This is a genomic window from Chitinivorax sp. B (assembly GCF_005503445.1).
Lineage (GTDB): Bacteria > Pseudomonadota > Gammaproteobacteria > Burkholderiales > SCOH01 > Chitinivorax.
Genome location: NZ_SCOH01000036.1, coordinates 1 through 51,859 on the forward strand (window position 1 = coordinate 1; position 51,859 = coordinate 51,859).

The window sequence follows — 51,859 nt, forward strand, 5'->3', positions numbered from 1 at the left end:
CCCCATACCCTCCCAGCATAGACAATAAGCCCGTCCGACGGCACCCAAACCTTTGTTATACAGGGCATATTTAACAGCACAAGCCTGACCTGCCTGATTGCTTGCCCCCACCCCAATCAACCTGTGACGTCCACTTTCAAGTGTATTTCGGTGCAGCCCCGCAACTGTCGCCACTCCCACACAATACTCATCCATGACATTACAACTATCCGCCAATCCAACATTTGCGGATCAAGGTTTTTTTGCTAAACTGTACTTATGTACAGCCAACAGCAAAACCATGACTTCAGCTTCACTGCAATCCATTTTGCAAGACCCTCGTATCTGGCTTGGTGCCGCCCTGGCACAGCCAGTGCAACAAGGCATCAGCACGGGTTTTCCTGCACTCGACCAGCAGCTGCCTAGCCATGGCTGGCCATATGGCGGCATCACCGAATTACTGTACGAAAGATCAGGAATGGGTGAACTGCGCCTATTACTGCCAAGTTTGGCCAGTCATACCCAACAACAACGCTGGGTGGTCTTGATTGGCCCACCTTACATTCCCTTTCCAGCCGGCTGGCAAGCCGCCGGTGTGGATCTCCGGTATTTGCTCTGGTTGCGAACCACCACACAGACAGATCAACTGTGGGCCATGGAACAAGTGTTACGTTCCCCAAACTGTGGCAGTGCCCTGCTCTGGCCAGAATACACCCCTGTCGACAAGGCTTGGCGACGTCTACAACTCGCTGCAGAGGAAGGCGGAGGGCATGGCGTCATACTGGAAGAAACAGCACAGGATCAGCGATCTTCCCCTGTCGGGTTGCGCTTGCGCGTCACGCACACCCCGTTGGGTATACAGGTCAACATCCTGAAACGGCGTGGCAGTCCGGCCACATCACCTGTTTTGCTTGAGGCCACACCATGTAATACCCCCCTGTTCGGGCGAGGCCACATGTCATGGCTGTCTTGATCTGACCGACGCACCACAATGCCATCTTCGTCATTACCCCCGATGGACCACAACACAACCGAAGCACCTGGGGCTTTGATGGACGACCGGCCCGCCCCATTATGGATGGCACTCTATTTTCCGTGTCTGGCACTGGAATGGTTATTACACGGACAGCCTGCCACACAAACAGATACCTCCTGGGCACTGGTGTCCGGACAAGGCCTGATCCTGCAGATCAACCCACCGGCCCGTGCTCAGGGCATTCGCCCAGGCATGAAACTGGCTACGGCGCTCAGTCTTTGTCACACCCTGCAATACCGGTCCTTTTCCGTCAACTTGCTGGCGCAAGTCTTGCCAATACTGGCCGAATGGGGTTTGCAATTCACTCCAACGGTCAGTCCTGACCCAGCCCCCGCCATCCTGCTGGAAGTCGGGGGGTGTCTACGTTATTTCGGCGGGTTGGATACACTCTGGCGACGGATCAACGACCGTATGCAAACTTTTGGGTTGAGCTATCAGGCAGCCATGGCCCCAACACCACTGGCCGCCCTCTGGTTAGCCCGTCAGCATGCTGGCTGCCGCATTACGGCCTTCTCTGACTTACCCGTGCAATTGGCCCGCCTGCAACTGGCACAAATGGCTTGGCATGCTGACTGGTTGCGGCATTTTCAAAGGCTGGGCTGTCGGCAGCTGGGCGATGTCTTGCGACTGCCACGGGCGGGCTTGGCCAAACGCTTTTCACCTGAGCTGCTGACAGCGCTTGATCGCGCCCTTGGTCATCAACCTGATCCACGCCCGCTATTTGTACCGCCAGCACGATTCGAGCGACAACTGGAATGGCTCTATCCGATTCACGACAGTGAAGCATTGCTGTTCGCCAGTCGACGGTTGTTTGAAGCATTATGCGGCTATTTGAGCAGCCGGGGCCTGGGTACCCAGCAAGTCACCATGCGCTTGCAACATCGTGACCTACCCTGTGCCACCTTGACGCTGGGGTTGACCCGCCCCTCCCGGCAACTGTCCGACTTCCAAGCCGTACTACGCGAGAGACTGCAGCGCTTTACCCTGGCAGCACCCGCATTCGGCATGACCCTGCTCGCGGACCAGCTGCACAACCTGAACGGCCAGATGGCGGCCGATCTGTTTGATCGCCATGGCAATGAAGAAAACTGGCAACGCTTACTGGCCCGCTTACAGGCCAGACTACCGGACGAATCTGTATGTCAACTGCAGCCACATGCTGACCATCGACCAGAACATGCCTTGACCATCCACGGTCTACAACCCGGCTCCATAGCACAATTACCCAACCCGCATCGTCCTGGCTGGTTACTCCCCTCGCCTACTTTACTGTCCATGCAGGGTAAGTGCCCGTACTATCGGGAACCGCTCTCCATCTGCCAGCCTACAGAACGCATCGAAGCCGGCTGGTGGAATGGGCAGCCCATCAAGCGTGATTATGTTGTCGCTACCGGACCATCCGGTGCACGTTATTGGCTGTTTCGTGATTTACTGACCGGTCAATGGTACCTGCAAGGCATCTTCTGAGGATGCACACCATGTTGCCGCGCTATGCCGAACTGCACTGTCTGTCCAATTTCTCGTTTCAGCGTGGTGCATCCCACCCACAGGAACTGATCCTGCAAGCTCAAGCCCTGGGCTACGAGGCGCTAGCACTGACGGATGAATGCTCGCTGGCCGGTATTGTGCGTGCCCACAAAGCACTGTGCGATGCCCAAGACAGCACCGAGAGCCGCTCTGCACCACACAATAGGATCAAGCTGATCATCGGCAGTGAAATCACCTTGTCTGACGGCCTTAAACTGGTTTTTTTGGTGCCAGATCGTGATGGCTACGGTGATCTGTCGGAGTTGATCACCCTAGGTCGACGACAAGCGGAGAAAGGGCAATACTGTTTAACACGTGACGATCTGGTCCGTCAGGTACCACGTTGCCTTGTACTATGGCTACCACCGGCACAACCTGACCCTGCAGATGCACATTGGCTGGCCGGCATATTCCCTGGCCGTACCTGGTTGGCGGTTGAGCTACTGCGGGGACCTGATGATCCTGCCCGGCTGGCGTCATTGCAATCTTTATCTCATCAGAGCGGCCTGCCTTTGGTTGCCGCTGGCGATGTGCATATGCATCTGCGCAGTCGACGCCCCCTACAAGATGCCATTACAGCAGTACGACTTGGCCAACCAGTAGCCAGTTGTGGATTCGCATTATTCCCGAATGGCGAACGTCATCTACGCACCCGTCAAGTGCTGGCGAACCTTTACCCGGCTGACTTATTGGCAGAGACCGTGCGCATTGCCGACCAATGCCATTTTTCATTGAAGGAGCTACAGTACGAATACCCGCGTGAGGTCACACCGAATGGCCACACCCCCACCAGTTATTTGCGAACACTTACCTCGGCCGGCCTGAAACTGCGCTACCCCAATACCACGCCCCCGGCAAAGGTAACCGAGCAATTGGCAATGGAACTGGCGTTGATCGAGCGGCTACACTATGAAGCCTATTTCCTGACTGTCTACGATATCGTGCAATGGGCAAAGTCCCAGAGGATTCTTTGTCAGGGACGCGGGTCTGCTGCCAACTCCGTCGTGTGTTACCTACTTGGAATCACCGAAGCCGATCCGGAAATCACCACCATGCTGTTTGAGCGTTTTGTTTCTGAACAACGGGGCGAGCCTCCTGATATCGATGTTGACTTTGAACATCAACGGCGTGAAGAAGTCATGCAGTATATCTACCGAAAATATGGCCGTGACCGCGCTGCCATTACCGCCACAGTGATCACCTATCGACTGAGAAGCGCCTTGCGGGACATGGGCCATGTTTTGGGCATTGATGAAGCTGCAATCGAACGTGGTGTCCGTTTGCTGGCATGGTGGGATGGTCATGAAGACTTGAAGCTTCGCATGCAGGCAGCAGGGTTTGATGTCGAATCCCATCAGATTCGCTGTTGGTTATGGTTAACAACCGAGCTGCATGGTTTTCCACGTCATCTGTCTCAACATGTCGGTGGGTTTATCATTGCCCGCGACCGCCTGTCCCGGCTGGTTCCAGTGGAAAACGCTGTCATGGCCGACCGCACCGTGATCGAATGGGATAAGGATGATCTGGACGTGGTCGGGTTGATGAAGGTGGATGTACTGGCTTTAGGCATGCTGACCGCGCTACAGCGGACCTTGGCCCTGGTAACTGCCCGTCGTGGCTATCCATTCGCACTGAAAGACATTCCACGCATGGATGCAGCGGTCTACGAGATGATTCAACAAGCAGATACCATTGGCGTATTCCAGATCGAATCCAGAGCGCAAATGAGTATGCTCCCCAGACTGAAGCCAGCGGAGTTCTACGATCTGGTCATTGAAGTAGCCTTGGTTCGTCCAGGCCCGATTCAGGGTGGAATGGTCCACCCGTATTTGCGACGTCGAGCGGGGCTGGAAAAACCAGACTACCCAGGAGATGACACAAAACTGGCACCCATTCTGGAGAAAACACTAGGCGTACCGATCTTCCAGGAACAGGTGATGAAACTGGCGCAAGTTGCGGCAGGGTTTACCGCCAGCGAAGCCGATGAGCTCCGTCGCGCCATGGCCTCCTGGCGACGAACTGGCAAGATGGCCCATTACGAGGAAAAGCTGAAGACAGGCTTGGCCTGCAATGGTTACACCACTGAATTTGCCGACCAGATATTCAACCAGATCAAGGGGTTTTCCGAGTATGGCTTTCCGGAGGCTCATGCTGCCAGCTTTGCATTACTAGCCTACTTTTCAGCCTGGCTGAAGCACCATGAACACGGTGCCTTCAGTTGTGCTCTACTCAATAGCCAGCCAATGGGCTTCTACTCGCCCTCGCAACTGATACAGGATGCACAGCGACATGGCATCGAAGTGAGATCCATTGATATCACATGCAGCGACTGGGATTGCACGCTAGAGCCCACAACCGGTCCACAGCCTGCCATTCGGCTTGGATTGCGCTTGGTCAAGGGGTTAAGCAGTGATATGGGAATGCAGATCATGCAGCTTCGGTCACAAATGCCGATCCGGGATTTGAATGATTTGAGCCGACATGGCCTCTTACCGCCGGCAGCTTTGCATGCATTGGCGGCCGCCGATTCGCTGGTACCGATTACAGGGCATCGGCGCGATGCCTTTTGGGCAGTGTTGGGGTATGAAGTGCCTACTGACTTGCTGGATGTCAGCCCATCCGGAATCGCACCCGTACTATCAGCCCCCGATGAGCACGAGCAGGTCAGTGACGATTACCAAAGTACTGGCCTGTCCCTTCGTCGTCATCCATTAGCACTGATCCGTCCACAGCTAACCCGACACCGCCTGTACCAAGCCGATCAATTACCTCAATGTCGCCATGGTCAGCTAGTGCGTGTCGCTGGCTTGGTCACCGGCCGACAACGCCCTGGTGGCGCCAAGGGTGTACTGTTTGTGACATTGGAGGACGAAACTGGTCACATCAACATTATCGTTTGGCCAAAATGGGTACAACGCTTCCGCCAAGCCTTGTTGGATGCCCGCTTATTGGTAGTGTATGGCGCCATACAGGCCAAGGAAGGTGTATTGCATGTGCTGGCGCAGTACGTTGTAGATGAGAGTCATTACCTAGGCGATCTCAACCTGAGATCCAGGGATTTCCATTGAATTCCTGGTGTCTATTAGCTTGTATGGGAGAATTGACTGCACCTGTCGCAGACCGACTTTCAACCGAAGAACAGTATATCCAAGTCAGTATGCCCGGTTGAGCACGTACATCAAACATCAGTCACCCAAGCCGTCGATCATCCCATTGTACATACATTCTTCGAACCGCTTCGATTGGATACGTCAATGGCCGTCCAACGGTTGACGTACTCCGAATAGGCATTCGAGCCCAACCCTGAATCAGGACACCACTAGCAATTCCAATTGGACATCTGGTAGCTTGCTTGATCGTGTTTCAGGTAGCGGTGGATTATCTACTGCACGATAGGTATAAACCAGCGAATACTTGGTTAACAGCGTTTGATTACGGCCAGCGGCATGAAACAGGTTACTGTGAAAAAACAAGACATCCCCCTGATTCAACTCAACCGGAATTGCTTGCTCAAGCAAAGATTGCGATGCTGGATGATCCTTACGCAGAAATAACGCAGCATCCAATTGCTCAGGAAGTACTGCTGCACGGTGCGAACCGGGTATCACAAACAAACAGCCATTTTCAACCCGCTCATTACCCAGCGCCAACCAGACGGAAATCAATTCTGGACGCGGGTAATGCCAATAACGAATATCCCGATGCCAACCCGTTTCACTGCTAAATCGCGGTTGTTTGGTCATGATGCAATTGTGATGCGCCTGCACCAACAAGGCATCCTCCCCCAACAATTGGCGAATTACCCCTGAAACCATTGGCCCCGTTGCCCACTCAGACAACAGACTGGAACGTTGATAAACCTGTAGCAATCGTCGGGCAGTACGCCCACCCTCGGCATCATGTGAATCAGGTGCCCCTGGGTATTGGGTATCTGCCTCAAACTCGATCGGCATTGCCTCCTGCATGACCTGTGACTGGGCGAATGCTATGATCTCCTCACAAGCATCCTGGCCGGCTGCACCTCTCAACACGATAAAACCTTGCTCGCAGAACTGAGCAAGTTGTTGTTGTGTCAACATACCTGTTTCCCTACTCATCTCAACCGGCCTCTACGTGCCGTGGTTTACTTGAAAATCAGAGTCACTTCACCGAAATCATCAGCTACGTCTGCTCAGATAACGCGCATCATCAAATGTGACCGACCATTGTGGGCAATAGACCACGATCAATGTCATGACCGTACCTGAAGTAAAGGCTTCAGCCCAACCCATCAACAAAAAATACAATACAGTTTCGCCGAATTGAAAACCTGCAGGCTCCAAACCTATCAATTGATACAACCATGCTGTTGCCACGCCTACCGCTAACATTGACAAAGCGGCACCCATAAAAGCATTGACGAAGATATAAATAAAGTAATTGGACGGCAAATAACGTTGACCAAGTCGCAACAGTATATAGCTGACTCCTACCGGCAATCCTCCCAGCAATAACCAATGCAATCCCAGACAGCCTGCATCCAACAACCCTAATATCGTCAAGGCCAACAACACGATTCCCAAACCCAACAGTGCCAGCCATGGGCCTACCATCAATGTCAGCACCGTTGCACCAAGCATATGCAAGGTCAACCCATCCTGCACTACCGCACGCAACACCCAAAACATCGCGACGACGATGCTACCGCCCAACCAGGCGTTGATCTTGGTAGTATCAACCAGCGCTCGCCAAGGGGCCGCATACAACACTTTGAACAAGCCGAACGTAGCCAGTACGTTCAGTACCTGCAGAAGGTCCGGATGAAATAATTGGCTGGGAAAGTGCATGATGAAAGGTCACAAATCATGACTAGATTACCACATCACGCAACCCATCACTGCAGCTGGCAACATTCATCTCAACATGTCGGTACCACATGACACGACGTGAAATCATACCGTGCAAAAAAACAAAAACGGCATGGTTCTCCATGCCGTTTTTGTTTTTTTGCCAGACAGGCCTGAGTACGATCAGGTGACAAGCGCAATATCCATTACTCTACTGAGTATAGATTTTACGCAATCAGCATCACCTTCTCGAACCGACGCTTACATAGAGTCGACGCGCTCACGCAATTCTTTGCCAGCTTTGAAATGCGGTACATACTTCTCCGGTACCTGCACCTTATCGCCCGACTTGGGATTGCGGCCAACACGCGGCGGACGGTAGTTCAGATCAAAACTACCAAAGCCGCGAATTTCGATACGCTGTCCACCGGCCAAACCTGTTGCCATCGCATCGAGAATGGCCTTGACAGCCAACTCAGCATCTTTGACAACCAGTTGAGGGTAGCGAGCAGCCAGTCTCGCAATCAGCTCCGACTTCGTCATGTTGCCTCTTACTCAGCAGACTTGTTGTCCAACTTGGCCTTCAGCAGCGCACCCAGATTGGTGGTACCAGCGCTGGCATCAGATTGAATGGAGCGCATTGCTTCATTCTCGTCAGCCATATCCTTCGCCTTAACGGACAGGTTGATGCCACGGTTCTTGCGATCGATGTTGATGATCATTGCTTCAACCTCATCACCTTCCTTCAGGGATGCCGCAATGTTCTCAACACGGTCACGCGAAACTTCGGTCGCACGCAGGTAGCCTTCAACGTCATCAGCCAACAGAATCACAGCACCCTTGGCATCAATCGACTTAACCGTACCTCTGACGATGCTGTTCTTGTCGTGTGTAGACACATAGTTATTGAACGGATCTCCTTCCAGTTGCTTGATGCCCATGGAAATGCGCTCACGTTCCGTGTCAATTGACAGTACAACTGCTTCGACTTCGTCGCCCTTCTTGTAATTGCGGACAGCTTCTTCACCGGCCACATTCCAGGACAGGTCGGACAGGTGAACCAGACCGTCGATGCCACCAGGCAGGCCGATGAACACACCGAAGTCGGTGATCGACTTGATTGTGCCACGCAACTTGTCGCCCTTCTTGTAGTTCTGGCTGAACTCTTCCCAAGGATTGGCTTGGCACTGCTTCATGCCCAAGCTGATACGACGGCGGTCTTCGTCGATCTCAAGGATCATGACTTCGACTTCATCGCCCAACGCAACCACCTTCGATGGGTGAACGTTCTTGTTGGTCCAATCCATCTCGGATACGTGAACCAAGCCTTCAATACCTTGTTCGATTTCAACAAACGCACCGTAGTCGGTGAGATTGGTGACCTTGCCGAACAAGCGGGTACCTTGCGGGTAACGACGTGACAGACCCACCCACGGATCTTCGCCCAGCTGCTTCATACCCAGCGATACACGGTTCTTCTCTTGGTCGAACTTCAGCACCTTGGCTTCAACTTCGTCACCTACCGCGAGCACTTCACTTGGGTGCTTGACACGGCGCCATGCCAAGTCAGTGATGTGCAACAGGCCATCAATACCACCCAGATCAACGAATGCACCGTAGTCAGTGATATTCTTAACGATACCCTTAACGACAGCGCCTTCCTGCAGGGTTTCCAGCAGCTTCTGACGCTCTTCGCCCAGGCTGGCTTCCAGCACCGCGCGGCGGGAAACCACCACGTTGTTGCGCTTGCGATCCAGCTTGATAACCTTGAATTCGATCTGCTTGCCTTCGAACGGTGACGTGTCCTTGATCGGGCGTACGTCAACCAGCGAACCCGGCAGGAATGCACGGATGCTGTTGACCATAACAGTCAAACCACCCTTGACCTTGCCATTGATCACGCCAGACAGCACGGTACCTTGCTCCAATGCTTCTTCCAGCTCGATCCAGGCAGCCAGGCGCTTCGCCTTGTCACGAGACAGCTTGGTTTCGCCATAGCCGTTTTCGAGGGTATCGATGGCAACAGTAACGAAGTCACCGATTTTGATTTCGACCTCTCCGCGGTCATTGCGGAACTCTTCAACCGGAATCAGGGACTCAGACTTGAGACCTGCATTAACGGTGACGAAGTTTTGATCGACGCCAACTACCTCCGCGGTGATAACCTCACCGGAGCGCATTTCCTGACGCGTGAGGCTTTCTTCGAAGAGGGCGGCAAAACTTTCCATGGAAGCGATAGTCATTGGATAAAGACCTTAGTGTGCTTATAGGCAGCACGGTACGTTAATAAAACCGAACGGCCGGCTGAACAGCCCGGCCGAGCGACCCTAAACGGGGGTTGTGTTACGGATTGCGATGATGGATGGCGAGTATTCGATTCACTGCTTCATCAATGCTTAGCTCAGTCGTATCGAGCATTGTGGCATCCGTAGCTTGCTGCAGGGGCGCAACAGTACGCGCCGAATCTCGAGCATCACGGTCGCGGATATCCTGCAAAATCCGGTCGAATATAGCATTATCCGCCTGTTCCAGCAAGCCTTTTTCTAGCAATTGCTTATAGCGGCGCTCGGCACGAACCGTTGCCGACGCAGTCAGGAAGATTTTGGTGTGGGCATTGGGGAACACCACCGATGCCATATCCCGCCCATCGGCCACCAGACCGGGCTCCTTGCGAAAGTCTCGCTGACGCGCCAGCAACGCTGCCCGCAGCGCCGGCAGCGTTGCAATCGCCGAGGCCGCGTTGCCAATTGCCTCGCTACGCACTTCGTCTTCAACCGATTGACCCGCCAACCAGATTCGGTCACCGTCAAAGCGAATATCCAATGTCAATGCCATTCGCGCCAATGCGGCTTCATTATCCAATGCAATGCCAAACTTGATGGCAGCCAACGCTGCCAGGCGATAGATGGCACCGCTATCCAGATAATGCCAGCCAAGCTGCGCTGCGACGCGCTGGGCAACCGTTCCCTTGCCGGAGGCCGAGGGGCCATCGATGGCAATCACGGGGATTGTATTCAATTGCTGTCCTTCCAGTTCCACCATTTCAATTTATCCGGCTCGTGCCGTGCATGACTGGCAAAGTAAACGGCACACCGGAACACGTACAGCATGCAACGATCCACAACCTGCCCTTGCATGTCACACAAGCGGACATACATCTGCTCCGGATCTTCACCATTCAGACTGGCGACAGAGCGATAACCCAATTGCAGCAAATCGGCGGCACACGCCTTGCCGATACCCGGAATGCGCATCAAGTCGCGTTTTGCCTGGTCGTCATTCAAGTCCATCGTCGTCGTCCTGACCTATCGTGCCCCGGTTCAACCCGCTATGATAACGGTTTTCCTGTACCGATTGCCCATTCACAACTGAAGCTGCTCATGGAAACTCTTCTGCTGCAACCTATTCCCCGCGTTCAAGGCACCATTCAACTCCCAGGCTCCAAGAGCATCTCCAACCGCACGCTGTTACTGGCTGCACTTGCCGAAGGCACCACAGCAGTCAAAGGACTGCTGGACTCTGATGACGTGCAACGCATGCTGGAGGCACTCACCACACTGGGCATTCAATGGCAACAACGACCAGGCAGCCGGGATTTCGACATCGTTGGCACGGGCGGCACCATCCCCGTCAAGCAGGCGGAATTGTTCCTTGGCAATGCAGGCACCGCTTTCCGCCCGCTGACGGCAGCATTGGCGCTGGCCGGCGGTACCTATCAGCTATCCGGTGTAGCACGCATGCACGAGCGCCCAATTGGCGATCTGGTTGACGCCTTGCGCCAACTGGGCGCACAGATTGATTACCTGGGCAGCGAGGGCTTCCCACCACTGGCCATTCGTCCCGCACGGATTCAGGCCGGCGCAGAAATTGCCGTCAAGGGTAATGTATCCAGTCAATTCCTGACCGCATTGCTGATGGCACTGCCATTGACCGATCAAGATGCATCGGTGCGCGTGGTGGGAGAGCTGATCTCCAAGCCTTATATCGAGATCACCCTGAATCTGATGCGGCGGTTTGGTGTGATCGTGGAACGAGATGGCTGGGAACGTTTCACTATTACGGGCGGACAACGCTATCGTTCGCCTGGCGTTATGCACGTGGAGGGCGATGCCAGCTCGGCCTCGTACTTTCTGGCAGCGGGTGCAATCGGTCGTGGGCCGGTTCGGGTGGAAGGCGTTGGTCGCGACAGCATTCAGGGCGACGTCAAATTTGCTGAAACCCTCGCTCAAATGGGTGCACAGATCACATTTGGTGACAATTGGATTGAAGCTGCCGGCACCGGCCGGCTGAAGGCCATCGATGTCGACCTGAATCATATCCCCGACGCCGCCATGACAATTGCCGTAGCCGCCCTGTTTGCCGATGGCACCACCGTCATTCGCAATATTGCCAGCTGGCGCGTCAAGGAAACCGACAGACTGAGCGCAATGGCCACCGAATTGCGTAAAGTCGGCGCAACAGTTGAAGAAGGCCAGGACTACATCAAAGTCACCCCTCCTGCTGCGCTGACGCCCAATGCCAGCATCGACACTTATGACGATCACCGCATGGCCATGTGCTTCTCGTTGGCCGCACTGGGCGGCGTACCGGTGGTGATCAACGATCCGAAATGCGTTGGCAAAACCTTTCCGGAATACTTTTCAGTACTGGCAGCCGTCACCTGCGCATGATGCCAACTGTTGCGCGTTATTGCGTACTGTTAACATGGCCGAGCCTGTTGGCCGGTTGCGCCACAGAGGCACATTTCGAACGCAATCTCGACTCCTGGCTGGGCCGGCAAACCAGTGAATTGATTCAAGCCTGGGGCTCACCAGTCATCGACAAACCCAAAGCCGATGGCGGCCGCGTATTGGGTTACGCCATGCAAGACACTGTCCGCCACCGCCCGATGCGACAGACCGTGTCGCTGAACGGCAATGCTGGCCTGATTTATCAGGAACTACCCGGCAGTCAGACTGCCACCTACTGCGTCACCCTACTGCATGCCGATGCGCAGGGTGTCATTTACAACTGGGCCTGGCAGGGCAATGGCTGCCAGGCTCGTGACAATGGCACACGATAGTCTGCCACCAGTTCGACAATAGTGAGTAATGTAACGATGTCATCAGGATTTCACTGCACCACATGCGGTGCTTTTCACGCCAGCCTGCCTACCAGTTACGGCGCGGTTGCCCCGGACATATGGCTGGCCTTACCCGAAGCGGAGCGCGAAGAACGCGCTGTATTGTCATCAGATCAATGCATTGTCGACGGACACTATTTCTTTATCCTGGGCCGATTGGAAATCCCACTGGACGGTGCGTCAGCACCATTTTCCTGGCTGGTGTGGGTATCGGTCAGCAAAACTGACTTCGGCCGTGCCAACGATTTGTGGGAAACCAGCGGCCGTGAGACCGAGCCTCCATACGATGGCTGGCTGTGCACCTCACTACCCTGCTACCCAGACACTTTGCGCCTTAAAGTCAAGCTGCATACTCGCCCCGTCGGTCAACACCCCTTTGTGGAACTGGAACCGACTGAGCACCCGCTTTATCTGGAACAGCATGACGGGATCAATCAACAGCGCGTACAGGCAATAGCGGAAGCCTTGATACACAGCACAGACGAATAAGCGGACAAGAGCATGGCGGCGTGAATGATGAGCTGCCATGCCCTTGCCGCCTTACATTCAAAACACTCAAATCAAGCAATGACAGCCAGCCGCTGTCGCCGTTTCACCTGTTGCCCCTTGCCAGCCAGCAATTCCCCAACCACCCCGGCACAATCAACTTTCAGCTGATGCTCGATTTTCATGGCCTCCAATACCATCAGCAGCTGCCCGGCTGCCACTTTGTCACCAACCGCAACGCGGATATCGACGATGGCACCATCCATTGGCGCCAGCAGTACCCCATTGCCCGCAGCTGCCTGGCGCGGCGGTGGCGCATGGGTGACATCATCAACGATCAGTTGACCGCGTGCCGTCGCCAGATACAGACTTCCATCGATCAAAGCAAAATGGGCGCACAGACGTCGCGGACCAATTTGATAGGTGCAACAGCCATTTGCCATTTCAAGTAATGTCAATTCACAACGCTGATCACTGAATTGCGGATCGCTAATCGCCAAGCGATTGCCATCAACTTGAATCAGCAATGTGTATATCTGGTCACCCATTCGCAACATCAACGGCTGTGGGCCCAAGTGCTGCCGCCCCCAATCTGCAGCCACCCTGGAATTGGCTGCGCTCGTATGCAGCAATGCGGCCGCCAAGGCGCGATCCAGATAATCTGGGATAGCAGGCAGCAAGCTCGGCAAACCAGCCTGCTGCTGGTCAATAAACCCGGTGTGGGTCTCGCCCGCCAGAAATGCCGGATGCCGCAACAGATCTGCCAGAAACTGCTGATTGTGCAGCACACCCAGCAATGCCGTATGGTCCAACGCACGAATCAGTCGTCTCGCAGCATCCTGCCGTGTGGTGCCATGTGCGATCACCTTCGCAATCATCGGATCGTAGTAGGGGCTGATGCAGTCACCGACCTGGACACCATGATCGATACGTACATCATTCGCCGGCTGCCAGGCGAGTATTGGCCCGGTCTGAGGCAAGAACTGCTGACGCGGATCTTCTGCATAAAGGCGCACCTCGATCGCATGACCATGCAGGGCGATATCGGACTGCTGCCAGGGTAATGCTTCCCCGCTGGCCACCCGCAACTGCCATTCCACCAAGTCCAGCCCGGTAACCAGCTCGGTCACCGGGTGCTCCACTTGCAGACGGGTATTCATCTCCAAAAAGTAGAACTGTTGATCCGCCGCCAACAGAAACTCCACCGTCCCCGCCCCCACGTACCCACAGGCGCGAGCCGCCGCTACAGCAGCCTCACCCATGCGTTGTCGCAGGGTTGGGTTCATCACTGGGCATGGGCTTTCCTCCAATACCTTCTGATGACGGCGCTGGATCGAACAATCACGCTCACCCAGGTGAAGCACCTGACCATGCTGATCCGCAAGGATTTGAAACTCGACATGACGGGGATTCAGAATGGCCCGCTCCAGAATCAGCTCTTGGCTACCAAAGGCATGTAACGCCTCGCTCCGAGCGCTTCGCAAGCCATCCAGCAGATCGCCTCCACGCTCGACCAGGCGCATGCCACGACCGCCGCCACCCGCGGCCGCTTTGATCATGACAGGAAAGCCGATTCGATCCGCGTGCTGACACAGCGCATCATCCGACTGGTCCGAACCTTCGTAGCCAGGTACACACGACACCCCCGCCTGCAACATGGCCAGCTTGGCTTGACGTTTGTTACCCATCAGGTGAATAGCGTCCGGTCGCGGGCCGATGAACACCAATCCAGCATCAGCACACGCCTGTGCAAATTCGGCATTTTCCGACAGAAAACCATAACCAGGATGTACCGCCTGTGCCTGACTGACCTGGCACGCCGCCAACAGCCGTGGAATGGAAAGATAGGACTCCCCTACTGGTGACGGCCCGATATGTACTGCCTCATCAGCCAACTGTACATGACGCGCCTGACGATCAGCATCGGAATACACGGCAATCGTGTGGTAACCCATCCGTTGCGCCGTTGCGATGATGCGACAGGCAATTTCGCCACGATTGGCGATCAACAATCGTTGAAACATGGAGTCCCTCACAACCAGTCCTCCGCCCATTGCGGCTGACGCCTGCCAACAAAGGCGGCAGCGCCTTCCTCAGCCTCTGCACCTTGTACTGCCTCACCAAACCATACTGAGGCTTGATCCAGTACCAACTCCAATTCAGTCGAAGGCAACAGTTGCAGCAATGCCTTGGTACATCGCGTAGCCTGTGGCGCAGCTCGACCCAACTGGACCAACAATTCTTCCAGCGCCCCCTGCAAGGCAGTCTCGTTGGCATGAATACTTTGCACTAGGCCTAGGGTATGCGCACGGCGGCCATCGATGCGCTGCCCTGTCAGGGCCATCCAACGTGCCTGAGTCTGGCCAATGCGTTGCGCCACAAATGGGGCAATCTGTGCAGGAATAAGACCCAACCCGGTTTCCGGCATGCCGAACTGACTATCGGCATGGGCCAAGGCAATATCCGCTACACATGCCAAACCCAGCCCGCCACCCAATACCGCCCCTTGTAACACCGCCACCACCACTTGCGGCAAAGCTGCCGCCTGCTGCAACATGCGCCCGAAGGCGCGATTGAATCGGCTGGCTGTGTGCGGGTCATTCACCAACTGCTGACGCAAACCGGCCATGTCACGTACATCGCCACCCGCACAAAAATGGCCGCCAGCACCATTGATCACGACTACCCTTAATTCGTCCCGGCTGGCCAGTACCGCAAACAATTGCGAGAGTTCGTCCACCATCTGCAGGCTCATCGCATTACGCTGCTCGGGGCGATTCAGTGTGATTTGCACCAGGCCACGCCGGGGCTCCACCAACAACGTCTGAAAATGCTGTTGCATCATGCAGGCCTTTTCCCCGGCAAGGTGCCAGTCAGTTTGCAAATGATGCCAAGCATGATTTCGTCGGCGCCGGCACCGATGGAGCATAAGCGGCCGTCACGGTAAAGCTGGGCAGCCGGGTTGTCCCACATGTAGCCTTGCCCACCCCAGAACTGCAGGCAACTATCGGCAACTTCCCTTACCAAACGGCCCGCTTTCAGCTTCGCCATGGAGGCCAGCAACGTGACATCCTCACCCGAGATGTGCTTTTCGCATGCTTGATAGGTCAATGCCCGCAAGGCTTCCAGCTCCGTACGCAGCTCTGCCAGCCGGAAATGCACGGTCTGATTATCGAGCAGCGACATGCCGAATACCTGGCGTTCGCGTGCATAGTCCGTCGTCAACTCAATACAACGTGCCACCGCGCCAATCGTATTGGCCGCGCCAAACAGCCGTTCTTCCTGAAATTGCATCATCTGCATCATGAAGCCAGTGTTTTCCTGCCCGATGCAGTAACGCAGTGGCACCCGCACACTGTCAAAGAACACTTGCGCCGTATCCGACGACCGCATACCCAGCTTGTTCAACGGCTTGGAAAAGCTGATGCCCTTGGCACCGGCCGGCACAACGATCAGCGATTTATTGGCATGGCGATGCCCTTCGCTGGTATTCGCCAGCAGGCAAAAGAAATCTGCCTGCAGCGAATTGGTGATCCACATTTTGGTGCCGTCGATCACATAATCACCACCATCCTTGCGTGCCACAGTCTTGATCGCTGCCACATCCGAGCCGGCATGGGGTTCGGATACGGCAATGCTGGCCACATAGTCACCGGCAATGGCGGGCGTCAGAAACTCATCGCGTAATTCACGACTGCCAAAACGCGCCAAGGCCGGCGTTGCCATATCGGTCTGCACGCCGATGGCCAACGGCACACCACCGCATACCGCACGGCCGAATTCTTCGACAACGCCCAGGTTGTATGACACGTTGAGGCCCAGGCCACCGTTTTCCACTGGCTTGTGAATGCCCAGCAAACCCAGATCGCCCAGCTTCTTGAATAAGTCATGTGCCGGGAAACGACCAGCACGTTCCCATTCTTCTGCGTTCGGGTTGATTTCCTGCTCGACGAACTGCTTGGCCGTACGGCGCATTTGTTCATGTTCCAGCGTCAATTGCATGTCAGGGACTCCAGTTGAGATGGGTGTTGGCACCTGCTCACGATCTTGGCGAGCACAGCGTCAGAAACGCGCAACGCCAAAGTGATTGGGCCGCAATACACGCTGCGCCGCCTCATCAATCACATCCAGCAGGAACAACAATAAGGTCCGCGAATCGCGGGGGTCGATCAGGCCGTCGTCCCATAGACGGGCCGTGCCGTACAAAGCAGTAGACTGGGCATCCAGCCCTTGGGCCGTCATGTGTTCCAGTGCATCCAGATTGGTGGGATCAGGCTCAATACCCAGTTTGCGTTGCTTCTGCTCGGCAACAATGCGCAACACCTTGCCGGCCTGCGCCCCGCCCATCACCGCCGTGCGATTGTTCGGCCAGGCAAAGATGAACCGTGGGTCCAGCCCGCGGCCGCACATGGCATAGTTACCCGCACCGTAAGAGCCCCCGATCACCAGCGACAACTTCGGCACCTGTGCATTGGCTACGGCCTGCAGCATCTTCGAGCCATGCTTGATGATGCCCCCCTGCTCGGCCTCTTTGCCCACCATGAAACCGGTGGTGTTATGCAGAAACAGCAAGGCACGGCCGGTCTGTTCGCACAGTTGGATGAACTGCGCCGCCTTGGCCGCACCCTGCGGCGTAATGGGGCCATTGTTGCCAATGATGCCGATGCGATGCCCCCCGATCGCAGCCCAACCGCACACGGTCTGGCTATCGAACTCCTGCTTGAAATCGAGGAAATCGGAACCATCGACCAGCCGTGCAATCACATCGCGAACGTCGTACGGACGCTTGGCATCGGCCGGCACGATGCCGATCAGCTCGCTCGGATCATAAATGGGCTCGCGAAAGGATAAATGTGGCACACGCTCAACCTGCCAGCCCAGTTGCGCCACAATATTGCGCACGTGGCGGATGGCGTCGGCATCGTCTTCTGCCAGATATTCGGCAGTGCCTGCCAAAGCTGCATGCATTTCCGCCCCACCCAGCTCTTCATCGCTGGCCACTTCACCCGTTGCAGCCAGCAACAATGGCGGGCCAGCCAAAAACAACTTAGCACGATTGCGTACCACCACCACATAGTCCGACAACCCCGGCTGATACGCCCCACCAGCCGTGGCATTGCCATGTACCACCGAAATCTGCGGGATACCGGCTGCCGACAATCTGGCTTGGTTGGCAAAAGCACGCGCGCCCTCCACAAAGACGTCAGCGGCATGGTTAAGGTTGGCGCCGCCACTTTCGGTCAACATGATCAATGGCAGTTTGTTTTCCAGCGAAATCTGCTGCAATCGCAAGGTCTTGCGTAACCCCGCTGGGGAAATGGTGCCACCCTTGATGGCACTGTTGCTGGCCGATACCAGGCAGCGCACGCCATTGACATAGCCGATACCAGCAATGATGCCACCACCTGCCTCTGTGCCATCACGATCATCATCCATCTGGTAACCAGCCAGACTCATCAGCTCGATGAATGACGAACCCGGATCGAGCAACCGTTGCACCCGCTCTTGCGGCAGCAACTGCCCACGTTTGTCGAATTTCGGTTTCTCCGACACGGCCTTGTCGAGGCCAATACGGCGAATGGCTTCGATTTGATCAAGCAGACCCTGCATGGCAGCCCGGTTGGTGGCAAAAAACTCGCCTTGGCCATCCACTTGGCTATCGATTACTGGCATGGTGCGTCCTTCAGCAAATCGGCAGGGATGGCGACCGGGAATTCCAGCAACTGCTGGGCGAAAGCCTTACCCTGTGCATCAGTCCGCAAGCTGGCCATACCACCGCCACCCAGAGCATGGCGCAGTACCAGATTCAATGCATTCAAGCCTGGCCATTCGTAGCGCTCAACCCGGCTCTGCGGGTGATCCAACACATGCCGGAACCATTCCGCCACAGCCGGCTCTGTCAGTGCAGCACGCAACCAGGGCAGGTAGACTGAATCACGTGCCATGACACCGATATTGGCGTCATCACCCTTGTCACCACTACGGGCCAGGGCAAGGCGAATCAACGGTACCGTGCAAGTGACAAGGCTGTTGTCCGCAATCGGCCCATCAGGTATCGGGGGGTACATCGGGCCGGTGCTTGAAGGCAGGGCCGTCACCGTTTCAAGGTGTTCACCCGTGATGACCGCCATACCGACCATTTGTTTGGGTACCAGACAGGAGAACAATTTGATCACAGGTGCCGGTTTGGGACGCCCACCCAGCAGACTGATCAGACCAGGCGCCATGCCAGTAGCGGCTTGCGCAATTTCGCCAGCAAAAAATTGCAGTGCCGGTTTCATCGGGTGAGTCACAGCCAACTTCACGACAACTTCCCGGTAGTCAGCTTGTCTGGCATGTGGCCCATAGGTAGCCTCCGTACCCAGTAATTCGATCGAAGTCTCACCAAAGGGTGGTAGTTGTTTTTGGGCCAACAGACGCTTGGCTTTGCTCAACAGGTTGTCTGCCACCATTTGGGCCTTGGCCTGTGCCGCCATGCCGGTCAATACGAACACAGCTGTCAGTCGATAGCCATCCTGCCAGGTCAAACTGGCCTTATAACTGCCTGTGGGTGCGCGCCCCCTGGCGCCACTTACAGCTACGCGGTGCTCGCCCACCTGTTGCAATTGCACTTGGCTGAAATCGCAAATCACATCTGGTAATAGATATGACTGCGGATCACCCACTTCATAAACGATCTGCTCTGCCACCGTGGCAACCGATACCAAACCGCCCGTACCGGCAGGCTTGGTCACCACAAAGCTGGCATCGCTGGCTACTTCCACAATCGGAAAGCCAACCTGATCAAAACCAGATACCGTTTGCCAGTCAGTGAAATTACCACCACAGCACTGTGCGCCGCATTCGACGATGTGCCCAGCCAGGCTACCCATCGCCAGCTTGTCATAATCGTTGCCCGCCCATTTGAACTCGTGCAACAACGGACCCAGCACAATGGCGCTATCCACCACGCGCCCGGTGATGACAATATCCGCGCCGGCAGCCAAGGCGGCAGCGATAGGCGTTGCGCCAAGGTAAGCATTGACGGTCAGTGGCTTGGCAGGGATCGGCGCGCCAGTCGTCATCTCTGCCACATCGGCAGCTCGCAATTGCGCCAACTGTGGCAGCAAGTCGTCACCGGTCACCACCGCCACCTTCAAATCCAGCCCGGCGGCGGTAATGGCCGCAACCAGCCTGTCGCGGCAGGCCTGCGGATTGACGCCGCCCGCGTTGCTGATCACTTTGATGCCTTTACTGGCCAGTTGCGGCAGCAGCGGTTGCATCACGCTATCAACAAAATCGGTGGCATAACCCAATGCCGAATCTTTGGCCTTGGCTGCTGCCATGATCGACAACGTCACCTCCGCCAAGTAATCGAATACCAGATAGTCCAGCGTTGCCAACTTCACCAACTGCGCCGCCGCCGTATTGGTATCACCCCAGAATCCACTGGCACAACCAATGCGCACAGACCTGTCGTCCATCTCCCCCCCTTGTTATGAGCCAGTCGCCAAACCCTCTGGCTGGCGATTTTCATAACAATATAAATCAATCGATTGATTTAATAAATACCAAGACATCGCCAACTGAGGCACAATTCGCGGTGATCGATCGTTTTACCTAGGCAGATATGACCCACTCCACACCGCGAAAACGCGGCCGCCCCCCTAAAGATGCCGATACCAGCTTGCGCAGCGAACTGATTCGGCAGTCCGCCAAGCTGTTTCGCGAAAAAGGTTTCGAACGTACCACTGTACGCGACATTGCTGCAGCCAGCGGCGTGCAGGCAGGTAGCTGGTTCTACCACTTCAAATCCAAGCAAGAGATATTGGCAGCCGTCATGCACGAAGGCATGGCCGACTCACTCACCCGCATCGAGCAATTGAATGTGGATGCACTATCGGCAGAAGATGCATTCCGTGCGCTCATCCGCACGCACCTGCAGACCATCCTGGCGCCAGATCACGATTTCATACCGGTGATGCTATATGAATGGCATTCGTTGGAGCCCGCTGCACAGGCTGAAGTTGCCGCATTGCAACAACGCTATGAAGCCGTATGGGAAGGGGTGCTTGAACGCCTGCGGCAATCCGGCACCTGGTTGATGCCAACCCGCGTAGACCGATTGTTTCTATTCGGATCACTGAACTGGATCGCCCAATGGTATCGCCCGGATGGCGCACTGACATTGGACGATCTGGTCAAGGATGCAATGGTATTTTTCCTGCGGACTGACGCTGCCAAAGCCTAATCATTCACACACATTACGCAGGTCCGGTAATACGGATTCTGGAGCCGTGATCAGCTCGATTCATCCACAACAAGTTGAGCTTTCTTCATTGCCTGGCATCACCCTTGACAGGAAAACATCCCTACCCCCTGGATACAGCAGATGCAATCAATACCCGGTATGCTTCCCTGAATCCTGACATACATGGAAGTTGATGGCACGCGATGGAAATGGCCAAAAAACATTTTGAGTTGCAAGGTTTGATATGGATGACCGTAGATGGTGCTAATTTTGGTGGGACAGGTCGTGTCGACCTATTGGCGAAGATCGCTGAATGCGGCTCGATTACACAAGCGGCTAAGGCAATCGGCATGAGCTACAAAGCCGCCTGGGATGCCATCGATACCATGAACAACCTGGCTGGCGAGCCACTGGTCGAACGTCTCGCTGGCGGTAAAGGCGGTGGTGGAACCCACCTGACTCATCGCGGTGAGCAATTGGTGGACAATTTTCGCCTGATTCAACGGGAGCATCGACGCTTCATTGAACAGCTCAGTGGACAGGCTGATGGGATTGCCGACGACTTTTTGCTAATCCGGAGAATGAGCATGAAAACCAGCGCCCGCAATCAATTTCTAGGGAAAGTCACGCAGGTCAAGTCCGGCACGGTGAATGACGAAATTGAACTGATCATCACTGGCGGCCAAAAGCTGGTCGCTATCGTGACACACGAAAGTACAGCCAGTCTTGGCTTGCAACCCGGCGCAGAAGCATTTGCCTTGATCAAATCGTCATCCATTATCCTGGTGACGGATGACGGCAGCGCCCGTTTTTCGGCCCGTAATCGCCTGTCAGGTACCATCACCCGCCTTCAAGCGGGTGCCGTGAATACGGAAATAGTACTGGATCTGTCTGGCGGTGGTTCGGTAGCCGCAATCGTGACCAACGACAGTGCCGACACCCTGGGTTTATCAGTCGGCAAAACCGCGACAGCCATCTTCAAGGCATCAAGTGTCATCCTTGGGGTACCGGCCTGACGGCTCGATCTTCTCCACACTTTCCACGTTAGCCACCGGGCAAGCCATTGAATCGCAGGCATCCTGCTCAACAGCACATTGGTGACGAATGAGCAATCTTATAGCCCAAAGGCCCATGGTGACTGTATTCGCCGGCCGATGTTTCAGCCCGTGCACAATGCCCTGAACATTCACCTGCTTGTCATTCAATGCTTAACATGCCTTATGACCGAATTGCTGGCTACTGTGGCCAGCGCCCAATCCAATCTGTCGTCATGTTTACATGCGAAAAAAGGCGGCCATTGGCCGCCTTGCTGATCTTGAGCATATGGACCATGCAGCCATCACCAAGCAACTGCGACACCCAACGGAATGGCCAGAACCCAATCGCGACAATCATCCAAAGCTTTATATTTTGCAGCACCGTACGTAGGTCTGTACTTTACGTGGCCCACTGTTTTGATTATCCACCCAGGTACGCCATCCGTTAGCATGAGGAAAAGTCATGACCCAGATACCGGGAACACCCAAACTACCCTCGTGGATGTAATATCCGCCACCCGTCGCTGTACGATCGGAGGGGCAATAGGCATCGACAGCAGTCCAGGTATTATATGGGGCTGAAATAATTGCAGAGTTGTGGGTCGTGCAATCCAGTGGCACAGCCATCGCAGCTGGCAAGCTGGCGATCATCGATACGAATAATGTTGTGTTGATGCAAATCGACTTTAAAGGATGTTTCAAGGTCAAGCTCCTGTGAATTGAGTCAGAATCCACCATACATCTCGCCAGGCAACATGCGGCATATTGTCCATCCTCTGTCGGCCAGGGCAGGTATCGGCTAGATAAGCGGGTTCCAGATCAGGCCATACGCCAACAAAGACACGCACCACCCTAGCTATTGACGTGATTCAAAGACAATATGAACTCATTGGCCGACGCCCTGGCCCAACTCATATTGCTTGGGAAGTTATTGTCTTCCGCCACATCCACCTGCTTGGTCTCATTGTTCCAGCGGAAATAGATGGAACCGGTTGCAACATAGACACCGGTAATGCTGTTGCGAACCGACACTGCCGTGGTAACAGGCGGGCCGTCTGGCGGCATGAAGCCGACTAGTTTGAATGCAGGATCACCTGTCGAAGAGGAAGCCTCGCCCACTTGAAAAGACTGAACCAGCAAGTGATGTAGCCCCGGCTGGGTACTGGTTTTATCGTCAAAGCGCACTGCAATAGCCAAGGTGGTATGCGACATGACCTTGAATTTCGACAATCCACCAATATCCGTGATATCCGGTTGATCCCCCACCCATTCACGATAAATACCGGTTCCATTATTATGCTGCCAGGCAACCACCTTGGCGTTCAATCCCACTCGAACAGATTTGTAATAATCGTTCAACTGATCACCAGCAGAAAAAGTGATTTCGGTACCAACTGCATAACATGTTGGCGCGCCTTCAAAGTGCTTCAAACCGTAGAAACATGCTTCTGTCGCTTCTGCTCTGTCTTTCATGAATCGCTCCTGTGCTGATTAAAAAAACAACATGAATGAACAAAAAAGCAAATCAGACTTGCCGTATTTAATACCTTTCACAACCAGCACTGATCATAGTTCACCATTACCATCACGCAAGGCCGACAATTCATCAACCATATCAGCTAAAATCAAATATGAACGAATTTAATTGTATTTAGAAAAACAAATGTAAATGAAGCTTGGGCACAGAACCCAAATTTGATTGACAAAATAAAAAAGCACATGGGCTACTTAGCCCATGTGCTTATTTGACATGATTTGAGTAATATCAGTCAGCGTTATGGAGTATCTGACCCGCAGAATCCAATACTTTGACACTGACCGGCAAACCTTGCCGGACACTTTGCGTCACTACACAGAAATCCTCGAACTGCCCCAAAATGCGATCAAGTTGCGCAACATCAACCGCTTGTTGACCAATTTGCAATTCAACCGCAATATCTCCAATTCGCAATCGGTTTGTCAGGTTACGGGTCATGGTAACCGTAGCCTTGGCCTGAATTGGCTCCGGCTGGTTTTTGAATTTTCGCAACGCAAACAACAAGCTGGCAGCAAGGCAGTTGGCAACCGCCGTCGCCAACAAACGAGTTGGATCGGGCCCTGCATCCTGCCCCAACGGCGCACTCTCATCTGTCAGCAGGGTTGGCACCGGCTCGCCAAAATCAATCAAGAATTGGTAATCGTGTTGCTGTGTCAATGTAATGACAATCTGTTCAGCCATATGCATCTCCTTTATGTTGTTCGTGACTCGGGCAAGCAACCGAGGCTATGGCTCACATCTGATCGACCGTTTGCACATCGCGCCGAATGATCTTGCGACGATTGCCTGGCACTGCCTCATCCAGTCGGGCATACAATATGGCCAACTCGCCTTCCAGAAACGCATGACGGCAGGCAAACCGGCGTATCTTCCCGCTAGAGGTCAGCGGGATCTGTCCCTTGCCGATCAACACCACTCCATTCAGATTCAATAGACATTGGGACTGAACCTCAGCCTGAATGCGGGCGGCCAGCGCGGCCATCTCAGGAACCGGTGTCACCTCACACACCGCGATGACGGCTGCAGTATCCAACATATCAATATTGAATACCGCCACACGACCAGGGCGAACCGCGCTATCCACATCGCTGATCACCTGTTCGATTTCTGGTGGATAAAATTTGGCCCCATCACTGATCACTACCTCTTTCAATCGCCCGAACACAAACAGATTACCAGCTTCGTCAACCAACCCCATATCACCAGTCCGCAACCAGCCAGAGCCATCCGCAGTCCAACGATAGGCACCAAACACCGAGCCGGATAACACGGGCTGCGCCCAGTAACCTTGACACACACTCTCCCCTTGCAGACAAATCTCACCCAACTGTCCTGTGGGCATTGGCGAACCGGAAATCGGATCCAACACCTGAACCGATGGCGTCGCCCCCAGATTGCCACACCCAACCAGCCGTACCACGCGCGAAGCCGGATGAGGTGCCTGATACTGCCCCATGGTCAGTGCATCGTAATCGGCATGCCGCACTACCACGTTATCGCCACGTACCTTACCAGCAACCAGTAAGGTTGCCTCCGCCAAACCATAGGCGGGCGCAAAAGCGTCGAAGCAGAAACCGGTCACTGCCATGGTTTCAGCAAACTGCAATAAGGTAGTGTGTCGCACAGGCTCCGCACCGCTGAAGGCATGATCCCAGCTGGATAGATCCAGCCCTGCCAGGCCACCACGTTTGGCACGACGAATGCATAGCGTGTAGGCAAAGTCGGGTGCACCACTGCAGGTTGCCTGCAATCCACTGATTACCCGAAGCCAGCGTAGGGGCTGCTGCATGAAATCCTCCGGCGAGAACAGCACACACGGACGACCAACGAACAGCGGGTGCAGAATACCTGCTACCAGCCCCATATCATGAAAATGTGGCAGCCACGACACCATCAGCCAACGACGGTTTTGATCACTGCCCATATGGTGTGTCAGCAAGGCTTGGTTATGCAGCAACTGACCATGCCCTACCATCACGCCGCGCGGTACGGCAGCTGACCCGGAGGTATACTGTAGATAAGCCAGACCGCGAGCAGCCGGCTGATGCAGCCCAGGCAGAGGGCCGGATACGGTCACCTCCTCCACAGACAGACAAGGCGGTGCATGGTCGGTACGATGATGCAGAAAGTGCGCCAACGATTCGATATCCGATTCACCGGACAACAACATGCCAGGCTGACAGTCTTCCACCATGGCCACCAGCCGCTCAGCCTCACGAGCCGTGCGGGGCGGCAAGGCCGGGACTGCGACACGGCCTGCATACATGCAGGCAAAGAAAGCTTCGATAAACCCCATCGCGGTGGGGAACACCAGCATGATTCTGTCACCAATCTGCCCCTGCATCAGCAGTTGCCGGGCAATCGCCAATGCGCGCGCATGCAGCTCGCCATAGCTCAGCATGACATCGGGCACCCGGCCAAAACCCATGAAAGCAAATGCCAGTGCGTCCGGCATCTGCGCTGCACGCAACGATAGGATTTCACCGACATGACGCGGCAGAATGGCTGGCGGGCATTGCGTCAATGAAGGCGTCAGCAATAAACGCTGTTTGATCGGATCCGTCACCGTATCACCCTCAACCAGGCAAAGATATTGGCAACGATGCAATTTGCCTTGCTTCTGACGGCTCACATCGGGCAGCCGAACCCATGCGCTGCTGTTGCATGAAATGCTCACGCAATTTACGCCGTAACAGATTATCGACCAGACCACCTGGCCAAATACGCAAGTCGGCCAGGTGATTGACGACCACCACGTATTGGGGCTGCTTATATCGGGCCATACGTGTCTGGCAGAAATGCTTCACATCTGCCACCGTAAAGGGCGAGCCTTCGCGCAGCTTCACATAGATGCAGATATCCTGCCCCAGGATCGGGTCGGGCACGCCGAAGGCTGCGCATTCCACCACCTCGCGGCAACCATGCAGTACATTTTCCAGCTCAGCCGGGTACAAGCTCTCCCCGCCCCTCACAATCAGGTCATCCAGACGGGTGGCAAAATAGAAATTACCCTCGGCATCGCGGCAACCGTAATCCCCGCTGTGAAACCAGCCATCCCGAAATCGCTGCGCACTCAGCGAGGGGGCGCCATGGTACCGGCTGGCTACATTGTCGCCCCCAATCAGAATCTGTCCGGTTACACCATCTGGTAAGGTTTCACCGAATTCATTGACGACTTTCATCCGGCACCCTGGCAATGGCATGCCGATCGATCCGGCACGACGCAAGCCAGCTGGATAGCGGTTCAGACTGGCAATCGAGGCGGTTTCTGCTAATCCATATGCTTGGTAGACTGGGGTCTGGTACTCCGCCTCGAACTTGATCCGCACCTCGTCCGGCAAAGCCTGACCTGAACTGATGATGCCACGTAGACACCGATCAAACCGTGGCAGACGAAACGTCAGCAACGCGGACAACATGGAAGGCATGACGCTGGTCCAATGAATCTGATAGGTATCAATCATTTTCCAAAACGATGGCAACGCCGACTTGCTTTCCAGCACCACCACACTGCCACCGACCCACATTGGCGCCAACAGACTCACAACCTGTGCATTACCGTGAAACATCGGTAACATGCACAAAGCACGGGTATTGGCTGCGAATGAAAACCAGTCTGCCACGGCTTTTGCATTCGATAATAAATTCCGATGCGACAACACGACCCCGCGAGGAAGTCCCGTCGCGCCAGCGGTATATTGGATCACGGAGGTACCGTCAGACCCCATCCCGGATGGCAATGTCGGCATGACCACATCACGACAATCCCGTAATACTTCAATCCCCAGACCTGAAGCCACGCCAACAACCACCAGCGATCGATTGGGCATCAATTCGGCCAGCTTGCCATGGCCGTGTAACAGCTGCCGGTCAAACAAGGTCAACCTGGCGTCACAGTTGGCAATGACATCTGCCATGTCGGTAGCTGTCAACGCCGGGTTGATTGGCACCACGACCACGCCCAGCAATTGGGCCGCCAAGTAGTAAGCCAACATTTCCGACCCATTGGGAAACACCAAACCCAACCGGTCACCTGCAGTCAACCCACGACGCACCAACTGATTGCCTGCCGCGCACACCACACGGTAAAACGACTGATAGGTGTCCGTAACACCTTCCTTCGGAAAAATCAGGAAGGGAGCTGCCGGTTGATGTCGAACTTGCCGCAGAAACACCGCACCGACAGTGCAGGTATCTACTTCATGCTGCACTTCATCTGCAGCCATCTGAGCGTGCCGCACCAGCAACATCAGCTGATGAAAAGAATCCAGTCGATAAGCCTCTTCCAGCGGTACCGGAATCTGGAATTCGCGCGCAATGGCAATCAAAAGCTGCACATGCTTCAGCGCATTCCACTCCGGCAGATTATCCACTGTTGCATCCGGGCCAAAGCGCGTACTTTCCAGCACTGCATTGCCCAATTGAATCAGTCGGTCCTGCAGTACATCCACATGACTCTCCCTGCCGGCACAGCCGGGTTGATATGGTTCATATCAGTAGGCGCCGGACATCACGATCTGTGCATCGATTCAGCGCTGCCCATGGCCGCCCTTGCCTTCAAACAACCTAAGCTGCTACATGCTGTGCGCCGGCATGCAGCCAATCCGGCAAAATCGCCAAGTCCATATCCGCCACCATATCGGCAGCGGCAGCCTGCTGCATCACCGCACTCATCACCGCAGAAGGCGCCATATCGAGCAAACGTCGACCTGTACCGACTTCCCGACGCTGACCGCCTGCAGTGGCATAGATCGCATCGATCAAGCCGATCATTTCCAGGTTCCTACCCTGATCCACATAGGCCAGCGCCAACCCTGGCAATCGAGCCAGTTGTGCCGACTGCGCCAATCCATATAACAAGCAGTGTTCAACCTGCTTCCCCAACACAGCTGTCTGCAACGCCCATTCACTGATGCACGGCACCGTTCCTTTGCGTATCAACATGAAACCACATTGCCGGTATCGTCCAAAACGATCTTCGGCGTCGATCGTCAGGCCTGTCCATGCCGGGTCGCTCAGCCTGGCTTGCAACTGTCCCTCACTCAGGCAGCGACCCGACAAATGAAACGTGGCAGACCGACTCAACCTGGCGGCCGCAACAAGTTGCGACAGTTCGTGCATTGGATGGCAATGCAATTGCAGATGCAAACGCCGATGAAAACGCAGTAGTGCATCAGGCCGTAGCAGTGCTGGCAAATATGTGGTGATCGTCGGCGCCGGGATACGCTTTTGCTGCATGAGCCAGGCACCCAGTGCGGCAAAACCAGTCAGGGTCATCGGTACATGGCCCAACTGGTCTGCCACGGGATCAAACAACGGCACCGTTGGGACACTGGCCACGAAATCCGACCAGCAAAGCAGGTGCACCTGAGGCAGGCTACATAACTTTCGTGTCAATGCACGACAAGTTGCGGCCAACTGGCCACCCTGCCGACTCAAGCGCGGGGAAGGCATTACCATGAGATAAGGCCGATTTGGCAACTGCGCACCATGGGCGGCAATGGCATCGAGCCACAATGGACCTATCCGGCGTAACGACCGAGCCAGCTCCGCCGGGTTACCCTTTTCCTCCCGAACCAGATCTTCCAGCCGGATCAACAGAAAATGGGTATGGGATGCCGCATCTGCGACAGGCTCACGGAGGTAGGACAACAATGTGGCAGCCGGAATGAAACTGACACCTTCCGCTCCCTGTTGTTGTAAATGACAGGCCAGTGGCTCAGCCGTAAAACTGGCACCAATCAGGATGTCACGGGATGGCATGGATGGCTCCTCTCCAATCGGCCATACATTACAAAGCAAAAATCCAACCGCACCCTCAATTCATATCTGTTCTTGCCGACCTAGGTCCTATATACCACCTGATCGATCTTAGTTTTTGAAATTCGAATATTATTCAACTCAAAATAATGGCCATAAAAATAACGAACATCAATTGATTGATTATGCACCATTCAATTTCGATATCGCAATTACACGCACAAACGATATTCATACCATTTGACATGGAACAAATTCACCCAATGCAAATATTTGATTTTTTGGAACAAGAGCACAACACCAGACATTTGATCAAGATGATGTTCTACAGCCAGTCCATCCATCACTGGCACGACATGTCAAATTGATTAAAACATGTGTCACCCTGATCGATATCGATTCGAACAACGGTATCTTTCGAATCACATACAACAACCAGTACCTTGCATCAGGTTGGTGCAGGCGCACCAAATTGATCCCTGGACAGGATAACGGCCAAGATCAAGGAAATGACCAGCCGGCGACATCAATCCGTACTCACGCCTGGATCATGAAAGGCTTTACGATTACGACCACAATCAAGTACGAATAGAGTATCGGTAATACATGATGCCAGTATTTCGGCATCTAAATCAAAAAAATTAACAAACACACCCGCAATAAACAATTCAATATCGAAAACATATCACTTTCAAATATTCAGATAAATAATTGCAGGATCAATCGTCTCATCTTGAGGCCACACCCACCTCGTGCAAGCATGGATGAACCGCATGAGTGCAAGAAAGTACCTAGACCAGTCAGCCTACGCTGTGCGCCCAGTTCTACCCATAGCCTCAACCCATTGTTTTTGTTTCGATACCTGTCAGATCCTGTTCAAAGGAGGTATGCCATGCCGCCCAGGCTATCACTCAACACTGGCCAGATTCAGTCCTGGCCGCCAACCAACAGCACGCGACGACATCGCCCTGCCCGTAAGAGGACATGCAGGGCAGTGCGAGCCTCACTGGGCGTGAGAAAGCAATGGCAATGGGCAACAGGTTTGCTGGCGCTACTGTTGACACAAGCCAGCCACGCTGCCACCGATGACGATCAATCGACACCTGACATCACGCCCATCACGCCGCAACAAATACAGCTGCTCGCCACTCAGTTGACTTACCCGCAAAACCCGACCGACCGGCCGCCATATCCTGCAATCCTTTCAACAAGCAGACCGACCCGATCCGCAATGGATCAAACAAAGCACAGGCTTAAATGGGCGACGCTGGTTAGGGGTGACGGTTGTCATAGGCAAGGCCAACCTGGAAGGGCAAGAAGTGGCGCGCCCTTCCCCGTACTACAATCTGATGGTGGTTGGCGCGAGACGCAGTAACAACTTTCATCAAACGGTCTCGTTTGGCAACGGCATTGGCACAATTTATGTCTGGCCGACAACAACCAAACAGATCGGCATGATCGAAAGCGCAGTCCAAAGCCTGCTGGCGGGTCAGGTCGATACCGACAACCCGGCGATCAGCTTCGCCCGACAGGTTGAACTAGCGTATAGACCGACTGAGGAGTCTGGAAATAAATCGTGGCACATTGCCGATGTATTCATCCGGCAACGGGAAGATACGTTGTATCTGCTGGAGCTGGGTCCACAACAAGACGGCGCACCCAAATACTGACTGTCCCAGGTACGACTGTCTCCCCAGCTTACCCCGACCCGTTGAATCAAAACCGGACAAGTCAACGCCGAATCAGACGACATACCTGATTCGGCGCCTCTCAATGCCAGCCGATCAGTCGACCCTATAGCCGGCCTGCTCTATCGCCTGACGGATATCCGCTTCGGATACCATGGGCTGATGTTCGATACACGCCTTGCCACTGGCTGGATCAAGTTCAACGTGACCAATACAAGGTAGATCCTGAATGGCATTGATAACGATGCGCAAATCATCATCGCTCCCCACACCATGAATGACCAACTGTGTTTCCATGGGCGTTACGACGCGGATATCTTGAAGTTGCGGAACACCTGCATATTGCCAAACCAACGCTCAAAAATCTTGGCCGCTTCACCGGATTTTTCCATTTCCACCAAGCCGTCGTTCACTTCCTTCAACAGACGCTTTTCCCCTTTCCGGACAGCTACGCCATAAGCGTCGAACGACAACGAGATCGCTGGGATCTCGAACTGATCCTTATTGGCCATCTTACTCAACAGGACCGCCAGGATCGGTTCGTCATTGGTGACGGCATCCACCTTACCGTCGGCCAGCAGACGAAACATGGCAGGCTCGTCATCTACCAGTACCAGGTTGGCACTCGGTAATTCTTTGCGTACACCCTTTTCGCCAGTCGTTCCCTTCACCGCCGCGATGGATGCCTTGGCCAATTGCTCGACATTGGTCACTTTGCCCTTTTTCACCACGAACTTCTGGCCAGTAATGAAATAGCCGTAGCTGAAATCCACTTGCCGTTCTCGCTCAGCATTTTTGGTGAATGCAGCAACTACCATATCGACCTGACCATTTTGCAGCACCGGGATACGATCTGCCATGGTGATCGGTTTGATCACCAGTTTGACGCCCAGTCGCTTGGCCATGGCAGCGGCAAAGTCGATGTCATAGCCGGATACGGTACGCGTTTTCGGATCAAGCTGACCGAACGGTGGTGAATCATCAGAGACACCAACCAACAAACTCCCCTTCTTCTTGATGTCATCCAGCACATCGGCCTGTACGGCTCCCACTACCAACGACAACAGTGCGGCCAACATAAAATGGCGACGTTTCATGGCATATTCCTTTTGATATTCAGGTTTTGAACAGGGGCTAGCGGCCAACGGATCACTCACTGCAAGATAGTGCGCAACGGGTTGTCCTGCCAGTCAAAAAATGGTGGTGCCGGCAAGCATCGCACCGCATGCCCTGAATCGTGCCAAGCAGTCTATATGACAAGCATTTTGAAAATAACAACCATCCATCACCCGAATATGACCGGTCACACCGCCTCAATGCGCGGAATCGTTTTCAATTTCCCGATGCAGATATGCAGCATAGGTCACCCCACCCAACATCAGCCCCATCGCCAGCCATTCCAGTAAACGTGGGCCACGTGATTCGTGCAGAAAGCCGTAAAACAGCGCAAACAAGGTTTCAAATACGATCAGCTGCCCGCTCAAGGTCAACGGTAAACGTCGGCAAGCGGCATTCCACAACGCATTCCCAATCACCGAAGCGCCCAGCGCTGTCGCCAACATCAACCAACAGAATCCAAGCCACGATTTGTCAGCAGGTGCGTTACTGGTCATTCCCCAAATCGGCACCGCCATGATCAGTGCCAGACCGCCCGTCACCACACCAGTCAACAATGACCAGGCTTTGCTGCCCAAAGCCGGCCTACGCTGTAGATATTGAGCATTATGTACGGCATATAGCCCCCAGCATGACAATGCACCCACAGCACAAACCAGACCCAGCAATCGGTCGAACCAGGCACCTGCAGCCATTTGCCGCCCTTGCCACCACACATCGCCAGCAATACATCCAGCACCCAGCACAATCGTCACCAACGACCAGGTCAGTTTACGCAGCGACAAGCCTGCACCTGCTCGCGCACCCAGCATGGCCACCAATACTGGCAGACAACCGATGATCAGCGAAGTAGGTGCCACCCCGACACGTTGCACCGCCAGCACCACCAATACGTAGTACACCAGATTCCCCAGCAAGCTCAGCTTGACCAATGCCAGCCAGTCCCGCCGTGTCAGCCCCTGGCAACATTCACGCCAGACAGGCACCAACATCAGCAACGACAGCAGGCCATAAGCCAGATATCGACCTGCTGACAATTCCCATGACGAAAATCCCGGTAACCATTGCGGCACCAGGAAAATACCTCCCCATAATGCACCGGCCATGACACCGAATGACACCCCTCGAACCACATCGCACTCCAATCATTGGTGAGCACGCAGTGTAGAGTCCGTGCGGGCGGAAATCTGTCGTCGAACTAGGGTGTTTTGTCTTGAGACGCTGATTGCGCTTGACGACGCAACGTCAGCGGAGCCAATCCATAGGCCCGGCGTACCGCCTGAGCGAAGGCACTTTGCGAGGCATAGCCCACCCGTTCGCCCACCTCGCCTATTGGCAACGCAGTAGATTGCAACAGATACTGGGCATGCTGCATGCGTCGCTGCCTGACGTACTCCATCGGTGCCAGGCCCAGTTCGCTGATAAAGCGGGCATGAAAGTGCGAAGGAGATAGATGCACCTGCCGTGCCAGATCAGCTACCGACAACGGGTGCGCACAATGCTGATCGATATACTGGTTCAGCTTGGTCAACGGCAATAACCCAGGTGCCGGCAATACCGCTTCGCTCATTGCCGCCAACAGAACCGCCGCACCATGTCTGGCCAGCACGTCATCCAGATAGGGGGCATCTGCCAGCCACCTCACCATACCGGCCGCCATCGGATTCAACGGAACGCATTGCGGCATGGTCAGCACGCGACGGCCTGCATCGGCATATCCACCCAGCAAATCTTGCAACGCACTTTCTTCACCTGGCGCATCCAGCACCAGACATTGGCTTTCACCAGCAAAGGCATGCACACACCCAGCCGGAATCACCGCTGCCCGATCCGGCAATGCCAGGTTCTGTCGGCCGTCGATCTCCAAAGCCAGCGCACCGGACAGCCCAAACACCAGTTGGGCATGATCATGGCGATGGCTGGTGACATGATGATGGTAATGTCGGATGGACAGCACAAGGCGCCCCACTTGCGAACGATCGAATAATGATATCCGGACTTCCAGCAAGGGTGGCGACATTTCATCAGACGGTAGCAACATAAAATGCGTCCGTACGGGCAGATGTAAAAGATGCAGCTTTCGCCAACCCAGCCTACAATCCAGCCCATACAAAAAGGAGCCATATCATGCGCTGGGATGACATGCGACAAAGTGACAACGTCGAGGACCGACGGGGTGAAGGTGGCCGTGGCGGCTTGCCGGTTGGTGGCTTGAGCATAGGCGGCATTGTGGCAGTTACGGTGATCAGCCTACTGTTGGGACAAAACCCGCTGGAAATGCTCGGCTTGTTGCAACCCGCCCAGCAAACACCTCAGCAGGCGGCCCCCCATACTGCAAGCAATCAGCCATCAGGCACGCTCGACAAGGGTAAACAGCTTGTGTCCGCTGTGCTGGGTGACACTGAAGACACCTGGGACCGGTTATTCCAGCAAGCTGGAGCACGCTATGAGCGACCCAAGCTGGTACTGTTCCGACAAGCAGTATCCTCTGCCTGTGGGCGGGCCAGCTCAGCAGTTGGGCCGTTTTATTGCCCCGGCGATCGAAAGATGTATCTGGACTTAGGCTTTTTCGAGGAACTGCAGCAACGCTTTGCTGCCCCCGGTGATTTTGCACAAGCCTATGTGATTGCCCATGAAGTCGGCCATCATGTGCAAAATCTGATGGGTGTGTCAGGCCAGGTTCACCAGAAGCAGCAAGGCCTGGGTAAAAAAGCAGCAAATGCCCTATCCGTTCAACTTGAACTCCAGGCAGATTGCCTGGCTGGCGTTTGGGGCCACTATGCCCACCAACGCAAATTGCTGGACCCAGGCGACATGGAAGAAGCCCTGACCGCGGCCCATGCCATTGGTGACGATACCTTGCAACGCAACGCCACCGGCCACGTTGTACCGGATGCCTTTACCCACGGCTCGTCGGAGCAGCGTATGTATTGGTTCAAACGGGGTTTCGAGACCGGTGATATGCGCCAATGCGACACGTTCTCTCGCGGTACATCGTGAGCTGGTCGCCTTGCAGGCCGTGCCGACAACCCGGTTCGGCCTATAGGCGACGTTTGTCAAAACACCACGACCGAGCGGATCGACTCGCCTCGTTTCATCAGATCAAAACCTTCATTGATACGATCTAGCGGCAATTGATGGGTGATCAATTCATCCACATTCAGCTTGCCTTCCATATACCAGTCAACAATGGTCGGTACATCCGTTCGGCCACGCGCGCCACCGAAAGCCGTACCACGCCAGACGCGCCCAGTCACCAACTGGAAAGGTCGGGTTCGGATCTCCTCCCCCGCGCCAGCCACCCCAATGATGATCGACTGACCCCAACCTTTGTGACAACACTCCAGTGATTGGCGCATGGTATCCACATTGCCGATGCATTCAAACGAATAATCAGCCCCACCATCCGTCAGTTGCACGATGTGATCGACCACGTTCCCGACTTCGCGCGGATTCACGAAGTCCGTCATGCCAAAGCGGCGGGCCATGGCTTCGCGACTGGGGTTGATGTCTACACCAATGATCTTGCCGGCACCCACCATTTTCGCCGCCTGAATCACATTCAGGCCGATTCCGCCCAAACCGAATACCACCACGTTGGCGCCCGCCTCCACCTTGGCTGTCCACACCACGGCGCCGACGCCGGTCGTGACACCGCAACCGATGTAGCACACCTTGTCGAACGGGGCATCCGGGCGGATTTTTGCCAGCGCGATCTCCGGCACCACAATGTGGTTCGCAAACGTGGATGTCCCCATGTAATGCAGGATTGGCTTACCATCGATCGAAAACCGCGAGCTGCCATCTGGCATCAGCCCCTTACCCTGAGTGGTGCGAATGGCCTGACACAGATTGGTTTTGCGCGACAAGCAGAACTTGCATTGCCGGCACTCTGGCACATACAAGGGGATCACATGATCGCCCGCCTTGAGGCTGGTCACGCCAGCACCAACCTCCAGCACCACACCCGCCCCCTCATGACCAAGAATAGCCGGGAACAGGCCCTCCGGATCGGCACCGGACAGCGTGTAGTAATCGGTATGGCAAATACCGGTAGCTTTTACCTCTACCAGCACCTCGCCGGCACGCGGGCCATCCAGCGTGACTTCCTCAATCGTCAGCGGCGCACCGGCCTGCCAGGCAACTGCAGCTTTTGTCTTCAACATGTTTTCCTCGTGTGTGATTTCTCATCAATCCATCGTGTCAACCGGCCTGACACGCGGTGTATTCCTCGTCTGCCAGCGAGGCCGGCGCGCTCCCGATAGGCTTCGGCTTGTCGGCAAGGTAAACTGCGCAGCCGAACATCCATACGGATGGCAGCAGAACCCATTTACCTAGAGTGTATGTCATGTCCATCAACACCCCGTTCTACCGCCACATCGACGGTGGCTTGTATCGTTTCATCACCCACGCCCGCCATGCCGATGACGCCGGCGAAGTGATCGTCTATGAACATCTATGGCCCTTCGAGCCCGGTATCTGGGTGCGTAAGGCAGATGAGTTCATGTCACGCTTTACCCCCATTCAAGAAGCTGATGTCAACATCGCCATGCAAGGTGATCGTCAGCAGGCACAACAAGCCGTCAACATTGCCAAAACGGCCCGTCGCGCAGCCAAGCATTGATTCTGACGCGGCCGAAAAGCAAATGCCCACATTCGGATGTGGGCATTTGCTTATTCAACAAACGATTGTGTATTGCATAGCGTCGACCGAGCAGCGATACCAATCACTCAAGGGTTCAACCACCTTTTTGCTTGTCTTCCAACACTTCCCAGCGCGCCAGCTTCTCCAGCAACAGCTCGTCGATTTCGTCGATTCGACCTTGCCAGGCTTTCAACTGCTGTGGATCGGCCTTATAAGCATCCGGCGCCAGCAGCTGCATATTGATGTCAGCCTGCTCGGCCTCAAGTGCGGCAATTTCGTCTGGCAAGGCCGCCAGCTCGCGGGTTTCATTGAATGACAATTTGACCTGCCGACTCTTTGCCGGTGTGGCCTCGACCGGCTTCGCCGCCACCGGCGCCTTGTCGACTGGTTTCTGGCTGGCCATTCTGGCCTTGGCGGCTTGATAGTCTTCATAGCCGCCCGGGTATTCGCGTAACAGGCCATCACCCTCAAACGCAATCACCTGGGTGACGACATTATCCAGAAAAGCGCGGTCATGGCTGACCAGGAATACCGTGCCGGTGTAATCGGCCACCAGTTGCTCCAGCAACTCCAATGTCTCGATATCCAGATCGTTGGTCGGCTCATCCAGCACCAGTACATTGGCGGGTTTGGTAAACAGACGGGCCAACAACAGGCGGTTACGCTCCCCACCCGACAGCGACTTGACCGGCGATCTGGCCCGTTCTGGTGCAAACAGGAAATCACCCAGATAGCTCATGATGTGCTTGCGCTCGTTACCAATCTGAATGAAGTCACTCCCTTGGCTGATCACATCGACAATGGCCATCTCATCATCCAGTTGTTCGCGAAACTGGTCGAAATAGGCAATCTGCAGGTTGGTACCGGTACGCACCGTGCCGCTGTCCGGCTGTGCATCACCCAGAATCAGCTTGAGCAATGTGGTCTTGCCCGCGCCGTTGGAGCCCAGCAGACCAATCCGGTCGCCGCGTTGGATTCGCGTAGTGAAGTCCTTGATCAAGGTACGGCCGGCATAACCCTTGGTGACCTGTTCCAGTTCCGCCACCAGCTTGCCCGAACGCTCACCCGCGTCAAGCGAGAAATTGACCTGCCCCATCCGTTCACGACGAGCTGCCCGATCGCGGCGCAATTGTTCCAGACGGCGAACGCGACCTTCGTTACGGGTACGGCGTGCTTCCACTCCCTTGCGGATCCAGACCTCTTCCTGTGCCCAGAATTTGTCGAACTTGCGGTTGTGAATGGCTTCGACTTCCAGCATCTCCACCTTTTTCAGCTGATAGGCTGCAAAGTTACCCTGAAAGCTCTGCAACAAGCCACGATCCAACTCTACAATCCGGGTCGCAACATTATCCAGAAAACGTCGGTCATGGGTGATCACCACCACGCCACCGGCAAAGGCGCGTAAGATACCTTCCAGCCATTCGATCGCGGCCACATCCAGGTGGTTGGTCGGTTCATCCAGCAGCAGTACATTGGGCTCAGCCACCAAGGCCCGAGCCAGTGCCACCCGCTTCTTCCAACCACCCGACAGTTCATCCACCGCTTTGTCTGCCGCCAGCCCCAACGTTGACAAGGTTGACTCCACCAGGCTATTGAAACGCCAGCCATCCCGTGCCTCCAGCTCAGTCTGTAGTATCTGCATCCTTGCCAGGGTCGCATCCGGATCTGCATCCGTGCTCAATTGCTGGGTACAGTGATGGTATTCGCGCAGCAGGCCCGCCAGATCAGCCAACCCGCCTGCCACCGCATCGAACACTGTCTGACCCGCTTCAAACAGGGGCTCCTGTGGCACATAGGCTACCTTGGCATCACTGGCAAAACGGATGATGCCGTCATCGAGCTTGACCAGACCCGCCAAGGCTTTCAACAACGACGACTTGCCGGTACCGTTGCGGCCGATGACCCCGACCCGTTCGCCGGCATCGAGATTCAAGAATGCTTGATCAAGCAGGGGATGATGGCCAAAAGCCAGGCAGGCGTTGTCAACAGAGATGAGCGGCAAGATGAATACGTCCAGAAACAAGGAATCAAGGCAGCGATTATAGCAGCCAAGCGGCATCGATACGGCGTTCCCACCATCTGGCTCACAATTGCACTACCGCAAAAACAAAAACGACCGGGCAAATAACCCGGCCGCATTAAGCCATACCCAACCAGCAGGTCAGCTCAGTACCATCACGGCATCGGCTTCCACCACGCCACCACGTGGCAAGCTGGCTACACCAACGGCTGCACGTGCAGGATAGGGTTCTGCAAAATACTGGGACATGATTTCATTGAACTTTGCAAAATTGCCCAGATCCGTCAGGTAGGCGTTCAGCTTGACGATATCACGGGTAGTGCCGCCAGCCGCTTCACAGATCACGCGCAGGTTCTTGAACACTTGATGGGTCTGGGCTTCAAAACCGTCAGCCATCTGCATGGTGGCTGCGTCCAGGCCAATCTGGCCGGAAATGTAGACGGTATTGCCCGCCACAACGGCTTGCGAATAGGTACCAATGGCTTTGGGCGCGTGATCGGTGGCAATGATTTCTTTTTTCATGTGGGCTCCTCAGTGAGAAAGAGTTGGAGTAAATCGTTGAGAAAACGCTGGCCCGTCAGCGTGGGCCGGATACAGGTGTGATCACGGGCGACCAAGCCTTTTTGCTCAGCCTGCTGCAATGCTTGCTCGACCACCGTCAACTGCAACCCGGTGCGTTCAGCAAACAACTGCGGCAGGAAACCACCCGTCAATCGCATCAGGTTCATCATGAATTCGAACGGCAGTTGGTCCAGACTGACCTGACGGTGCTCATGCACCGGCGTGCCTGCCGCCACCTGTTGCATGTATTGGGCAGGTTGTTTATAGCGCATCTCCCGCACGATGCGATCATGGAACGATAGCTTGGAATGCGCGCCTGCGCCAATGCCCAGGTAATCGCCAAACTGCCAGTAATTGAGATTATGTTTGCAATACTGGCCGGGCTTGGCAAAACCGGATGTCTCGTAATGATCGAAACCCGCTTCAGCCAACGCAGACTCCACCATTTCCTGCATATCGGCAGATTGTTCGTCATCCGGCAATTCAGGCGGATAACGGTAAAACAAGGTATTGGGCTCCAGTGTCAGATGATAGGCCGACAGGTGCGTCGATTCCATCGCGACGGCAGTACGCAAATCCTGGCTGGCTTCCGCCATGGTCTGGCCGGGCAAGGCATACATCAGATCCAGATTGAAGTTGTCGAAATGCCGATGCGCAATCTCGATGGCCCGCCGTGCCTCGTTGTCATCATGAATGCGGCCCAGTGCCTTCAAGTGTCGTGGATTGAAGCTCTGGATGCCGATCGACAGCCTGTTGATCCCTGCTGCGCGGTAGTCGCGAAACTTGTCAGCTTCGAACGTGCCCGGATTGGCCTCCAGCGTGATTTCAGCATCAGTGTGCAAATTGACGCGGGCGCGAATGTCACACAACAGCCGATCCAACCCGGCAGCAGAAAACAGGCTGGGTGTACCACCCCCGAAGAAAATCGATACCACCCGCCGCCCCCAGATGGCAGGCAACGCCAGCTCCAGATCACGCACCAGCGCATCCAGATAGGCTTGTTCCGGCATTTCACCCTTCGCCTCATGCGAGTTGAAGTCGCAATATGGGCATTTGCGCACGCACCAAGGCATATGGATATACAAGGCCAGCGGTGGCAAAGCCTGCAATCGCCACGTGTGGCGCCCCATCGGCAAAGCGATACCACTCATGCGCGCTGCAACCGGGCAACCAGCGCAGCCAACGCCTTGCCGCGATGAGACAGCTGATTCTTCAATCCAGCTTCGAGTTGTGCCACCGTTTGCCGATGTTCGGGCACCCAGAACAACGGATCGTAGCCGAAGCCACCTGCCCCTTGGGGTGAGGCCAGAATTTCGCCATGCCATTCGCCTTCGGCGATGATCGGTTGCGGGTCATCTGCATGGTGCACGAACACCAGTACACAATAATAATGGGCGCGGCGATCCGACTGGTGAGCCAGTTCGTCCAGCAACTTGACATTGTTGCGCTCGTCCGATTTCGGCTCACCTGCAAAACGGGCAGAATACACACCCGGCGCCCCACCCAATGCATTGACGCAAATACCGGAGTCATCTGCCAGTGCAGGCAGCCCAGTCAGGCGCGCAGCATGACGCGCTTTCGCCAGGGCATTCTCGACAAAGGTACAATGCGGCTCTTCCGCTTCCGGCACTTGCAGGGCACTTTGCGGAATCACGTCGAAATCCAGGGGAGCCAACAAGGCGGCGAATTCGCGCAGCTTGCCGGCGTTGTTGCTGGCAATCACGATTTTTTGCATGGGGATGATCCTGAAAACAGCATGGGCCATGGCATCTGCAAAGGTGTCGTTTGGCCACCATCGCACCACCATTTTGGGCACTGTTGGCCCGACCCGGTGAACGTAAAGCGTCAAGGTTACTCCAAACCCCCTATTGCCGCTACCCGGCATACCCCCCGGACGCCGCACATCGTACCAACCGTTTAATCTGTTTGACTGGAACCACCGACTATGCCTTTTATTCACGACAAAGCGATTCTTGTTGATCTGATCAGTAGTGGCATGCTGGCCGTTTTGCTGCTCGCGCTGCGTGTACTGGTACGACGAGCCATCGTATCGCGTGACGATCTGTCGATCGAAATCCGCCGACGCTGGCTGGTCAGCCTGCGCAATACTGGCCTGCTGATCTTCCTGTTTGGGCTCATCTTTATCTGGGGAAGCGAGATCCGCACCTTTGCGGTATCTGTCGTGGCCGTCACGGCAGCCATTGTGGTGGCCACCCGCGAGTTGATCATGTGCCTGGTGGGGGCCATCTATCGCACCAGCTCGCATGCGTTTGATGTAGGTGACATGGTGGAGCTGAATGGCGTCAAGGGTAAAGTGGTCGACCTCAATCTACTGTCCACCACCTTGTTGGTCAGCAAACAGGCCAGCGGTCAAAGCTCGGTCGCCCGGCTGGCAACCATCCCCAACAGTCTGTTGTTTGGGCAGCCTGCGTTCAACGATGCATTATTGGGTGACTACACACTACATCTGATCAGTATCCCGCTTCCCGTCAGTACAGATTGGCAACGGGCGGAGAGGTTGCTGCTGGAAGCAGCCACTGACGAATGCCAGCCCTATCTGGATCAGGTCAACCACCATGTACAGATGCTGGAACGTAACCGTTCGTTCGACATGCCGGGCGTTGGTCCCTGGGTACGCATCCGCTGGCCAGATCACGAAAAAATCGAATTGGAACTGCAAGTACCCTTACCGCTGCAAGGCCGCAGCCATGCCGAACAACGCATTCTGAAAGCGTTCCTGAAGGCTTGGCAGCAAGCTACCCAACCCGATGAGGTGACATCACGCAACAAGGAAGCACAACAGTCTGACGTCAATCAAATACCCAGTTGACGATGATTCCGCGCTTGCGCACCCGTACTTTGACCCGCTCGCCACCGAACTGCACCTCAACACGACGGGACATGGCTTTGCGCAATTCACGGTCTTTAACCTGTTGAACAGGATCAGGCGGTGGCTCAAGCAGGAAACCCGGCTTGGGCTGCAGGGAGAGTGGTAAAGCAGGCATCAGTTCCGGGTCGATCAGACGTATTTTCAGTGGAATGGAAATTGGGCTGGGTACGGGATTCGGCGCGATGATGGGAGGATCCAGCATTAGGTCATCCTCCTCCGCCCAGGCTCCGGCCTGCGGCAGACAGGTCACCAAGAAACACGCCAGCATATTGAGTCGCCAGCCCATCCCAACCTCCTTTGCGAGCCCATCAATCGGCGCGCCTCCCTTACATTAGAATTCTCTAACTCAGCGGCCAACGCTCATATTCAGCATCACTTCAATAAAATCGAACCCGACATTCAGGTAAAACAACCCACGCGCTTCAACACCCCGTAAACTGCAGCCAAACACTCAAAACATTTCATCCAATTCATCAACCAGATCAACTATCCAGGCCAGCCTGTACTGGATTCTCAGGCACTATAATCGCAGTATAGAAACAACTCTGATTTGCACAATGACCAGTGCCATCAGTGCCACCACGGCCAGCTTGTCATATTCATCCGGCGTTGCCCGCCTGCACTCGCCAGGATGCACGTGTGCCGCCTGTACGGCCTCAGCCAGATTAGCCAGTGATGCCGACACATCAGCAAACACAGGCATGCCCGTTACCTCATCCCGTGGCGATACCAACAGCCCCGGCGACAAAACTGTCCGCCAGGAACAGGTTGATCAAATCAACCTGAACAGGCTGCAACAGCGTGACCGGGAAGTCAGGGCGCATGAATTGGCCCATATTGCCGCCAGTGGCGGCTTGGCAAGAGGTGGCGCAAGCTATGTCTATCAACGTGGGCCAGATGGTCAGAATTACGCCATTGGCGGAGAAGTGAGCATTGATGTTTCCCCCGGCAACACACCGGAAGAAACCATTGAAAAAGCGCGCTTGGTTCGCGCTGCGGCACTGGCACCAAGTGACCCATCCCCTCAGGACCGTGCCATTGCCGCACAGGCCAACCAGATGGAAATTCAAGCGCGGGCCGAACAAGCCCAGCTACGCGCGGCAGAGACGGAAGTCAGCCGCTCCCTGAATGGGGATGACAACCCGGCCATCCGAGGTTATACCCAAGAAGCCAGACAGTCGGTTTTTGATCTGACAGCCTGAACGCATGCTCAGCTGAGAGTCAGCGATTCCGCATGAAATCCGCAGTCTTCCAGAATGATACCTCCAGATGTTCACGCAGCGTGTCATCCATCGGAATTTCCTCCATCGCCTGCAGCATGCACATGATCCATTGATCACGCGCTTCTTCGTCCACTGTAAAAGGCAGATGGCGAGCCCTCAACATCGGGTGACCAAACTGTTGTACGAACAGGTCCGGCCCACCGAGCCAGCCTGACAGAAACATGAACAGTTTGTCACGAGAACCGGTCAAATCAGCCGGATGCATATCACGAAGGTGTTTGGCACGTGGGTCCTGTTCCATATAGTCATAGAATCGATCGACCAGACGGCGTACGACAGCTTCGCCACCCAACAACTCATAAGGCGTCAGTTCAGCCATCACGCCACCTCGACCGGTACCACTTTGGACGCCGCCAGTTTGGCCCGTTCCCTCGCACCCTCCACCTCATCGGCGTTTGCCAACGCGACACCCATGCGGCGCCGCGCAAACGCTTCCGGCTTACCAAACAACCTGAGATCGGACTCCGGCACCGACAGTGCCTCATCGACGCCATCAAAAGCGATTCCTGCTGCATCCATCCCGCCATAGATGACCGCTGAGGCGCCGGGGCGCTTCATACCGGCATCCACCGGTAGCCCGAGAATTGCCCGGGCATGCAATTCAAATTCAGACAGTCGTTGCGAACACAAGGTCACCAAGCCGGTATCGTGTGGTCGCGGGCTTACTTCCGAGAACCACACCTGATCGCCCTTCACGAACAGTTCCACGCCAAACAACCCACGGCCGCCCAGGTTATCCGTCACGGCCTTGGCAATCTCGCGTGACTTCAGCAAAGCCACCGGGCTCATCGGCTGCGGCTGCCAGCTCTCGACATAATCACCCTTTACCTGCACATGACCAATCGGCTCGCAGAAGTGAGTGTCGATCCCACCATCCTGCCCTGTTGCGCGCACAGTCAGCTGGGTAATCTCATAGTCAAAATCGATGAATCCTTCGACGATCACACGCCCCTGGTTCACACGCCCGCCAGCTGCTGCATAGTCCCAGGCGGCGGCAACTTCATCCGGGCCATACACCGTTGATTGACCTTTACCTGACGAAGACATCACAGGCTTCACCAAGCATGGGTAACCAATCCCATCATCAATGGCAGCCTGCAATACGGCCAAACTATCAGCAAACGCATAGGGTGATGTCGGCAGACCCAATTCTTCGGCAGCCAGACGGCGAATACCTTCGCGATTCATGGTCAACTTGGCGGCACGCGCAGTCGGAATGACTTCCGCCAGGCCGGCCCGCTCGATGGCCAACAATTCGTCGGTAGCAATCGCCTCAATCTCCGGCACAATCAGATGGGGCCGCTCCTGTTCAACTAGGGTACGCAACGCAACGGGATCAGCCATATTGATGGCATGCCAGCGATGCGCCACCTGATGGCCCGGTGCGTGCGGATAACGATCCACTGCAATCACTTCCACACCAAGGCGTTGCAGGGCAATGATCACTTCTTTACCCAATTCGCCACTACCCAACAACATGACCCGAGTCGCACCGCGTGATAGCGGGGTTCCGATACGCATTGCCATCTCCACTGAAACTTAAATCTGGGCGCGATTCTAGCCCGGAATGAACATGTTGTCGGAATTTCTGCCGATTTTTTGCAAACCCGCCAGTGGACAGCGGCCTATACAGAAGGTCATCCCTTGCAATCAACCCGCCATCCATCTGAAAAGACAGCTATAACAGGATAAGCATCCGCGCTGAAGGAGTCATTCCAATGCTTTCAAATGTTCGTATCGGTGCCAGAATTGCCATTGGATTTGGCGTCCTGATCACCTTGCTGGTAGTTACTTCCGCACTCAGCTTCATCGCAGGCGTCCGGCAACGGGATGACATTGTTCATTTGGTGGATGAGCAGATCGCTGCCGGATTCGCCGCATCCGACATGCTGTATCGATCCATGCTGCTACGCCGGTTTGAAAAGGATCTGATCATCAATCTGCAAGACCCGGCCAAAGTGGACGAATACAAGAAAAAATGGGATGGCGCCATGAGTCAGTTCAAATCCTCTGAAGCCAAAATCCAGGCTCTGGCGGATGACCAGGAAAAAGACATCATCAAGCAATTTGATGATGCCCTGGCCACCTACTCCACTGGCTTCAACAAAATACATGACGCAGTCAAGGCCAATACGTACCCCGGCCCCGCCGAAGCCAACAAAGCCATGTCGGAATATAAAAAGCCCATTCACGAAATGGAGCAAGGCATCAGCAAGTTCCAGGAGTTACAGCTGGCCCATGCCAAGGCGCGTGCCGAAAACACCATTCTGTCCGCCAAGATGTCGACGCAAACTGCGTTGACGATCAGTATCGTGGCAGTATTGGTTGGCCTATTTGCCGCCTGGTTGATCACCCGTTCGATTACCCGGCCTTTGATTCAGCTACAAGCCACCATGGTAGAAATCGAACACAGCGGCGATCTGACCCGTCGCATCCAGTCGGATGGACACGACGAAATCAGCCTGACATCGCGAGCATTCAACAACTTGATTGAAAACCTGCGCAAAGTATTGAGTGAAGCACAGGCCAGTGCCAACAAACTGCGTATGGCATCACATGATCTGAACACAGCGTCAGAACAAGTCGCTCAGGCATCCGGCCTACAATCGGAAGCGGCCTCCTCTACGGCTGCTGCTGTCGAACAAATGACCGTCAGCATCAACATTGTGGCCAGCAGCGCCAAAGAGGTCGAGCATGATGCCCAGAAGGGGCGAGACCTGAGCAACAAAGGCTCCGAAATCGCGGGTAACACTGCACGCGAGATTAACAATATTGCAAGCGTCATCTCTGAATCAACATCGGTCATCGGCTCGCTCAGCCAACGCTCACAGGAGATCGGTGGCATCGTTCAGGTCATCAAGGACATCGCCGATCAAACGAATCTGTTGGCCTTGAATGCCGCCATTGAAGCGGCCCGTGCTGGTGAGCAAGGGCGCGGCTTTGCCGTCGTTGCCGACGAAGTCCGCAAATTGGCCGAACGCACCAGCCAGGCAACAGCGGAAATTTCAAGCGTCATTGACGCAGTCCAGCACGATACAGGCTCTGCTGTCCGCAGCATGGGGTCAGCCAGTGATAAGGTCAACAACGGCGTGGCCTTGACTCAGCAAGTATCCAATTCGCTATCGGAAATCAGTCAGTTTACCGTGTCCACCACCAGTAAAATGGCCGAAATTTCCAGCGCAATTTCAGAACAAAGCACTGCCAGCACGCAAATTGCCCAGAATATCGAGAAAATTGCGCAGATGAGCGAGGAGAACAACTCCGCCATTCAACAAACCGCCAACCTGGCAACTGATTTGCGCAATACTGCAGAAATGCTCGATTCGTTGGTACGACGCTTCCGGATTCAAGCGGCTTGAGGTAGGCTTACAGGTTTGCCAAAGTACAAGAAAGATTGCCATGAGTACGACTGAACTCCCATCCGGCCTGATTATCGACGATCTGGTCGTTGGCGAAGGCGCCACGGCCAACCCTGGCCAATTCGTCACCGTGCATTACACAGGCTGGCTGACTGATGGCAGCAAGTTCGATTCCAGCGTTGATCGCAATGATCCATTCCGCTTTCACCTTGGTGGTGGCCAAGTCATCAAGGGATGGGATGAAGGTGTTGCCGGCATGCAAATCGGCGGCAAGCGCAAACTGACCATTCCACCAGAGCTGGGTTACGGCCAACGTGGTGCGGGCGGTGTCATTCCTCCCAATGCAACATTGGTATTTGAAGTGGAATTACTGGCAGTGCGCTAAGCTGAACTACGGTGCAAACAAAAAGGGTGTCGAGTCGACACCCTTTTTGTTTGCCATTACAAACCTTCATGCGCCTTGCAGATTGGTAAACTCGATCAATCGTTGCAACCGGTATTTGGCTTCACCGCTCTCCAGCGCATCCTGCGCCCGCTCAATACCTGTCTCCAGGCTATGCGCAACACCCGCGGTATAGATTGCCGCCCCCGCGTTCAACAATACAATATCCCGCGCCGGGCCTGGTTCATTATCCAGCACGCTCAGCAACATGGCTGCTGACTGCTCCGCATCCAGTGTCTTGATCGCATCCAGCTCAGTTTGCCGTATACCGAATTGCCCTGGGTTGATACGGTATTCATGAATTTCGCCATGCTTCAATTCAGCCACCAAGGTATCCCCGTTCAGGGTAATTTCATCCAGCCCATCGCTGCCATGCACGATCATGACATGGTGGCTACCCAACTGCTGTAATACCCTTGCCTGAATCCCCACCAGATCAGGGTGGAACACGCCCATCACCTGATGCTCAGCCCCGGCTGGATTGGTAAGTGGCCCCAGAATATTGAAGATCGTCCGCACCCCCAGCTCTTTACGGACCGGTGCAACATATTTCATTGCCGAATGATAGTTGGGCGCAAACATGAACCCGACCCCGATATCGTCAATCGACTGCCCGACCTGCTCCGGTGTCAGATTCAGATTGACCCCCAACGCCTCCAGCACATCCGCACTGCCGGACTTGGACGACACCGATCGGCCACCATGCTTGGCCACCTTGGCACCCGCTGCCGCCGCCACAAAAGCCGACGTGGTCGAGATATTGAACGTATGCGCCTTGTCGCCACCCGTACCACAGGTATCCACCAGGTGAAAACGATCGCGCACCGGCACCTTGGTTGAAAACTCTCGCATCACCGCCGCTGCGGCTGCAATTTCTGAAACTGTCTCTACCTTGACCCGCAACCCGATCAAGATGGCCGCAATCTGGGTAGGTGCCACTTGGCCAGACATGATCTGGCGCATCAGCGACACCATTTCGTCGTAAAACAGCTCGTTTCCGTCAATCAGCCGGTTCAACGCGGCCTGAGGGGTGATCATTTGCATACTCCCAGCTTGATAGCGCCTCTGTTCTGGCGCTGCTTTGTCACATCACCCGACGCATCTCGGATGTTTCTCCAAATTCATGCCAAGCCAACCCACCCGGCAACGCCGCTGCCGCAAATTCAATATGCAACACGCGACGATGAAAAGGCTGGATGCTGGGTGCAGATGCATGCAACAGCAAAGGCCTCATCAACAAAATGTCACCTGGTGCTGCCTCACAACAAACAATGTCAGCTTGGGATACCTTCGCCCGACACTCAGCCACAGGCAAGCGCCCGTACCGGTGCGAACCCGGCACCACCTGCAACGCACCATTGCCCGCATGCGTGGGGTCAAGATGCAAGCGCAATGTCAGCATACTTGCCAATACAGCATCTGGTGGCTGAACATGCCAAACACCCGCCTTGCGAGACCACCCGGTAAAACCCGTCCATTCACGGCGGGCCTGTACTGCAATCGATAGATCCTGATGCCATCCAACACACCAATTCACTGCTGGTGTCTTGTCAAAATACAACACCCTAACGGGCTTCGCCTGTGGTAAATACACGGCTGCCAATGCTTGCAATTCACCCAACACCAGCTGGCGACACAACGGAGATGTTGCCATCAAGTCACGGAGCCCTGCTCGCCCCATTGGCGTAGGAAGTTCCGCTTTCAGCCGTGTACACAGTGCTGCATCAATCGCGGCCGGAAGTTGCAAATAACCGTCTCGCAACAGCACTGTTTGCCGAGACAAGCCCGAGTCCAGCATGCTCAGGCAAATGCATCCAGAAAGTTCTTCAGCATCTGATGGCCCTGCTCAGTCAAGATCGATTCAGGATGAAACTGCACACCCTCGATAGGCAAAGTCTTATGGCGTACCCCCATAATCTCGCTATCGTCTGTCCAGGCCGTAATTTCCAGACAGTCCGGCAAACTTTCACGCTCGATCACCAGACTATGATAACGAGTACATGTCACAGGATTCGGCAAACCCTTGAACACCCCCACATCCAGATGATGCACCGGCGACACCTTGCCATGCATCAGCTGTTTGGCATGCACAATCTTGCCACCAAACGCCTGCCCAATACTCTGGTGGCCCAAACACACCCCCAGAATCGGCAATTCCCCCTGAAAACGATGAATCGCCGGTACCGACACGCCAGCTTCATTCGGCGTACACGGCCCTGGCGACAACACCAGATACTTCGGCTTCAGCTCGGCAATCTCGTCCAGCGAAATCTCATCATTGCGATGCACCACCACCTCCTGCCCCAGCTCGCCGAAGTACTGGACAAGGTTGTAGGTAAAGGAATCATAGTTATCGATCATCAGGAGCATTTTATAAACTATCCAATTGATTTTACTGACAACAAATCAAAGCCACCGCTGATCTTGATCCGATAGAGAACCCAGCTAGACCACCGCCGGAAACCATCAACGCATAGGCACCTGTATTTTGATGCATTATCGCCGCGACCCGTCAATGCGTCCAGCGCACTACAGGCCCTCGTTTCAGCGGTGTGGCCAAACACACACTGATTGCCAATTATCTACAGACAGGTCTATGCCAGGACAGGCAAGGAACAATTCATACAGGTCTGCCATCCTTTCCACAACACACCATGGCAACGATTACAGCAGCACAACTACTGGGATTCGACAGCCAACCGGTCAAAGACCTGGCCAACACATCGTGCCAGATATGGGTCAGGTTGCCGTTGGCATCCAACTCGCTGCGGCTGGCGGTGTCGGTGAGGTAATCCCGCCACGCCACCTGCCGGCCCAGGGTATCGTAGATGACCGCATCCGGTTACCCAAATGGGCAGCCCACCAGCTGTCCGGCTGGTGGCTGCGTCACCGCAGCCAAACTGCCCAATCATTAAGCACCTCGACAGCAGCCATCCTCAGCAAGCGCTGACATTTGCTGCATTTTTAAGCGAAACAGCAGCAAACGCTGCCGCTGTTTCACAGAAAAATCGCTGTGGGCGAGATGTAAACGTACACCGGCCATCCAGGGTGTAGCAGTAGTGGTAAACGTAGTCCTTGGTGATACACTCCAATGCAGGAGGTGGTGGGATATGGAGCAAGTTGTTTTCCACGATTGGAAACTGAACGAAGTAGAGGCATTTGAGCTTCAGCGCCAATTCGCGGGCCGTGTAGAGCGCAATGATCGGCTAGACAACGTTAATACGGTGACTGGCGTAGACGTAGCCTACGACGAACAGAGTGATCGACTGGTTGCCGCCGCTGTCGTGCTGGATGCCGCATCGCTTACTGTCATCGAGCAGGCTATCGCGGAAGATGTTGCCCAGTTCCCCTACATTCCAGGGCTGTTTTCGTTCCGGGAATTGCCGCCAATTGCCAAGGTGCTGAGCCAGTTGAAATGCAAACCCGATCTAATCATCTGCGATGGACAAGGAATCGCCCATCCTCGACGTTTCGGTTTGGCGTGCCATGTCGGCATACTGTTCGATGTTCCTACGATTGGCTGCGGCAAGACACTATTGCGGGGAACCCATGAAGCGGTAGGAACAACAAGGGGCGACTACGCGCCCCTTGTTGATGATGGAGAAATTGTCGGTCGAGCTTTGCGGACTCAAAACGGCATCAAGCCAGTTTACGTTTCAACGGGCCATCGAGTTTCATTGCCAACTGCCTGTGCGTGGACACTGACGTTATGCACCAAATATCGCTTGCCAGAAACCACAAGGCGCGCCGATCAATTGGTAAAATCGCTACTCAGGCGATGAAACACCCCAGCCCTTCTCCCTTCTTTTCTGAAGCAATGAGAAATTGGCTGAGTCTGGCGAAATTCTAAAATCCGCAACCAATTCCCCATCATCATTCCAGGTCTTGGATTCTATTTTTACGCCATATTCGTAGCTTGGCCCCCGAGGCAAACCAGTGCCTTTCCTCGCCATGCTTAACGCCATTGAAGCAGGAAATTTCGTACTCCAACTGCCCGCTCTCATTGCCATGGCCGGCCAGATTGGTTTCGCCGACCAGGTTGCCATATACGTCATGGGTAGCGATTTTGTGTTTGACGACTGCCGCGCGCCAATACGCTGGTCGTACGCACCGTGCCAGACCACAACCTTTCCAAGCGAGCCCACTACCTGAATTTGCTTCTTGCTTGCCATCCTGCTACCGTGCCGCCCCCCTGTTGGCGTGCCCGCTATGATGTTGCTGTTGACCTGTCTCCTACTCTGGCTGTACCAGTTCCGCCGTTGCCGGACGGTTTCCCCACCCCACCACCCTGGCCACCGACATCAACCGCCGAGAC

At 54.9% G+C, this 51,859-nt stretch carries 50 protein-coding genes; 18 read left to right on the top strand and 32 right to left on the bottom strand.

Going from position 1 to position 51,859, the window contains the following annotated elements:
* Positions 1-280: 280 nt before the first annotated feature.
* The 3 genes from imuA (at position 281) to FFS57_RS18745 (ending at position 5,610) form a co-directional block, all read left to right on the top strand.
* Positions 281-952 carry a translesion DNA synthesis-associated protein ImuA gene (imuA, locus tag FFS57_RS18735; RefSeq protein ID WP_171014061.1) on the top strand — a complete coding sequence of 224 codons (672 nt, stop codon included), beginning with the start codon at positions 281-283 and terminating at the stop codon, positions 950-952.
* A gap of 78 nt (positions 953-1,030) precedes the next feature.
* Positions 1,031-2,482, top strand: a complete 1,452-nt coding sequence (locus tag FFS57_RS18740; RefSeq protein WP_171014062.1) for a Y-family DNA polymerase — start codon at positions 1,031-1,033, stop codon at positions 2,480-2,482.
* Between the two features lie 2 nt (positions 2,483-2,484).
* Positions 2,485-5,610, top strand: coding sequence for an error-prone DNA polymerase (locus FFS57_RS18745; protein ID WP_137939346.1), 3,126 nt, complete (start codon positions 2,485-2,487; stop codon positions 5,608-5,610).
* A gap of 240 nt (positions 5,611-5,850) precedes the next feature.
* On the opposite strand, the gene FFS57_RS18750 is transcribed toward FFS57_RS18745, so the two are convergent.
* The 6 genes from FFS57_RS18750 to FFS57_RS18775 all read right to left on the bottom strand — a co-directional run bounded on the left by FFS57_RS18750 (position 5,851) and on the right by FFS57_RS18775 (position 10,658).
* Positions 5,851-6,621, bottom strand: a complete 771-nt coding sequence (locus tag FFS57_RS18750; protein ID WP_137939347.1) for a phytanoyl-CoA dioxygenase family protein — start codon at positions 6,619-6,621, stop codon at positions 5,851-5,853.
* Between the two features lie 78 nt (positions 6,622-6,699).
* A complete protein-coding gene (locus tag FFS57_RS18755; RefSeq protein WP_137939348.1) occupies positions 6,700-7,368 on the bottom strand; it encodes an energy-coupling factor ABC transporter permease in 669 nt (222 codons plus the stop codon).
* 261 nt (positions 7,369-7,629) lie between these two features.
* On the bottom strand, positions 7,630-7,911 hold the full coding sequence (locus tag FFS57_RS18760; protein ID WP_137939349.1) for an integration host factor subunit beta: 282 nt from the start codon (positions 7,909-7,911) through the stop codon (positions 7,630-7,632).
* Between the two features lie 8 nt (positions 7,912-7,919).
* Entirely contained in the window at positions 7,920-9,596 is a 1,677-nt protein-coding gene (gene rpsA / locus FFS57_RS18765; protein ID WP_137939385.1) for a 30S ribosomal protein S1, read from the bottom strand.
* 115 nt (positions 9,597-9,711) lie between these two features.
* On the bottom strand, positions 9,712-10,386 hold the full coding sequence (gene cmk / locus FFS57_RS18770; protein WP_283204919.1) for a (d)CMP kinase: 675 nt from the start codon (positions 10,384-10,386) through the stop codon (positions 9,712-9,714).
* Positions 10,383-10,658, bottom strand: coding sequence for a helix-hairpin-helix domain-containing protein (locus FFS57_RS18775; protein ID WP_171014063.1), 276 nt, complete (start codon positions 10,656-10,658; stop codon positions 10,383-10,385). Before FFS57_RS18775 ends, cmk begins: the two co-directional genes overlap by 4 nt.
* A 90-nt stretch (positions 10,659-10,748) precedes the next feature.
* Between FFS57_RS18775 and aroA the strand changes: the two genes are divergently transcribed.
* The 3 genes from aroA to FFS57_RS18790 are packed head-to-tail and all read left to right on the top strand — an operon-like array spanning position 10,749 to position 12,979.
* Positions 10,749-12,038: a 3-phosphoshikimate 1-carboxyvinyltransferase gene (gene aroA, locus FFS57_RS18780; RefSeq protein WP_137939351.1), complete on the top strand. Its 1,290-nt coding sequence runs from the start codon at positions 10,749-10,751 to the stop codon at positions 12,036-12,038.
* A complete protein-coding gene (locus FFS57_RS18785; RefSeq protein WP_137939352.1) occupies positions 12,035-12,430 on the top strand; it encodes a hypothetical protein in 396 nt (131 codons plus the stop codon). The genes aroA and FFS57_RS18785 overlap by 4 nt, the downstream gene beginning before the upstream one ends.
* 36 nt (positions 12,431-12,466) lie before the next feature.
* Positions 12,467-12,979: a DUF2199 domain-containing protein gene (locus tag FFS57_RS18790; protein ID WP_137939353.1), complete on the top strand. Its 513-nt coding sequence runs from the start codon at positions 12,467-12,469 to the stop codon at positions 12,977-12,979.
* A 71-nt stretch (positions 12,980-13,050) separates the two neighbouring features.
* Here FFS57_RS18790 and FFS57_RS18795 read toward each other — a convergent pair whose 3' ends face one another.
* Genes FFS57_RS18795 through FFS57_RS18815 form a run of 5 tightly spaced genes read right to left on the bottom strand, consistent with a single transcriptional unit; the run spans position 13,051 to position 20,439 of the window.
* Positions 13,051-15,000, bottom strand: coding sequence for an acetyl/propionyl/methylcrotonyl-CoA carboxylase subunit alpha (locus tag FFS57_RS18795; RefSeq protein WP_137939354.1), 1,950 nt, complete (start codon positions 14,998-15,000; stop codon positions 13,051-13,053).
* A gap of 8 nt (positions 15,001-15,008) precedes the next feature.
* A complete protein-coding gene (locus FFS57_RS18800) occupies positions 15,009-15,821 on the bottom strand; it encodes an enoyl-CoA hydratase/isomerase family protein (protein ID WP_137939355.1) in 813 nt (270 codons plus the stop codon).
* Positions 15,818-16,978, bottom strand: coding sequence for an acyl-CoA dehydrogenase family protein (locus FFS57_RS18805; protein WP_137939356.1), 1,161 nt, complete (start codon positions 16,976-16,978; stop codon positions 15,818-15,820). The genes FFS57_RS18800 and FFS57_RS18805 overlap by 4 nt, the downstream gene beginning before the upstream one ends.
* Before the next feature lie 60 nt (positions 16,979-17,038).
* The gene (locus FFS57_RS18810) at positions 17,039-18,649 is read right to left on the bottom strand and encodes an acyl-CoA carboxylase subunit beta (protein WP_137939357.1); all 1,611 of its coding nucleotides are present in this window, start codon (positions 18,647-18,649) and stop codon (positions 17,039-17,041) included.
* Positions 18,640-20,439 (bottom strand): acyclic terpene utilization AtuA family protein, encoded by a 1,800-nt coding sequence (locus tag FFS57_RS18815; protein ID WP_137939358.1) that lies wholly within the window; start codon positions 20,437-20,439, stop codon positions 18,640-18,642. Before FFS57_RS18815 ends, FFS57_RS18810 begins: the two co-directional genes overlap by 10 nt.
* Positions 20,440-20,585: 146 nt before the next feature.
* On the opposite strand from FFS57_RS18815, the gene FFS57_RS18820 reads away from it, so the two are divergent.
* Positions 20,586-21,206 carry a TetR/AcrR family transcriptional regulator gene (locus FFS57_RS18820; RefSeq protein ID WP_137939359.1) on the top strand — a complete coding sequence of 207 codons (621 nt, stop codon included), beginning with the start codon at positions 20,586-20,588 and terminating at the stop codon, positions 21,204-21,206.
* Between the two features lie 209 nt (positions 21,207-21,415).
* Entirely contained in the window at positions 21,416-22,222 is an 807-nt protein-coding gene (locus FFS57_RS18825) for a TOBE domain-containing protein (RefSeq protein WP_502705929.1), read from the top strand.
* 873 nt (positions 22,223-23,095) lie between these two features.
* On the opposite strand, the gene FFS57_RS18830 is transcribed toward FFS57_RS18825, so the two are convergent.
* The 5 genes from FFS57_RS18830 to FFS57_RS18850 form a co-directional block, all read right to left on the bottom strand.
* Positions 23,096-23,716: a beta/gamma crystallin domain-containing protein gene (locus FFS57_RS18830; protein WP_137939361.1), complete on the bottom strand. Its 621-nt coding sequence runs from the start codon at positions 23,714-23,716 to the stop codon at positions 23,096-23,098.
* 292 nt (positions 23,717-24,008) lie between these two features.
* Complete coding sequence (locus FFS57_RS18835) at positions 24,009-24,461, bottom strand: OsmC family protein (protein WP_349306748.1); 453 nt, start codon at positions 24,459-24,461, stop codon at positions 24,009-24,011.
* A gap of 52 nt (positions 24,462-24,513) precedes the next feature.
* Entirely contained in the window at positions 24,514-26,412 is a 1,899-nt protein-coding gene (locus FFS57_RS18840; RefSeq protein WP_171014064.1) for a fatty acyl-AMP ligase, read from the bottom strand.
* A complete protein-coding gene (locus tag FFS57_RS18845) occupies positions 26,357-28,231 on the bottom strand; it encodes an AMP-binding protein (RefSeq protein ID WP_249384071.1) in 1,875 nt (624 codons plus the stop codon). The genes FFS57_RS18840 and FFS57_RS18845 overlap by 56 nt, the downstream gene beginning before the upstream one ends.
* Before the next feature lie 115 nt (positions 28,232-28,346).
* Entirely contained in the window at positions 28,347-29,543 is a 1,197-nt protein-coding gene (locus FFS57_RS18850; RefSeq protein WP_137939364.1) for a fkbH domain protein, read from the bottom strand.
* Positions 29,544-30,817: 1,274 nt separating this feature from the next.
* Between FFS57_RS18850 and FFS57_RS18855 the strand changes: the two genes are divergently transcribed.
* Entirely contained in the window at positions 30,818-31,210 is a 393-nt protein-coding gene (locus tag FFS57_RS18855) for a hypothetical protein (RefSeq protein ID WP_137939365.1), read from the top strand.
* Between the two features lie 114 nt (positions 31,211-31,324).
* Here FFS57_RS18855 and FFS57_RS18860 read toward each other — a convergent pair whose 3' ends face one another.
* The 4 genes from FFS57_RS18860 to FFS57_RS18875 form a co-directional block, all read right to left on the bottom strand.
* Positions 31,325-31,525: a heavy-metal-associated domain-containing protein gene (locus tag FFS57_RS18860; protein WP_137939366.1), complete on the bottom strand. Its 201-nt coding sequence runs from the start codon at positions 31,523-31,525 to the stop codon at positions 31,325-31,327.
* A 5-nt stretch (positions 31,526-31,530) separates the two neighbouring features.
* Entirely contained in the window at positions 31,531-32,325 is a 795-nt protein-coding gene (locus tag FFS57_RS18865) for a transporter substrate-binding domain-containing protein (RefSeq protein ID WP_137939367.1), read from the bottom strand.
* Positions 32,326-32,541: 216 nt separating this feature from the next.
* Positions 32,542-33,477 carry a DMT family transporter gene (locus tag FFS57_RS18870; RefSeq protein ID WP_171014065.1) on the bottom strand — a complete coding sequence of 312 codons (936 nt, stop codon included), beginning with the start codon at positions 33,475-33,477 and terminating at the stop codon, positions 32,542-32,544.
* A gap of 65 nt (positions 33,478-33,542) precedes the next feature.
* The gene (locus FFS57_RS18875; RefSeq protein WP_249384072.1) at positions 33,543-34,385 is read right to left on the bottom strand and encodes a helix-turn-helix transcriptional regulator; all 843 of its coding nucleotides are present in this window, start codon (positions 34,383-34,385) and stop codon (positions 33,543-33,545) included.
* Between the two features lie 86 nt (positions 34,386-34,471).
* Between FFS57_RS18875 and ypfJ the strand changes: the two genes are divergently transcribed.
* Positions 34,472-35,344 (top strand): KPN_02809 family neutral zinc metallopeptidase, encoded by an 873-nt coding sequence (gene ypfJ, locus FFS57_RS18880; RefSeq protein WP_137939368.1) that lies wholly within the window; start codon positions 34,472-34,474, stop codon positions 35,342-35,344.
* A gap of 56 nt (positions 35,345-35,400) precedes the next feature.
* Here ypfJ and FFS57_RS18885 read toward each other — a convergent pair whose 3' ends face one another.
* Entirely contained in the window at positions 35,401-36,507 is a 1,107-nt protein-coding gene (locus FFS57_RS18885; protein WP_137939390.1) for an S-(hydroxymethyl)glutathione dehydrogenase/class III alcohol dehydrogenase, read from the bottom strand.
* A 185-nt stretch (positions 36,508-36,692) separates the two neighbouring features.
* Here FFS57_RS18885 and FFS57_RS18890 point away from each other — a divergent pair, with 185 nt between their 5' ends.
* Positions 36,693-36,968: a DUF1653 domain-containing protein gene (locus tag FFS57_RS18890; RefSeq protein WP_137939369.1), complete on the top strand. Its 276-nt coding sequence runs from the start codon at positions 36,693-36,695 to the stop codon at positions 36,966-36,968.
* Positions 36,969-37,083: 115 nt separating this feature from the next.
* Here the strand turns inward: FFS57_RS18890 and FFS57_RS18895 are convergent, their stop codons facing one another.
* From FFS57_RS18895 to rdgB, 4 genes are all read right to left on the bottom strand, one after another.
* A complete protein-coding gene (locus FFS57_RS18895; RefSeq protein WP_137939370.1) occupies positions 37,084-38,991 on the bottom strand; it encodes an ATP-binding cassette domain-containing protein in 1,908 nt (635 codons plus the stop codon).
* A gap of 159 nt (positions 38,992-39,150) precedes the next feature.
* A complete protein-coding gene (locus tag FFS57_RS18900; RefSeq protein ID WP_137939371.1) occupies positions 39,151-39,531 on the bottom strand; it encodes a RidA family protein in 381 nt (126 codons plus the stop codon).
* Entirely contained in the window at positions 39,528-40,721 is a 1,194-nt protein-coding gene (gene hemW, locus FFS57_RS18905; protein ID WP_171014066.1) for a radical SAM family heme chaperone HemW, read from the bottom strand. The genes FFS57_RS18900 and hemW overlap by 4 nt, the downstream gene beginning before the upstream one ends.
* Positions 40,718-41,305 (bottom strand): RdgB/HAM1 family non-canonical purine NTP pyrophosphatase, encoded by a 588-nt coding sequence (gene rdgB / locus FFS57_RS18910; protein ID WP_137939372.1) that lies wholly within the window; start codon positions 41,303-41,305, stop codon positions 40,718-40,720. Before rdgB ends, hemW begins: the two co-directional genes overlap by 4 nt.
* A 210-nt stretch (positions 41,306-41,515) precedes the next feature.
* Here rdgB and FFS57_RS18915 point away from each other — a divergent pair, with 210 nt between their 5' ends.
* Positions 41,516-42,400, top strand: a complete 885-nt coding sequence (locus tag FFS57_RS18915; protein ID WP_137939373.1) for a mechanosensitive ion channel family protein — start codon at positions 41,516-41,518, stop codon at positions 42,398-42,400.
* On the opposite strand, the gene FFS57_RS18920 is transcribed toward FFS57_RS18915, so the two are convergent.
* Complete coding sequence (locus tag FFS57_RS18920) at positions 42,381-42,746, bottom strand: hypothetical protein (RefSeq protein ID WP_137939374.1); 366 nt, start codon at positions 42,744-42,746, stop codon at positions 42,381-42,383. The two genes, FFS57_RS18915 and FFS57_RS18920, sit on opposite strands and share 20 nt — an antisense overlap.
* Before the next feature lie 234 nt (positions 42,747-42,980).
* The gene (locus FFS57_RS25295; RefSeq protein ID WP_171014067.1) at positions 42,981-43,163 is read right to left on the bottom strand and encodes a hypothetical protein; all 183 of its coding nucleotides are present in this window, start codon (positions 43,161-43,163) and stop codon (positions 42,981-42,983) included.
* Between FFS57_RS25295 and FFS57_RS18925 the strand changes: the two genes are divergently transcribed.
* Positions 43,162-43,662 carry a putative metalloprotease CJM1_0395 family protein gene (locus tag FFS57_RS18925; RefSeq protein ID WP_171014068.1) on the top strand — a complete coding sequence of 167 codons (501 nt, stop codon included), beginning with the start codon at positions 43,162-43,164 and terminating at the stop codon, positions 43,660-43,662. The genes FFS57_RS25295 and FFS57_RS18925 overlap by 2 nt on opposite strands.
* A gap of 19 nt (positions 43,663-43,681) precedes the next feature.
* Here the strand turns inward: FFS57_RS18925 and FFS57_RS18930 are convergent, their stop codons facing one another.
* The gene (locus tag FFS57_RS18930; RefSeq protein ID WP_137939376.1) at positions 43,682-44,062 is read right to left on the bottom strand and encodes a group II truncated hemoglobin; all 381 of its coding nucleotides are present in this window, start codon (positions 44,060-44,062) and stop codon (positions 43,682-43,684) included.
* Positions 44,062-45,264: a formate-dependent phosphoribosylglycinamide formyltransferase gene (purT, locus tag FFS57_RS18935; protein ID WP_137939377.1), complete on the bottom strand. Its 1,203-nt coding sequence runs from the start codon at positions 45,262-45,264 to the stop codon at positions 44,062-44,064. Before purT ends, FFS57_RS18930 begins: the two co-directional genes overlap by 1 nt.
* Positions 45,265-45,461: 197 nt before the next feature.
* Here purT and FFS57_RS18940 point away from each other — a divergent pair, with 197 nt between their 5' ends.
* Both FFS57_RS18940 and FFS57_RS18945 read left to right on the top strand, forming a co-directional pair.
* Complete coding sequence (locus FFS57_RS18940; RefSeq protein ID WP_137939378.1) at positions 45,462-47,102, top strand: methyl-accepting chemotaxis protein; 1,641 nt, start codon at positions 45,462-45,464, stop codon at positions 47,100-47,102.
* A 40-nt stretch (positions 47,103-47,142) separates the two neighbouring features.
* Positions 47,143-47,487: an FKBP-type peptidyl-prolyl cis-trans isomerase gene (locus FFS57_RS18945; RefSeq protein WP_137939379.1), complete on the top strand. Its 345-nt coding sequence runs from the start codon at positions 47,143-47,145 to the stop codon at positions 47,485-47,487.
* A gap of 66 nt (positions 47,488-47,553) precedes the next feature.
* Here FFS57_RS18945 and trpD read toward each other — a convergent pair whose 3' ends face one another.
* From trpD to FFS57_RS18960, 3 genes are read right to left on the bottom strand one after another with little or no spacing between them, the layout of a single operon-like run.
* Positions 47,554-48,582 carry an anthranilate phosphoribosyltransferase gene (trpD, locus tag FFS57_RS18950; RefSeq protein ID WP_137939380.1) on the bottom strand — a complete coding sequence of 343 codons (1,029 nt, stop codon included), beginning with the start codon at positions 48,580-48,582 and terminating at the stop codon, positions 47,554-47,556.
* A 46-nt stretch (positions 48,583-48,628) separates the two neighbouring features.
* Positions 48,629-49,327 (bottom strand): phytanoyl-CoA dioxygenase family protein, encoded by a 699-nt coding sequence (locus tag FFS57_RS18955; RefSeq protein WP_249384073.1) that lies wholly within the window; start codon positions 49,325-49,327, stop codon positions 48,629-48,631.
* Between the two features lie 17 nt (positions 49,328-49,344).
* Positions 49,345-49,914, bottom strand: coding sequence for an aminodeoxychorismate/anthranilate synthase component II (locus tag FFS57_RS18960; protein ID WP_137939382.1), 570 nt, complete (start codon positions 49,912-49,914; stop codon positions 49,345-49,347).
* A gap of 364 nt (positions 49,915-50,278) precedes the next feature.
* On the opposite strand from FFS57_RS18960, the gene FFS57_RS18965 reads away from it, so the two are divergent.
* The 3 genes from FFS57_RS18965 to FFS57_RS25600 form a co-directional block, all read left to right on the top strand.
* Positions 50,279-50,494 (top strand): hypothetical protein, encoded by a 216-nt coding sequence (locus FFS57_RS18965; RefSeq protein ID WP_137939383.1) that lies wholly within the window; start codon positions 50,279-50,281, stop codon positions 50,492-50,494.
* A gap of 160 nt (positions 50,495-50,654) precedes the next feature.
* On the top strand, positions 50,655-51,326 hold the full coding sequence (nfi, locus tag FFS57_RS18970) for a deoxyribonuclease V (protein ID WP_137939384.1): 672 nt from the start codon (positions 50,655-50,657) through the stop codon (positions 51,324-51,326).
* Positions 51,327-51,656: 330 nt separating this feature from the next.
* A partial coding sequence (locus tag FFS57_RS25600; protein ID WP_212749165.1) for a hypothetical protein occupies positions 51,657-51,859 on the top strand: 203 nt, incomplete at its 3' end.

What these genes read in the sequence shown, in the direction of transcription:
- imuA (WP_171014061.1), top strand. Translation starts at nt 281, where the DNA reads ATGACTTCAGCTTCACTGCAATCCATTTTGCAAGACCCTCGTATCTGG.
- FFS57_RS18740 (WP_171014062.1), top strand. Translation starts at nt 1,031, where the DNA reads ATGGACGACCGGCCCGCCCCATTATGGATGGCACTCTATTTTCCGTGT.
- FFS57_RS18745 (WP_137939346.1), top strand. Translation starts at nt 2,485, where the DNA reads ATGCACACCATGTTGCCGCGCTATGCCGAACTGCACTGTCTGTCCAAT.
- FFS57_RS18750 (WP_137939347.1), bottom strand. Translation starts at nt 6,621, where the DNA reads ATGTTGACACAACAACAACTTGCTCAGTTCTGCGAGCAAGGTTTTATC.
- FFS57_RS18755 (WP_137939348.1), bottom strand. Translation starts at nt 7,368, where the DNA reads ATGCACTTTCCCAGCCAATTATTTCATCCGGACCTTCTGCAGGTACTG.
- FFS57_RS18760 (WP_137939349.1), bottom strand. Translation starts at nt 7,911, where the DNA reads ATGACGAAGTCGGAGCTGATTGCGAGACTGGCTGCTCGCTACCCTCAA.
- rpsA (WP_137939385.1), bottom strand. Translation starts at nt 9,596, where the DNA reads ATGGAAAGTTTTGCCGCCCTCTTCGAAGAAAGCCTCACGCGTCAGGAA.
- FFS57_RS18775 (WP_171014063.1), bottom strand. Translation starts at nt 10,658, where the DNA reads ATGGACTTGAATGACGACCAGGCAAAACGCGACTTGATGCGCATTCCG.
- aroA (WP_137939351.1), top strand. Translation starts at nt 10,749, where the DNA reads ATGGAAACTCTTCTGCTGCAACCTATTCCCCGCGTTCAAGGCACCATT.
- FFS57_RS18785 (WP_137939352.1), top strand. Translation starts at nt 12,035, where the DNA reads ATGATGCCAACTGTTGCGCGTTATTGCGTACTGTTAACATGGCCGAGC.
- FFS57_RS18790 (WP_137939353.1), top strand. Translation starts at nt 12,467, where the DNA reads ATGTCATCAGGATTTCACTGCACCACATGCGGTGCTTTTCACGCCAGC.
- FFS57_RS18795 (WP_137939354.1), bottom strand. Translation starts at nt 15,000, where the DNA reads ATGTTTCAACGATTGTTGATCGCCAATCGTGGCGAAATTGCCTGTCGC.
- FFS57_RS18800 (WP_137939355.1), bottom strand. Translation starts at nt 15,821, where the DNA reads ATGATGCAACAGCATTTTCAGACGTTGTTGGTGGAGCCCCGGCGTGGC.
- FFS57_RS18805 (WP_137939356.1), bottom strand. Translation starts at nt 16,978, where the DNA reads ATGCAATTGACGCTGGAACATGAACAAATGCGCCGTACGGCCAAGCAG.
- FFS57_RS18810 (WP_137939357.1), bottom strand. Translation starts at nt 18,649, where the DNA reads ATGCCAGTAATCGATAGCCAAGTGGATGGCCAAGGCGAGTTTTTTGCC.
- FFS57_RS18815 (WP_137939358.1), bottom strand. Translation starts at nt 20,439, where the DNA reads ATGGACGACAGGTCTGTGCGCATTGGTTGTGCCAGTGGATTCTGGGGT.
- FFS57_RS18820 (WP_137939359.1), top strand. Translation starts at nt 20,586, where the DNA reads ATGACCCACTCCACACCGCGAAAACGCGGCCGCCCCCCTAAAGATGCC.
- FFS57_RS18825 (WP_502705929.1), top strand. Translation starts at nt 21,416, where the DNA reads ATGGCCAAAAAACATTTTGAGTTGCAAGGTTTGATATGGATGACCGTA.
- FFS57_RS18830 (WP_137939361.1), bottom strand. Translation starts at nt 23,716, where the DNA reads ATGAAAGACAGAGCAGAAGCGACAGAAGCATGTTTCTACGGTTTGAAG.
- FFS57_RS18835 (WP_349306748.1), bottom strand. Translation starts at nt 24,461, where the DNA reads ATGGCTGAACAGATTGTCATTACATTGACACAGCAACACGATTACCAA.
- FFS57_RS18850 (WP_137939364.1), bottom strand. Translation starts at nt 29,543, where the DNA reads ATGCCATCCCGTGACATCCTGATTGGTGCCAGTTTTACGGCTGAGCCA.
- FFS57_RS18860 (WP_137939366.1), bottom strand. Translation starts at nt 31,525, where the DNA reads ATGGAAACACAGTTGGTCATTCATGGTGTGGGGAGCGATGATGATTTG.
- FFS57_RS18865 (WP_137939367.1), bottom strand. Translation starts at nt 32,325, where the DNA reads ATGAAACGTCGCCATTTTATGTTGGCCGCACTGTTGTCGTTGGTAGTG.
- FFS57_RS18875 (WP_249384072.1), bottom strand. Translation starts at nt 34,385, where the DNA reads ATGTTGCTACCGTCTGATGAAATGTCGCCACCCTTGCTGGAAGTCCGG.
- ypfJ (WP_137939368.1), top strand. Translation starts at nt 34,472, where the DNA reads ATGCGCTGGGATGACATGCGACAAAGTGACAACGTCGAGGACCGACGG.
- FFS57_RS18890 (WP_137939369.1), top strand. Translation starts at nt 36,693, where the DNA reads ATGTCCATCAACACCCCGTTCTACCGCCACATCGACGGTGGCTTGTAT.
- FFS57_RS18900 (WP_137939371.1), bottom strand. Translation starts at nt 39,531, where the DNA reads ATGAAAAAAGAAATCATTGCCACCGATCACGCGCCCAAAGCCATTGGT.
- hemW (WP_171014066.1), bottom strand. Translation starts at nt 40,721, where the DNA reads ATGAGTGGTATCGCTTTGCCGATGGGGCGCCACACGTGGCGATTGCAG.
- rdgB (WP_137939372.1), bottom strand. Translation starts at nt 41,305, where the DNA reads ATGCAAAAAATCGTGATTGCCAGCAACAACGCCGGCAAGCTGCGCGAA.
- FFS57_RS18915 (WP_137939373.1), top strand. Translation starts at nt 41,516, where the DNA reads ATGCCTTTTATTCACGACAAAGCGATTCTTGTTGATCTGATCAGTAGT.
- FFS57_RS18920 (WP_137939374.1), bottom strand. Translation starts at nt 42,746, where the DNA reads ATGGGCTGGCGACTCAATATGCTGGCGTGTTTCTTGGTGACCTGTCTG.
- FFS57_RS18925 (WP_171014068.1), top strand. Translation starts at nt 43,162, where the DNA reads ATGCCCGTTACCTCATCCCGTGGCGATACCAACAGCCCCGGCGACAAA.
- FFS57_RS25295 (WP_171014067.1), bottom strand. Translation starts at nt 43,163, where the DNA reads ATGCCTGTGTTTGCTGATGTGTCGGCATCACTGGCTAATCTGGCTGAG.
- FFS57_RS18930 (WP_137939376.1), bottom strand. Translation starts at nt 44,062, where the DNA reads ATGGCTGAACTGACGCCTTATGAGTTGTTGGGTGGCGAAGCTGTCGTA.
- purT (WP_137939377.1), bottom strand. Translation starts at nt 45,264, where the DNA reads ATGCGTATCGGAACCCCGCTATCACGCGGTGCGACTCGGGTCATGTTG.
- FFS57_RS18940 (WP_137939378.1), top strand. Translation starts at nt 45,462, where the DNA reads ATGCTTTCAAATGTTCGTATCGGTGCCAGAATTGCCATTGGATTTGGC.
- FFS57_RS18945 (WP_137939379.1), top strand. Translation starts at nt 47,143, where the DNA reads ATGAGTACGACTGAACTCCCATCCGGCCTGATTATCGACGATCTGGTC.
- trpD (WP_137939380.1), bottom strand. Translation starts at nt 48,582, where the DNA reads ATGATCACCCCTCAGGCCGCGTTGAACCGGCTGATTGACGGAAACGAG.
- FFS57_RS18960 (WP_137939382.1), bottom strand. Translation starts at nt 49,914, where the DNA reads ATGCTCCTGATGATCGATAACTATGATTCCTTTACCTACAACCTTGTC.
- FFS57_RS18965 (WP_137939383.1), top strand. Translation starts at nt 50,279, where the DNA reads ATGGGTCAGGTTGCCGTTGGCATCCAACTCGCTGCGGCTGGCGGTGTC.
- nfi (WP_137939384.1), top strand. Translation starts at nt 50,655, where the DNA reads ATGGAGCAAGTTGTTTTCCACGATTGGAAACTGAACGAAGTAGAGGCA.